Consider the following 54,627-nt stretch of genomic DNA (forward strand, 5'->3'; position numbering starts at 1 on the left):
GTGGGATAAGTAATGAAAAGCTGTGCTGTGGAAAATTAGGGTGCGAATAATGGGGGATAAGTAATGAAAAGCTGTGCAGTGCCAAATTAGAGTTCGAATAAACTGGAATAAGTAATGAAAAGCCGAGCAGTGCCAAATTAAGGTGCGAATAAAGTGGGATAAGTAATGAAAAGCCGAGCAGTGCCAAATTAAGGTGCGAATAAACTGGAATAAGTAATGAAAAGCCGAGCAGTGCCAAATTAAGGTGCGAATAATGGGGAATAAGTAATGAAAAGCCGTGCTGTGAGAAATTAGAGTTCGAATAAACTGGAATAGGTAATGAAAAAGTGGCAGTGGGCAAATTAGAGTTCGAATAGTGTGGGATAAGTAATGAAAAGCTGAGCTGTGCCAAATTAGGGTGCGAATAAACCAAAATAGGTAATGAAAAGCCGAGCAGTGCCAAATTAGGGTGCGAATAAAGCGGGATAGGTAATGAAAAGCTGTGCTGTGTCAAATTAGAGTTCGAATAAACTGGAATAAGTAATGAAAAGCCGAGCAGTGCCAAATTAAGGTGCGAATAAACCAGAATAAGTAATGAAATCCAATACTGTCGCAAATTAAGGTGCGAATCATCGGTATGAAAGGAATGAATGGCCAGTACATTAAAAAAATGTCATTTGTTTTTCCTTGACGCTTATTCTTTGAAAGGGTAAAATGTTCAGTATACTTTATCTTGTTAGTATATTAGTGTACTAAAGTGTTTTGGTTTTATATAATAGATAAACAGAATGTTATTGAGGTGAGTAGAGTGACGAAGCCGTTCATGTTTGAGAAGCCATTAGGTATGCGAGATACACTGCCAAAATTATATGAGACGAAAAGGGATGTTAGGGATAAAGTTTCAGCGGAAATTAAGAGTTGGGGTTATCATTTTATTGAAACGCCGACTTTAGAATATTACGATACGGTTGGAGTTGCTTCGGCGATTTTGGATCAACAACTTTTTAAACTTTTAGACCAACAAGGACGTTCATTAGTTTTGCGTCCGGATATGACAGCTCCGATTGCGAGGCTTGTTGCTTCGAGCTTAAAGGATGCGGCCTATCCATTGCGTTTAAGCTATCAGTCAAATGTGTTTAGGGCCCAGCAGCATGAAGCCGGAAAGCCTGCTGAGTTTGAACAGATTGGAGTTGAGCTGATTGGTGATGGGACGATTAGTGCGGACGGTGAAGTGATTGCTTTAATGATATCTTCGTTAAAGCAGACGGGATTGAAACATTTCACTGTTGCCCTTGGTCATATTGGCTTTTTGCAGGCGTTATTGCTTGATATTGTCGGCAATGCTGAACGGGCGGATGCACTTATTCGTTTTTTATATGAAAAAAATTATGTAGGGTTTAAGGAACATGTTAAAAGTTTGTCGTTGTCTTCCATTGATAAATCACGTTTACTAAAGCTTTTGAAATTACGTGGCAGTCAAGAAGTTTTAGGTGAAGCTAGCGAGATTATTCAAACAGAAGCAGGGAAAGCGGCCATTCAGGAGTTACAGGAACTTTGGTCAGTCCTACAAGCGTATCAATTAACCGATTATGTGAAATTTGATTTAAATCTTGTTTTACATATGAGCTATTATACAGGGGTTGTTTTTGAAGGATACGGGGATAAGTTAGGGGTTCCTGTCTCGAGTGGTGGCCGTTATGACGAACTTTTAGAAAAATTTAAGCGACCGGCACAGGCGACCGGTTTTGGGATTCGACTTGATTTATTAGTGGAAGCATTAGCAGAAGTGACGGAATTATCAGAGCAAGTTTGTATTATTTTTAGTCGTGAGCGTCGGGTGGAAGCGATTGAAGTGGCGACAAAAAAACGCCAAGAAGGTTATGCGGTTGTGATGCAGGATTTAGCGGGAATAAAGGACCTCGATTTAATGACGGAACAATATGATGATGTGCTTTATTTCATTGGCAAACAGCCTAAAGCTAAAGGAGGCATCTTAACATGAGTGATTTATTAACAGTAGCGATGCCTAAAGGACGAATTTTTGAGGAGGCGGTTGAGCTTTTAAGGAAAGCTGGTTATGACCTTCCTGATGAATTTGAAAACTCGCGAAAGTTGATTATTGATGTACCAGAAGAGAAGATGAGGTTTATTTTAGCAAAACCGATGGATGTTCCCACTTATGTTGAGCATGGGGTGGCGGATATTGGAGTGGCGGGTAAGGATGTTATGATTGAAGAAGAGCGTGATGTTTACGAGGTGCTTGATTTGAAAATTAGTGCTTGTTATTTAGCGGTCGCCGGTTTACCTGGTTATGCTAAAAAAGACATTAATCCTAAAGTTGCCTCGAAGTATCCGAATTTAGCGACTCAATATTTTAAAGAACAGGGCGAACAAGTGGAAATTATTAAATTAAATGGTTCGATTGAACTGGCTCCATTAATTGGGCTAGCGGATCGAATTGTTGATATTGTTTCTACCGGGCAAACCTTAAAGGAAAATGGCTTAGTTGAATTGGAAACGATTGTGCCGATAACGTCACGAATTATTGTTAATCCAGTGAGTTATCGTTTAAAAGATGAACGAATTGAGGAAATGGTCGAGCGATTATCGGTCGTTGTCGAGGAGGAGTTACGGTGAAAATTGTTCAATATGATGCCGATATAAGCATTAAACGTGACCTGGACTCAGGAACAGAGGAACAAGGGAAAGTTGTTACTGAAATTATTGGAAAAGTTCGACAAGAAGGAGATGCAGCTTTAACTTATTTTACGGAAAAATTTGATCGAGCTGTATTAGAAGATTTAAAGGTACAAGAAGAGGAAGTCAAACAAGCTTATACTGAAATTGATGAAGAAACATTGGATGCTTTAAGAGCGGCGATTGAAAACATTCGCGACTTTCATCAAAGGCAAACCACTCAATCATGGTTTACAACGAAAGCAGATGGGACGATGTTAGGCCAGAAAATTACGCCACTCGATTCAGCAGGCCTTTATGTGCCGGGGGGAAAAGCAGCTTATCCGTCTTCGATAATGATGAATGTTATTCCGGCTCAAGTGGCAGGAGTGGAGCGGATTGTGATGGTTTCCCCACCTCAACCGAATGGACAGCTTGAGCCAGTTGTCCTAGTCACCGCGCATGAACTGGGGGTAGAGGAGATTTATAAAGTTGGTGGGGCTCAGGCGATTGCGGCTTTAGCCTATGGTACAGAAACGATCCCAAAAGTAGATAAAATTACGGGGCCAGGCAATATTTTTGTCGCTCTTGCTAAAAGAGAGGTTTTTGGTGAAGTAGATATAGATATGATTGCTGGACCGAGTGAAATTGTTGTTTTGGCGGATGAACAAGCGAATATTGCTTATATTGCTGCGGATTTATTGTCACAGGCTGAGCATGATGAGCTTGCTTCTTCCGTGCTTGTGACTGAATCCCAAGTGTTAGCCGAAGCAGTCGCAAAAGAAGTTCAAAAGCAACTTGAGACGTTGCCAAGAAAAGAAATCGCTCAAGCCTCCCTTGAGCAATATGGACAAATTATCGTAACGACTAATTTAGAAGAATCGATTAAGGTTGTGAATGAACTAGCACCAGAGCATTTAGAAATTTTGACAAAAGAGCCATTAAATATTGTCGGGAAAATTCGTCATGCCGGGGCGATTTTTCTTGGAGAGTATAGCTCTGAGCCAGTGGGTGATTATTTTGCTGGCACCAATCATATTTTACCAACGAATGGAACAGCTCGATTTTCGAGTCCATTAAGTGTGGATGATTTTACGAAAAAAACGAGCATTATCTCTTATAGTGAAAAAGCTCTTGTTGAAAATGGCTCAAAAATTGCCACGATTGCCCGCTTAGAAGGGTTAGAAGCACATGCCCGAGCGATTGAAATACGATTGGAGGAAAAATGATGGAATCAAGACGTGCATTTATTGAACGAAACACAGGGGAGACACAAATTAAATTAGATTTTTCCGTAGATGGAGAAGGGATTTCAGATTTAAAAACAGGCGTGCCCTTTATGAGCCATATGCTTGATTTATTTACAAAGCATGGCCACTTTAATTTAACGGTCGATGCCACTGGCGATATTGAGGTCGATGATCATCATACAACCGAGGATATTGGCATTTGCCTTGGATATGCTTTAAAAGAAGCGTTAGGCGATAAAAAAGGGATTAAGCGTTATGGAAGTGCGTTCGTTCCAATGGATGAGGCATTAGCACAAGTGGTCGTCGATTTAAGCAATCGTCCACACTTAGAGTTTCGAGCTGAACTACCGAGTCAAAAAGTCGGCACTTTTGATACGGAGCTTGTCCATGAATTTTTGTGGAAGCTCGCACTTGAAGCTCGAATGAATTTACATGTTATCGTCCATTATGGTCAAAATACACATCACATCATTGAAGCGATTTTTAAAGCATTAGCACGAGCACTTGATGAGGCAACGACAATCGATAGTCGTGTGAAGGGCATCCCCTCAACGAAAGGGATGTTATAAATGATTGGAATTGTCGATTACGGCATGGGCAATTTGCACAGTGTCAGCAAAGCATTAGAGCGTTTAGGATATAAGTATATTATTAGTGAAAAAATTGAAGAATTAGTCGAAATGGATGGACTGATTTTACCTGGTGTTGGGGCATTTCCTGATGCGATGGAAATTTTGCAAGAAACCGGTTTGGCCGCCTTTTTACAGGATTGGACGTATGCCAAAAAGCCGTTACTTGGTATTTGCCTCGGGATGCAGCTCTTATTTCAAGAAAGTACAGAACATGGACAGACAAAGGGCATTGGTTTATTGCCGGGTCGGGTTGAACGTTTTTCAGGCGTAACACCTGAAGGCAAAACTTATAAAGTGCCACATATGGGCTGGAATTTGCTTCATTTCACTGAGCGAGAGCACCCACTGCTTGAAAATGTCGAGGAGGGTCATGTTTATTTTGTTCACTCTTATGTCGTAAAAACCGAAGATCCATCTGTACTAGTAGCAACGGCTGAATATGATGGTCCTGTTCCAGCAGTAGTGGCCCGTGGTTCTGTGATGGCAACGCAATTTCACCCAGAAAAAAGCAGTGAGGTTGGGATGCAAATCTTAAAGAATTTCGGAAAAATCGTTGAGGAGGAAGCAGAGCGTGAGTGATTTTATCATATATCCAGCAATCGATATGCGTGATGGAAAATGTGTCCGCCTCGTACAAGGGGATTACAATCAAGAAACGATTTATGGAGATTCTCCTTTTGAAATGGCGAAATCATTTGCAGAAGCTGGAGCAAAATGGATACATATGGTCGATTTAGACGGTGCGAAGGCGAAAAAGCGAGTCAATCATGAATTTGTCATTCGTGTCGCCCAAGAGCTTGATGTTTCTGTCCAAATAGGTGGAGGAATCCGAACGGCTGAAGATGTTGCTTTTTATCTTGAGGCGGGAGTCGATCGAGTTATTCTAGGTAGTGTGGCTGTCCAAAACCCTGCGTTTACAAAAGAAATGTTGGCCAAGTATGGCGGCGATAAAATTGTGATCGGAATAGATGCCCGTGATGGTTATGTCGCGACAGAAGGCTGGCTTGAAACTTCAAGTGTGAAGGCGGAAGAACTCGGAAAAGAATTAGCCCGATTTGGAGCGGAAGTATTTATTTTTACGGATATTTCACGTGATGGGATGTTGAGCGGACCAAATACGGAAGCGATTGTCACTCTAGCCAAAGCGACCGGAAAAGAAGTCATTGCATCCGGTGGGGTAAGTAATTTAAAAGATTTACAGGAACTGCGAGCGAGTAGTGCTGATGGAGTCGCCGGAGCAATTGTCGGTAAAGCTTTATATACGAATCAATTTACTTTAGCCGAGGCTCTTACAGGGAAGGAGGAATAGGTGATGTTAACGAAAAGAATCATTCCTTGTTTAGATGTCAAAGAGGGGCGTGTTGTTAAAGGAGTACAATTTGTTGATCTTCGTGATGCTGGTGATCCGGTTGAGTTAGCCGCTTTTTATGATGAGCAGGGAGCCGATGAATTGGTGTTTCTCGATATTTCTGCTTCGCATGAAGGACGCGAAACAATGATTGATGTTGTTGAGGAAGTTGCTGCTAAATTAGCGATTCCCTTTACAGTTGGTGGCGGTATTAACACATTAGAGGATATGAAACGGGTTCTTCGTGCGGGGGCCGATAAAGTTTCTCTTAATACAGCCGCCGTGAAAAGGCCGGAATTAATCAAAGAAGGAGCCGACTTTTTCGGTTCTCAATGTATTGTCGTCGCGATTGATGCTAAATACGATGAGGCTCTCGGTTCTTGGAGAATTTATACCCATGGAGGCCGCCAAGCGACGGATTGGGAAGTCATCTCTTGGGCAAAAGAAGCCGTCCGTTTAGGTGCAGGGGAATTTTTATTAACAAGTATGGACCAAGATGGCGAGAAAAAAGGCTTTGATCTTGCGTTGACAAAAGCAGTAAGTGAGGCAGTTTCAGTGCCAGTTATCGCCTCCGGTGGAGCTGGAGCGGCGGCTGATTTTGATGAGGTGTTTGTGAAGGCAAATGCAGACGCGGCGTTGGCAGCTTCGATTTTTCATTATAAAGAAACATCTGTTGCCGAAGTAAAAGAGTATTTAAAAGAGAAAGGTGTGCCTGTTCGATGAATATAGAGAAAGTTCGTTTTGATGAAAAAGGTCTCGTATCTGCGATCGTCCAGGATGCTGTTTCCAAAGAAGTATTAACATTAGCTTATATGAATAAAGAATCACTTAAGAAATCATTGGAAACAAAAGAAACATGGTTTTACAGTCGTTCTCGCCAGGAGCTTTGGCATAAAGGTGGAACATCAGGTAATACACAATCTATTATTGATATCCGCTTTGATTGTGATGCAGACGCTCTACTTGTTTTAGTCGAACCAGCAGGGCCAGCTTGCCATACAGGTAGTTACACTTGTTTTACAAATTCATTAGTTGAAGAGCCGAGCCGTAATGATGAGCAGGAGTCGATTGAGCGACAAAAATTGATTAACGGACGTGCTGATCGATATGCAATTTTGAATGAACTAGAATCCGTTATCGCCACTCGGGAAGCGGAAATGCCTGAAGGAGCTTATACGACCTATCTTTTTGAAAAAGGTGTCGACAAAATTTTAAAAAAGGTCGGTGAAGAGGCAGGAGAAGTCATCATCGCCGCTAAAAACCGTGATCCAGAAGAATTAAAATGGGAAGTAGCAGACTTGTTATACCACTTGCTCGTCCTATTGCGCGAACAAAAGTTACCAATTGACGAAGTGCTGGCCGTATTAGAAGAACGACATAGCGGGAGTTAGCGTGCAGAGCAAGAGCGAAAAATCACTATTTAGGTAGTGATTTTTTTGTTTGGAGTTTTTGGCTGGCGATGATGTGTAAAAAAGGGAGGAGGAACGTTGCCACAAGTGTTTTGATCAGCGATGATGCATAAAAAAGAGGGGAAGTGCCGTCAAAAGTGCTTTAGCTGAGCAACGTCACCAACCATCACTTTTACCACCGAAATAGTCGCATTCTAATTGTATAAATATCCATTTTTATAATTCCTGAAAAAATGTGTCGAAAGCTCCGGTGATATAGTATAATTGGAGCAATGAATCAACACTGGAGGTCAAGCGCTTCATGGAATTAACTCCTCAGCATGAAGGAAGAAAGGTCATACCTTTTATACAAAATGGTGATTATTTCTTTCAAAGAGGCCTAATTGCCTATCGAAAAAAACATTTACAACGGGCTGTTAAACTTTTTCAGCGGGCAGTAAAGCTGACGAATCAGGAGCCTGTTTTTCACGTTCAGTTAGCAGCTGTCTTATCAGAAATGGGTCATTATGAAGAGTCGAATGAAATCTTGCGAAACGTTTTAGTGGAGCATGATGAAGGCGGACAAAGTGACTGTTATTTTTTTATGGCCAATAACTACGCTTATTTAGGTCTGTTTGATAAGGCACAAGGAGCGGCGGAACGATATATACAATTTAATCCTGATGGACAGTTCTTTCAGGATGCAAAAGATTTATTGGATTTATTAGAAGTCGAGTATGAGGATATTTCTTTATGGAATGAGAATGATATGGATTATGAGGCAAGTGATGACTTTCTTATCGAGCATGAAAAAGCTCGTAACTATTTAAAAAATGGTGATTTTCAGGCGGCTATTCCGATTTTAGAAGAAATTACAAAGAAACATCCATCGCATTGGGCGGCTTTTAATCATTTAGCAGAGGCATTTTTCCGAACAGGTGATGAAAGAGCCTTCCATATTTCTTCACATGTTTTAAAAGAGGATGAAAGCAATTTATTTGTGCGTGCGAATTTGGCTTTATTTTTTCTTCAAAAAGATGAAAAAGAGCAGGCGGAACCTTTTTTACAGCCGATCCGCATTGTGTATCCGATTGATTATGAAAATTATTTGTTTGTTGCGGAAGTGTTATGTGCAGCAGGTGAATATGAGAATGTGAAAGAAAGATTTGAGAGGATGGCGGATAGTTTTTATGAGGATAGTCCGCAATGGTTATTTTGTTATGCGGTCGCATTAGCCAACACAGATGAGCTCACAAAAGCGATTCGATATTTAAAGAAATCGGTTTCGTTAGGGCATGATAAAGCTACGATGATGTTAGCAAATTTAAAAAAAGACGAACTCTCAGCTGATGATTGGGTTTATCACCCTTGGGAATCCTATTAATGGTTCGGCAATGGTTAACATGAGCAGGATAATAGACTTTTGAAGGCCATTTCGATACGATGAATTTAGATATAAAGAGGTTAAGGAAATAGGGAGTGATCGAATGAGTGAAGAAAAAATTTATGATGTGATTATTGCTGGTGCTGGTCCAGCCGGAATGACGGCTGCTGTCTATACGTCGCGTGCTAACTTAAGTACCGTTATGATTGAACGTGGGGTTCCAGGCGGTCAAATGGCCAATACCGAAGAGGTTGAAAACTACCCTGGTTTTGACCATATTCTTGGACCGGAGCTTTCAACTAAAATGTTCGAGCATGCGAAAAAGTTCGGTGCGGAATATGCCTATGGAGATATTCAAGAGATCGTTGATGAAGGCGATGTTAAGTTAGTGAAAGCTGGAAGCAAAGAATATAGAGCTCGTGCTGTCATCGTGACGACTGGAGCAGAATATAAAAAATTAGGAATTCCAGGTGAAAAAGAGTATAGTGGTCGCGGTGTTTCTTACTGTGCTGTCTGTGATGGCGCCTTTTTTAAACAACGTGAATTAGTCGTTATTGGTGGTGGAGATTCAGCGGTAGAAGAAGCTGTTTACTTAACTAAGTTCGCTTCAAAAGTAACCATTATCCACCGTCGCGACCAATTGCGCGCTCAAAAGATTTTACAAGATCGTGCGTTTAACAATGAAAAAATTGAATTCATTTGGGACCATGTTGTGAATGAAGTGAACGGCGAAAATGGTAAAGTATCAAGTGTGACGATTGAAAATACAAAAACGGGTGAAGTAAAAGACTTCAAAACTGATGGCGTATTTGTTTATATCGGCATGTTACCTTTAAACCAAAGCGTGAAAAACCTTGGTGTGTTAAATGAAGAAGGTTATATTGTAACCAATGAAGATATGGAAACTGAGGTACCGGGGATTTTTGCTGCTGGTGATGTTCGTGAAAAAAGTCTTCGTCAAATTGTGACAGCAACTGGGGATGGAAGTATAGCTGCTCAACAAGTTCAGCATTATTTAGAAACATTAGAGGAGAAAGTGAAATAATATAATAAAATTCCAAGATGTTTTTATAAAAAAAGACCTAGAGAAAAAATAAAATCTTTTCAAACCGTAATTCGGTCTTAATGCTTCTGTAACAGTCATGAAATAATAAATGGTTAATATATAAATAAGTAATTGACCCCCTTTTTTATATAATTTTTTGCACGGGAAACGGTCCCGTGCCTTTTTTTGTTTGAAAAGACATATATAGCAATGAACAGGGGACTATGAAGCTGATTTGAAGTTTAAAATTTAAATACAAAAGGTGGATAAATAATCGTCTTTTACTCGTCAATCGACGGGTTTTTTGTCTTTGACACAAGTCAAAGGACGGTAATTTTATAAATAACTGCTTAATAAAAGTGGTTGCTCTTTTTTCATAACTAAATGTTTTCAACGTTTATACATTTTTTGGTGAATGAGAATCGGTCCCTAACAATTGTGACGAACTGAAAATGAATGTATAATAAAAGAGTATGGAAACGTGAGGTGAAGCAATTGCAAAGGGTGACGAATTGTGTCTTAGTCAAGGAAGAGGAAGTATTATTGCTACAAAAGCCTAGACGAGGTTGGTGGGTAGCTCCAGGGGGTAAGATGGAAGCTGGAGAAACGATCAAAGAGTCAGCTGTGCGTGAATATCGTGAAGAAACCGGCTTGCAAGTAGAAGCAGCGGAATTAAAGGCCGTTTGTTCTATGGTGATAGTTGAGAACGATCAAATCACTTCAGAATGGATGATGTTTACTTTCGTTGCGTCTAATTATCAAGGACAACAGTTAGAGCAATCTCCAGAAGGGAAATTGCAATGGACAGAGAAGAGTACTATTAAGGATTTACCGATGGCAGCAGGTGACCAATATGTGATTGATCACGCTTTAAACGGAGAAGGTGTGCTTTATGCAACCTTTCATTATACGCCTGATTTTAAATTGCTATCTTATCGACTTGATCCAAACAATGAATCAAAGTAAGTCGTTTAACCGCTTGTTTTTAGAATGTGGGCTCATCAAGTTTTCATAACGATTTTGTTAGACTGAGCCATTTTTATAGACTTTTATATAAAAAGAAGAATAGGTTAAAAAGAGGACAGCTTTGCCTATTTTCCGAAATTTTTAGAAAAAAAATCTAAGATAAAGAGAAGGTGGGCTAAAATGACGGTTGAAAAAAAAGATATCGAAATTGTCATTATCACAGGGATGTCAGGTGCGGGGAAAACTGTCGCTGTTCAAAGTTTTGAGGACTTAGGGTATTTCTGTGTCGATAATCTTCCACCTGCTTTGTTACCAAAGTTTGTTGATTTAATTGAAGGGGCAAACGGTAAGATGGAGAAAGTAGCTTTGGTGATCGATTTACGGAGCCAAGCTTTTTTTGAACAATTATTTGAAACAATTGATACGATTAGTCAATCAGCAAGTGTCAATTTACACGTGAAAACTCTCTTTTTAGATGCTAAGGATGCTAAGCTTGTCCAACGTTATAAGGAAACAAGACGTTCGCATCCACTTTCTAAGGGCGGACTACCACTTACTGGTATTACCGAGGAACGAGAGCTATTAGAGGAAATGAAAGGTCGAGCCCAGCAAATTATTGATACGACGGATTTAAAACCAGTTGAGCTTCGTGAAAAAATCATTGAAAGCTTTTCTTCCGAGCATTCTTCTTCATTTGTTGTAAATGTAGTATCATTTGGATTTAAGTATGGGATTCCGATCGACTCTGATTTAACATTCGATGTCAGGTTTTTACCAAATCCTCATTATATAGACCATATGAGGCCTAAAACCGGTTTAGAGGAAGAGGTTTCATCCTACGTATTGAAGTGGAGTGAAACCCAGCAATTAATTGAGAAATTAAAGGACTTGCTTGATTTTATGTTGCCTCAATATAAAAGAGAAGGCAAAAGTCAGGTCGTCATTGGAATTGGCTGTACAGGAGGAAAACACCGTTCGGTTACATTAGCCGAGTATTTTGGCAAACATTTTAGCAAGGAATATGACACAAGAATTAGCCATCGAGATATCGAGAAGGGGAAGGGACGTCTTAAGTGAATAAGAGAATAGTGGTCATTGGTGGTGGAACTGGTTTATCTGTTTTGCTTCGTGGTTTAAAGACCTTCCCAGTCGATATTACGGCAATCGTGACAGTTGCTGATGATGGTGGAAGTTCAGGTCGATTAAGGAAAGAGTTAGATGTCCCTCCTCCTGGTGATATTCGAAATGTTCTTGTTGCATTAGCAGAAGTAGAACCGCTTGTGGAGCAGCTATTTCAACATCGATTTGAAAATGGTAATGGACTTTCTGGTCATTCCTTGGGAAATCTGTTATTGGCGGGAATGACATCTATTACAGGTGATTTTGCTAATGGAATCTCAGAAATTAGCAAAGTACTAAATGTAAGAGGAAAAGTATTACCAGCTGCTAATCGCAGTGTTGTGCTCCATGCTGAAATGGTGGATGGTTCGATTGTAACTGGAGAATCAACCATTCCTAAGTCAGGAAAAAGAATTAAGCGAGTGTTTCTCACACCTGAAAAAATATATGCATTATCTGAGTGTTTACGAGAATTAAAACGTGCGGATTTAATTGTTTTAGGACCAGGTAGCCTTTATACGAGTGTTTTGCCTAATTTACTCGTACCAGGTATTGTTGAAACGATTGTGAAGTCGCGTGCCCCAAAAGTCTACATTTCAAATGTTATGACCCAAAAAGGGGAGACCGATCATTACACAGCGGCTGACCATCTTGAGGGGATTTTAAGCCATTGTGGTGAAAATGTTGTTGATCACATCCTTGTCCATGGTACGCCTGTTTCTGAAAGCGTTAAAAAGAAGTATGCTTTAGAAGACGCAGCACCTGTTGAAGTAGATGAGCATAAATTAAAACAAAGCGGTGTGAATGTGATTCGCGATCATTTTGTGATTGAGAATGAGGATGTGTTACGTCATGATGCTGTCAAAGTGTCAAAGGCGTTGCTAAATATAATGAGAGAAAATAACTAAATCCGTGTGGGGTGCTTCCATTTTATGTTGTAAGCAGAGCGTTGCTTGCAAGTTAAGGAATATTGATTGTCTACACGGCTGAAAGGAGTGATTATAATGTCCTTCGCAGCCACAACAAAAAAAGAATTAACTCAATTAGAAAGTGATGATTGCTGTGCACAAGCAGAACTTGCTGCCTTAATTCGTATGAATGGTACAATTTCCTTTGGTAGTCAGCAATTTAGTTTAGATATTACAACGGAAAATGCAGCAATTGCTAGAAGAATTTATACACTAATTAAAAGGCAAAACCCTGATATCTATTTAGAGCTACTCGTTCGAAAAAAAATGAGATTAAAGAAAAATAATGTTTATCTCGTTCGGATATCCAAACAGGCACGTGACTTATTAGAAGTACTTGATATTATTGGTGAGGGAATGACCTTTAATCGAGCGGTTTCTACAAAGCTTATGAAAAAAGAGTGTTGCAAAAGAGCGTATTTACGTGGAGCCTTTTTAGCGGGTGGTTCGATTAATCACCCAGAAACATCTTCTTACCATTTAGAAATCTTTTCGTTTCATCAAGAACATAATGATTCATTATGTGAATTAATGAACGAATATCATCTAAATGCCAAAACATTGGAACGCAAGAAGGGGTTCATTACGTATATGAAAGAAAGTGAAAAGATAACCGAGTTTCTGAATATAATTGGTGCCCATCAAGCACTGCTTTATTTTGAAGATGTCCGCATTATGAAGGATATGAGAAACTCAGTTAATCGTTTAGTTAACTGCGAAACCGCTAATCTGAATAAAACAGTAGGTGCAGCCCTTCGTCAAGTGGAAAATATTCGTTTAGTTGACCGAGAATATGGTTTAGAAAATTTGCCACCTAAATTAAGGGAAATGGCGGTCTTACGAATGAATCACCAAGATGTTACCTTGAAAGAACTAGGTGAAATGGTTGATGGCGGCACAGTTAGCAAGTCAGGAGTCAATCATCGATTAAGAAAAATTGACGATATTGCCGATAAGATTCGTAATGGGCATAAGATAGAATTTAAAAAAATATAAATTGTTTCTTGGAAGTTGTATAACTGGGCAGCGAGGAAAAAAAAGCTGCCCATTAACACTTAATTTTAGTTTAATAAAGGAGGAGATGTTGAATGGTACAAAAAGATGTAATCGTTCAATTAAAATCAGGATTACAAGCCCGTCCGGCGGCTCGCTTTGTACAGGAGGCCAACCGTTTTGCAGCCGATGTTTTTATCGAAAAAGAACATAAAAAGGTTAATGCTAAAAGTATTATGGGGTTGATGAGTTTAGCTCTTGGACACAAAGCAGAAATGACTTTAATTTGTGAAGGACATGACGAACAAGAAGCGTTAGAAGCTTTGGTCGATTTTGTTGAAAGCGAATAGCATTTCATACTATCATTATTATCATTTTTATTTTTTTAGAGATTTGGACAAGTTGTATGAACTTTATGTTTTAAAAAGCGCAGCTACTAATTTGATTTAGTAGACTGTGTTTTTTATTATGACTGTGGATAAGTATAAAGACGCACAGCCGTTTTTGAACAAAAACTGGGGGTAATGTGCATAAACATTTGGATAATTATAAGAATTATCAGAATATTATAGTGGTTGTGTATAAGTTTCAACCAAATAGGAGCAGAATTTTATAAAAAGGAGATTTTATTGTGGATGAAGGAGCGAATGTGGATAAGTTACGGATCTATGATGAAAGTCGTGGGTGAAGTGTATATTTGGAGAGTGGGAAGGAGGGCGAAGAAAGCGAATGAAGTCAAAAGCAGGTGAATAAGAGCATTTAAGGGAATCAAAGGGCTTCAATGAAGTCAAAAGCAGGTGAATCAGAGAGTCAAAGGGAATCAAAGCCGGCCAATGATACCAAAAGCAGCTGAATAAGAGCGACAAAGGGATGCTGTGTATGGAAGAAGTTGAATTGTGAATAAGGAGGAGGTAAGCTGTTCTTCCTTATTTGCCTATGCTTGCTAGCCTGATAGGTGTGGCAGATAAAGCCAATGTAAGCAAATGAGTTTTGGATAAAATGAAAAAACGATTACTCACTATTAAAGCGAGTAATCGTTTTATTAACTAGGACTTTATTTGGCGATTAGCTTGACTTAATGATATCATCGATGAGGCCGTATTCTTTTGCTTTTTCAGCTGTCATGAAGTTGTCACGATCTGTATCGCGTTCGATTACTTCAAGAGGTTGGCCAGTTCGTTCAGCTAGGATTTCGTTTAATGTTTGACGCATTTCTAAAATACGACGAGTATGAATTTCAATGTCTGTTGCTTGACCGCGTGTTCCACCTAATGGTTGGTGAATCATCACTTCACTGTTAGGAAGAGCATAACGTTTGCCTTTTTCGCCTGCTGAAAGAAGGAAAGCACCCATTGAGGCCGCCATACCAATACAAATCGTGGAAACTTTTGGTTTGATAAAATTCATTGTATCGTAAATGGCCATACCAGCTGTGATAGAACCACCAGGGCTATTAATATAAAGTGAGATATCCTTGTCTGGATCCTCAGCGTTTAAGAATAGCAACTGAGCTACGATGGAGTTTGCGACATTATCATCAATTGCTGAGCCTAACATAATAATACGATCTTTTAAAAGACGTGAATAAATGTCATAGGCACGTTCACCACGATTTGTTTGTTCGATAACTGTAGGAATTAAATTCATAAGAAAAGCCTCCTTTAAATTTGAATAACTGTTTCATTTGGTAGAGGTGATTTATGTACATCATACCTAATAGGTCAAAGAAGGTCAAATGTTTTACCTCTCCTTATCATAACTATTCATGATTACTCTTTCAAATCCCTTCTTACAGCATAGCCGAATTTAGAAAAAATGAAACCAAAAAGTGACTATAAATTCATTTTTGTTGGCAAGTGAGGTGAAATTTAAGGGAAACAGAGAATCCGAATGAGACCAAAAGCAATTGAATAAAAGCCGTAAAGGGAATCAAAGAGCCGCAATGATTCCAAAAGCAATCGAATAAAAGCCGCAAAGGGAATCAAAGAGCCGCAATGATTCCAAAAGCAATCGAATATGAACCACAAAGGGAATCATAGGGTGTCAATGAAGCCCGAAGCTATCAAATTAAGAGCAATCGCTCCTCCTCGCCCCTGACCTTTAGCTTCGTTTTTGATAATAGGTTTGGCGGTAATCACTTGGGGTGAGGCCGACGATACGTTTAAAAACTTTTGCGAAGTATTTATCATGCTGATAACCTACTGCTTCGGCAACTTCGTATACTTTAAGATTTGGATTGGCTAAAAGCTCCTTCGCTTTTTTAATACGAAAATTCATTAAATAGTCGGTAATGGTTTGGTTAAATTCTTGTTTGAACTTTCGTGAGATGTATTCTCTACTTAAGTAAAAATGCTCGGAGATTTCTTGTAAACTAATTTCATAATGGTAGTGACTTTCAATATAGGAAGCCACCTTGCTCATATTCGTTTGTTCTTGCTCACCAAGCGTTGCGACTAAATCAAATAGTTGAAAAAAATCTTCTCTTTTTTCTTGCTTAAAGTGGTGAAAGGAAAAACGTCCATCCTGGGTCCAATAAAGTTGACGTTGGCTGGGTAGTTCTTCTTTTTGAAGCCAATGCGAGCGTAAAATATCAAAATGATTTTCCCAGTTTTTTAGAAATCGAAAGGTAATAGTGTGATTTTTTTCAATCGATTCAAAAATGGAATGAAGCAAAAGATCGAGTTGTTGTTTATGCCCACATTCGATTGTCCATTTCAATTCATCTTTATAATCTAATAAAAGCCATTTCCTGTTATGATGGGCTGTTAGTGATTCCGTTTCTTGATTAATCAAATTGTATGAAGCTAATTTTGTTGATGCTTTAAGATAGCTTTCTTTTGGGTGAGCATGAGCTGGACCGATCACAAAATGTGGCTTTATTTGATAACGACTCCATAACGCTCTTTTCACTTGAGTCAGTGCGGACTCTAGCCGCCGAGAAGAATGACTAATAAAAACCAGTTCTTCATCATTTTCTAAGTGGGAAAAAACGAAGCCAGCTTGTTCTTGCTCCATAATCGGTTTTGCGATTGATAAAAGTTCAGTAACCGCAAGCTCTCCATTCCCTTCAAAAATAAAAGATTTTAACATTGTCATCGAAAAAATTGCGACTGTTAATGGCTGAGAGTCGAGGTGGAGCTGAAATTCTCGTTGAAAAAAATCGCGTTCACTTTGAGTCCAATCTGCTATCGTGACAAGCTTTGTTAACCACTTGTCACAGTAAATAGGATGGATCTCGCTAACAACTTTTTCTTTTTCTTGCTCTAATTCTTTTGCTTTTTTCTGCTGTAAAACTTCATCGACTGCTCGAGCCAAGACCTCGTTTAATTCACTCGGATCGATCGGTTTTAATAAATAGTCAAAGCTCCCAAATTTAATCGCATTTTTCATATATTCAAAGTCATCATAACCACTTATGACGATCGTTTTCGCATTTAAATGAGATTGATTAAGCCACTTGAGAAGTTCAACACCATTTGTTTTTGGCATTCTCATATCCGTAAAAATAATATCTGGCTTTTCCGCAGTAATGATTTGACGAGCTTCGTCTCCATTTTCCGCTTGTAAGATCGTATCAATCTTAAAGCGTGACCAATTGGCTAGGAGTAACAAACCTTCTCGAACATGTCTCTCATCGTCTACTATGATCGCCTTCAAGAACCTCACCCTCCATCTTGATTGGTAATATGATTCGAACTTTAAATCCGCCAGTTTGTATGTTTTCTAAAGACATCTCTGTATGCTCGCCATAATAGAGCTTTAAACGGCGATACACATTTTGTAAGCCAATGCCTGTTCCACTATTGCTAACCATATTTTGATTAGTGGCCAGCTGTGTGTTAATCATTTCTAATCTTTCTTCGGAAACTCCAAGACCATTATCTTGAATTTCTATCACGATTTTATCTTTGTGCTTATCACAAGTAACAGAAACGGTTCCAACAATCTCGTGGCTATCAAAGCCGTGGTTAAAGTAGTTTTCCACGAGTGGTTGTAAAATCATTTTCGGGACATATACCTCTTTGACGTCATTTTTAATCATAATCGAGTAGTCTAATTTATCTTCAAAGCGTTGTTTTTGTAAAAGAAGATAAGAAGAGAGATAATCGAGCTCTTGTGATAAGGTCACCATTGATTCAGATGTATTGATGCTATAGCGCATGATTTTCGATAAATCGGTAATGAGTGTATAAACTTTAGGGGCATCACTTTTTAACGCCAATGTCCCAATTGATTGTAGGGCATTATAAAGGAAGTGCGGATTAATTTGTGACTGTAAAACTTTCAATTGATTCGTTTTATTTTCGATTTCTAATTTATATTCGCGATTAATAAGCTGATCGATCTTTTTCACCATTGATTTAAAACTCTCCCCAAGTTCACCGATTTCATCATTGCCAAGTGAGTGGAATTGTACTTTCATATTGCCTTTTTTGACTTCATTTATATTTTTGACAAGGACGGTCAAGGGGTTCGTGATTTTAAAGGAAACAAATAAAGTAGCGACGATGACTAGAAATAGGCCTAACATTCCGAAAATGATATTAATAAAAGCCACATTATAAGCACTTTCGAATAAGGTGCTAGCAGGAATGATTTTTATAAGCTTCCAGCCACCACGAGATTCAGCGATTGTATCATAAATTAAAACAAACGGCTCATTCGATTCAGACCACTCTAAAACACCACTATTTTGTTCTTGCGCTAGCACTTGTGCAATCCACTCTTGTTCCTTTCTTTCGTTTAATACGGAGGAGGACTGATAAACAAACTCGCCCTCGGTTGTAACAATAAAAAGCTCCTCATTTCCTTTTATATATAGATGTTCACTTAATTCAACGAGCTTCCGTCCATTGATTTGTAAGGAAATATAAGCGAGAATGTCTTTAGCTGGAACGTTTTGTAAAGAGCGGTGTAAGCTAAAAGAATGATGGGGATTTTTCCCTTCATTCGGTTTGATATATAAATTAAAAGGGCTTTCACTTGCTTGCTCATAAAAGGAAAAATTCAAATCCTTTCGTTGTTCGGAATAAATGACCGAAGATTGTTTAGAAGTTGTAATAAATTGACTGTTCTTTTCAATAAATAAATCGACGGATTCGATGCTTTGATCCGCGTACAATATCGTTTGTAATAACTGATTTACGGAACGAACAGATATAGGTTGTTCTCTTAAGTTGGCTGATTTTAAATAGCTAATAAATTCAAGATTGTTATAAACAGATAAGGTTAGGTTATTAAGCTCCTTTACATAACTATCGATGTTGACTTTCCCTTGATAAAGGAGGTTTACATTTTCTTCAACTGCTTGGTCCTTTAATGATTCCTTTGTATATAAAAAAGTGACCACAATCGAGGCACCGAACGGAATAATCGTAAATAATAATAAAAGAGTAATTAATTTTTGGCGAATGCTAGATTTCAGTTTGAACACCTCTTCCAACATTTAAATCTATCTTTAAGTATAAAGTAGAAAGCATACCTAAGATAGATATGCTTTCTAAATATATTTTGTTAGAAGATATTTGAAGCTATTACTTTAAATTTTGCCAAGTGGAATCCATTCTTTCGAGTACCGTATCGTAGTCAATTTGACCGGCTACATATTCTTGGATAATGGCAGCGAAGTCTTGATTCGCACCGTCTGGCCATCTAAACCAGTTCCACGGTAATGTTTGATCGTCTGATGAATATTCTAAAATGACTTCACCTAATGCTCCGAGTCCGGTTGGTTCAATATGGTCAAAGGCTGGAATAAAAGCAAATTCTTCTGTCATATAACGTTGACCTGTTTCAGAAGATACCATCCAGTCTAATAGTAATTTGGCTTCTTCAATATGTGGAGAATTTTTATTAACCGCCCAGTTGTTTGGAACGCCAATTGGTAATCTTGCATCACCGTTATCATCTAATGAGATAGGGAGGATCCCCATGTTCATCTCTGGATTCAGTTCATAAATCATATTTTCAATCCAGTTTCCTTGTTGAATTATTGCCGTTTCACCTGTTGCAAAATAAGTTACTTGAGAATTATAATCGGTCGTTAAAGGATTTGAGTTTCCATATTCAATCTCTAAATCAACTAAACGTTGAAAATCAATAAACTTCTGGTTGTTTGCCATTGTTTCAGTGCCTTCTGATAATGCATCAATAAAAGCAGCTGGGTCGTCTTGTTCAGCAAATGGAATGTTTAATAAATGTTGGCCAATGACCCACCACTCCGCATATCCAGCAGAAAAAGCGGTAATGTCATTTTCCTCTAATTTTTGAACAGCAGCTAGTAATTCAGAATAAGTCGTTGGTTCTTCGGTAATACCTGCTTCTGCAAATAAATCTTTGTTGTAAATAAATCCATATCCTTCAAGGTTAACAGGCATTCCGTAAAGTTTACCGTCTGTATCAGTCATTGGTACTGCACCAATAGGAAGGAGGTGTTCAACCCAAGGTTCGTCTGATAAATCGGCTAAATGCTCTTTCCATAATCCAAGCTCTGTAAAGCCTCCGTTATTGAAAATATCTGGTTGTTCGCCTGAAGCAAATTTTGCTTTTAATGCAGCACTATAATCAGCACCACCACCAACTGTTTCTAATTGGACGCGAATGTTCGGATGTTCCTCATGAAATTCCTGTAGCATCTCAAGTAATTGGTCGGCAATTTCGACTTTAAATTGGAACATGTTTAAGGTTACAACCTCATCACTACTACCTGATCCACCTTGATCTCCATCTGTTGTAGAAGATCCATCTGTCTCATCTGAACCACAAGCACTTAATAATCCTAACGCTAAAATTGATGTAAAAAACCACTTTGTTAACTTCTTCATATTCAGTAACCTCCCCTTTAATTGTACTATTTAATTTGTAGTAAAAACTACAAAATGGATAACGTTATTTAATTGAACCAGCGGCAATTCCTTTAATAATATGCTTCTGCAAAAATAAGAAGAAAATAATAACAGGAGTAATCCCTAGAACTAATGCAGCTAATCCCATATCCCACTGTTTTGTATACTGAGCAAAGAATGAGCTCGTCGCGAGTGGAATCGTTCTTAAGTTTGGATCCTGTAAAACAAGAAGTGGTAATAAGTAATCATTCCAGATCCACAACGTATTTAAAATAACGACTGTAACCGTAATCGGTTTTAACAAAGGAAAGACAATATTCCAAAAAACCCGAAACTGTGAACAACCATCTATACGTGCTGATTCCTCAATTTCAATCGGTACAGTCTTAATAAAACCGTGGTAAAGAAATAAGGAAAGCGGGACACCAAAGCCGAAATACATAATGACAATGCCAGGAATGCTATTCATAATACCAATCATGCCACCCCATTTAACGAGTGGAATCATTACCGCTTGAAAGGGAATGACCATGGCCGAGACAAACATAATAAAAAGAATTTTGCTGAACTTCCCTGGAGTCCTAACCATTTTCCAAGCCGCCATTGAACTAATTACGACAAGACCAATATTACTTAAAACAGTGATAATAAAAGAGTTAAAGAAGGCCTTTGGGAAATTAATAATCTGCCAAACCTTTACATAGTTTGAAAACAAAACTTCTTTCGGTAAGGCCGCCGAATTAACTAATATTTCCGAGAAACTTTTTAAAGAATTGACAATAACAAAGTAAAAGGGAATGAGGAAAATAAGCGCGATAATGATTGCGATAACCTCTAGTAAAAACGTTCGCTTTGTATAGTGCATCAAGCTTCAACCTCCCTTTTCTTTGTAATCGATACTTGAATTGTTGTAAATATTGCGACAACTAGGAAGAAGAGAATCGATTTTGCCGAGCCAATTCCGTAGTTATTCATCGTAAATGCTTCATTATAAATGTTAATCGCAACCGATTCGGTCGAGTTAAATGGACCACCACCTGTTAAGGAAAGGTTTAAGTCAAATATTTTAAAGGCCATTGAAATCGTTAAAAACAAACAAATCGTAAAAGCCGGCAAGACAAGCGGAATGATGATTTTTCTAAGTAGTTGGAAGGCATTAGCCCCATCAATTTTTGCGGCTTCTATTAGAGAACGATCCAACCCTTGTAATGCGGCAACATAAATGACCATCATATAACCACTAATCTGCCAAGCGAAGACAATAACAATGCCCCAAAAAGCGGTGTTGGCATCTCCTAACCAAGGTTGCTGAAAGAAACCAATGTTGGTCATATCGCCAATCACGGCAAAACCACGAACAAAGATAAACTGCCAAATAAATCCGAGTAAAAGTCCACCAATGACATTCGGTAAAAAATAGACGGTTCTTAATAAATTTTTCGTTTTAAGTGCCGCATTTAAAATAAGTGCTAACGTAAAACCAATCGCATTACTAATTAAAACAGCGGCAATCATAAACTTGGTTGTAAAAAGAAAGGAGTTAAAGAAACGCGTATCATTTGTAAAAATCCTTATATAATTATCAAGTCCAACCCATTCAACTGTTGAACTAATGCCATTCCATGAAGTGAAGGAATAATAAACCCCCATCCCAAACGGAATCATCTGAATCATGATAAAAAATAATAACGCAGGACCAACAAATGCCAAATATCCAATCATCGAACGTGCTCGTCTTTTTTTTGCTGCTTTTGTTATTAATGAATCACTAAGTCGAGCATGTGATTCCTCTTGTTTTGTCACTAACGCCACACGCTAGCACCTCCTCTTTTAAGTGAAAAATTGAGTTAAATATGAGTAAAGTTAAGAATATAAAGTGTGAATGAATAAAATGTTAGCGGTTGCTTTTGATGAAACTGGTTTGCTTTGTAACCGCTTACAGTTATTAATTATAAGGACAAATGTCTAAAAAGAATATCCACTCAGTTGACTAAAGAGGTGCACTGTATTGACCTATGTTAGTTGCGATTGAATCAAAGGCTCCCAATGAAGCAAAATGACCATTAATAAAAGCAGCAAAAGAAATAGAAGAGCCCTTTCTCACCTCAACTCCTCCATATTTGCCCTTCATACATAAAAAAGAGTACAATTAAATCAATAGGAGTTGAGTTAATGATGGTGCAAGTAGAAGTAATGTCAAAAAATCAATGTCCACTATGCGTGGAAGCGATTGCTGAGTTAAGAAACCTTCAGAATGAGATTGAGTTTGAGATTAAAGTGACGGATATTTATCAGGATGATGCCCTTTTGGAAAAGTATCAACTTATGATTCCTGTTGTTTTAGTTGGAGGGAAAGAAGTTGGCTATGGTCATATTTCTGCATTAGATGTTCGGGAAGCGATAAAAAAGTTAAAATAATGAGGTTTTGTTTGTTCCATAATTGGTTATAGTAGAATAGTGATAAATGGAACAATAAAAATAATCGCTCATTTACTGAATATTTAGCTTGTATCTGGATGAGATTATTGATAAAATGATGTTGAAGACAGAGAGGTTATTTTTTATTCTTATCGGGACGTAAAATGTCATCGCGGGACGTATTCCGACCCTGATGCACTTGCCGACAAAATATATGCACTTGAATGTATTTAAGAGTAAAATTATATTTTTTTGTTTTCGTGGGACGTAAAATGTCATCGTGGGACTGTTTATGACCCGGAACGAAATTAACCTATTCAAAATCGCCATTAGGAAGTCAAAAGGAGCTTTGGATATGAGGTCTTTAATCACGTTACAAAAACAATTATTGCCTGATGTGCTTGATGTGATGGTGAAGCGCTATCGAATTTTACAAAACATTCGATTGATGCAACCGATCGGAAGGCGCAGTTTATCGGCCAATATTCAATTATCAGAACGTGTATTAAGAAGCGAAGTGACGTTTCTGAAGGATCAAAGGCTCGTTGATTTTACGACTGCTGGTATGAGCTTAACCGAACAAGGCGAAGGATTATTTCTTGAATTAGAAGAGATGATGAAAGAGCTACTTGGTTTAAGCAGTTTAGAGAAAGAACTTGAACAGCGACTTGGGGTACCTAAGGTGATTGTTGTATCGGGTGATAGTGATGAGAATGATTGGGTGAAGCATGAATTAGGTCAGGCAACATCACTTGAATTAAGTTCTCGTCTCAAACCAAAAGATGTTGTAGCTGTTATGGGTGGGACGACTTTAGCCGCTGTCGCACGTATGATGACAGCCGATGCTAAAAATCGAGAAGTTGTTTTTGTGCCAGCACGTGGTGGTCTCGGTGAAAAAGTGGAAAATCAGGCGAATACAATTAGTGCTGAGTTCGCTAGTCGAGCAGGTGCCCAGTATCGTTTGTTACATGTTCCTGATCAATTGAGTGAAGAAGCATATTCTTCCTTAATTTTAGAGCCATCTGTGCAAGAAATTTTAACGATTATCAAATCCGCTTCTGTTGTTATCCACGGAATTGGAGATGCGGAAACGATGGCCACACGAAGAAATTCGAAAGTGCCTTCCCTCCAAAAATTAATAGACAATCATGCAGTAGGTGAAGCTTTTGGTTATTATTTTGATGAAAATGGGAAGAGTATTTATAAGCAACGAACAATTGGTTTGCAGTTAGATGAACTGGACCAAGATAAGTATGTAATATCAGTCGCAGGTGGTCATTCAAAAGCCAAAGCGATTGCTGCATATGTGAAAAATCGCCCAAGTGATGTATTGGTAACAGACGAAGGGGCAGCGAGAAGTTTACTTGATTTATAAGATAGTTAGATAAGAGGGAATTTCCTTTAGGTTGATGTTTTATGCATCGATCGTGAATGAATACTCGAACATTCCCTTTTTGATATAAATTTTTTTAAAATAAAATTGGATGGAAATTATAGGAGGAGATTTATCATGGCAACAAAAATCGGTATTAATGGTTTTGGAAGAATTGGACGTAATGTATTCCGTGCAGCTTTAAACAACCCAAATGTAGAGGTAGTGGCAATCAACGACTTAACAGATGCCCAAATGCTTGCACACTTATTAAAATATGATACAGTTCACGGTAGATTAGACGCAGAAGTTGAAGTTAAAGAAGATAACTTAGTTGTAAATGGTCAAGTGATTAACGTTTCTGCTGAGCGTGACCCAGCAAAATTAGCATGGGCTGATCGTGGTGTTGAAGTTGTTATTGAATCAACTGGATTCTTCACAAAACGTGCGGATGCAGCGAAACATATCGAAGCAGGTGCTAAAAAAGTTATTATCTCAGCTCCAGCATCTGATGAAGATATTACGGTTGTTATGGGTGTTAACGAAGACAAGTATGACGCTGCTAACCACAACGTTATCTCAAATGCATCTTGTACAACAAACTGCTTAGCTCCATTTGCGAAAGTATTAAACGATAAGTTTGGTGTACGTCGTGGAATGATGACGACTGTTCACTCTTATACAAATGATCAACAAATCTTAGACTTACCACATAAAGATTACCGTCGTGCTCGTGCAGCTGCGGAGAATATTATTCCAACATCTACTGGTGCTGCAAAAGCGGTAGCGTTAGTTCTTCCTGAATTAAAAGGAAAATTAAATGGTGGAGCAATGCGTGTTCCAACACCTAACGTTTCATTAGTAGATTTAGTAGCTGAACTAGATAAAGAAGTAACTGCAGAAGAAATCAATGCAGCATTTAAAGAAGCAGCTGAAGGTCCATTAAAAGGAATCCTTGGTTACAGCGAAGATCCATTAGTTTCTGGTGACTACAATGGTGATGCTCATTCTTCTACTATCGATGCTCTTTCAACAATGGTTATGGAAGGAAACATGGTAAAAGTTATTTCTTGGTATGACAATGAATCTGGTTATTCACACCGTGTTGTTGACCTTGTTGATTATATTGCTAGTAAAGGCTTATAATCTAATTTGATAGTGAAAAATGGGGAGTAGAATTTTTCTAGCTCCCCTTTCCATTGATTAAGGATATCCGTCTAAAAAAATAGGTAGGCTAAAGGAGGTCATATGCTCATGAATAAACAATCGATTCGTGATCTTGACTTAAATGGTAAAAAGGTTTTTTGTCGTGTTGATTTTAATGTGCCAATGAAAGATGGTGTCATTACAGACGAAACTCGTATTCGTGCCGCGATTCCAACAATTGATCTATTAGTAGAAAAAGGGGCAAAGGTTATTTTAGCGAGTCACCTTGGTCGTCCAAAAGGTCAAGTTGTTGAGGAATTACGTTTAACTCCTGTGGCAACAAAACTAAGTGAGCTTCTTGGTAAGGATGTCAAAAAAGTGGATGTCGCTTATGGAACAGAGGCAACAGAAGCAGCAAATGGGCTAGATAATGGCGAGATTCTTTTATTAGAAAATGTTCGTTTTTACGTTGGGGAAGAGAAAAATGATCCTGAGTTAGCGAAAGAGTTTGCAAAATTAGCAGATGTGTATGTGAATGATGCCTTTGGTGCTGCTCACCGTGCTCATGCTTCGACTGAAGGAATTGCTCATCATTTACCAGCAGCAGCCGGTCTTTTGATGGAAAAAGAGCTTGACGTGTTAGGGAAAGCTCTATTAACTCCAGAACGACCTTTTACAGCGATTATCGGTGGAGCGAAGGTGAAAGATAAAATTGGGGTTATTGAGAACTTGTTAGAAAAAGTGGACAACCTTATTATCGGTGGTGGACTAGCTTATACATTTATTAAAGCATTAGGACATGACATCGGAAAATCTCTTTTAGAAGAGGATAAAATTGATTTAGCTAAATCCTTTATGGAAAAAGCAAAACAAAATGGTGTTCATCTTTACTTACCAACGGATGCCTTAGTTGCTGATGATTTTGCTGAAGATGCCAATACAAAGGTTGTACCAATTGATTCAATTCCATCAGATTGGGAGTCTTTAGATATTGGACCAGAAACCATTGCTACATATCAAAAAGTTGTAAGCGAATCTAAACTTGTCATTTGGAATGGACCGATGGGTGTATTTGAAATGAACACGTTCGCTAATGGAACAAAAGGTGTGGCGAATGCCTTAGCGGAAAGTGAAGCTTATTCTGTTGTTGGTGGTGGAGATTCAGCCGCAGCTGCAGAAAAGTTTGGTGTCGCTGATAAGATGAGTCATATCTCGACAGGTGGCGGTGCATCACTTGAATTTATGGAAGGAAAAGAACTTCCAGGAGTCGTCGCGTTAAACGACAAATAATGAAAGCTAGTAGTTAGAGTAATATAATTTTAAACGATTGGATGAGGTGAAATCATGCGTAAGCCAATTATTGCAGGAAACTGGAAAATGAATAAAACACTTGGAGAGGCTAAGTCGTTTGTTCAAGAAGTAAAGTCGAATATCCCGGCAAACAATGAAGTCGATGCTGTTATTTGTTCACCAGCGCTTTTCTTAGAAAGTTTAGTAAAAGAAGCTGAAGGAACAGAATTAAAAATTGGAGCTCAAAATGTTCATTTTGAAAACAGTGGAGCTTTCACGGGCGAAGTCAGTCCAGCTGCTTTAGCTGATATGAACGTTGATTATGTCATCATCGGACATTCAGAGCGTCGTGAAATGTTTGCTGAAACAGATGAAACAGTGAACAAAAAAGTACATGCGGCTTTTGCTCATAACTTAGTACCTATTATGTGTTGTGGGGAAACAGACGAAGAACGTGAAGCAGGAAAAACGAATGATATTGTCAAAACTCAAGTAGAAGCGGGCTTAGCTGGATTAACAGTTGAGCAAGTGAAAGAAACAGTTATCGCTTATGAACCAATTTGGGCAATTGGAACAGGAAAATCGTCATCAGCAACAGATGCTAATGAAGTCTGCTCATACATTCGTAAAGTCGTTGCATCAGCGTTTAATACAGAAGCAGCAGATGCGGTTCGTATTCAGTATGGTGGCAGTGTAAAACCAGCTAATATTGCCGAATACATGGCACAGTCTGATATTGATGGTGCTCTTGTCGGTGGTGCGAGCTTAGAAACGGATTCCTTCCTTGCACTTGTGGAGGCAGGAAAATGAGTAAAAAGCCAGTAGCCTTAATCATCCTTGATGGTTTCGCCTTAAGGGATGAAGTAAAAGGAAATGCCATTGCTCAAGCGAAGAAGCCAAATTTTGATCGCTACTGGAATCAGTTCCCACATGCAACATTAGAAGCACAAGGGGAAGCGGTTGGTCTACCAGAAGGACAAATGGGGAACTCTGAAGTAGGTCATCTTAATATTGGAGCCGGACGGATTGTTTACCAAAGTTTGACACGAGTCAATTTATCGATTCGTGAAGGCGAATTTTTTAGTAATGAAACGCTAAATAATGCCATGGCCCATGTGACAGAGAAAAATAGTGCCCTTCATTTATATGGCCTGTTATCTGATGGTGGAATTCATAGTCATATCGAACATTTATATGCGATTTTACAACTGGCTAAAACACGCAATGTCAAAAAAGTGTATATCCATGGATTTTTAGATGGACGAGATGTAGGTCCAACGACGTCTGAGATTTATATCAAACATTTAGAAGCAAAAATGGCGGAGCTTGGAGTCGGAGAAATCGCTACTTTACACGGCCGTTATTATGCAATGGATCGTGACAAGCGCTGGGACCGTGTTGAAAAATCATACCGAGCGATGGTCTATGGTGAAGGTCCAAGTTACCACTCACCAGCTGAGGCGATTCAAGATAGCTATGGGAATTCGGTTCATGATGAATTTCTAATTCCTTCTGTTATGACAAAAGAAGATGGCTCACCGGTAGCGAAAATTGAAAATGATGATGCGATTATTTTCTTTAATTTCCGCCCGGACCGTGCGATTCAAATGTCGCAAGTTTTTACAAATGAAGACTTCCGTGGTTTTGAACGTGGGGACAGTCACCCAACGAATATTCATTATGTATGTTTAACTCAATTTAGTGAAACAGTAAAAGGGTTTGTTGCTTTTAAACCGACTAACCTAGATAATACCTTAGGGGAAGTTCTATCACAGCAAAATTATAAGCAACTTCGAATTGCTGAAACAGAAAAATATCCACATGTTACGTTTTTCTTTAGTGGTGGACGTGAACAGCCATTTCCTGGTGAGGAGCGAATTTTAATTGATTCGCCTAAAGTGGCAACATATGACCTGAAGCCAGAAATGAGTGCTTATGAAGTCACGGATGCACTAGTCGCTGAAATTGAAGCGGACAAACAAGATGTGATTATTCTAAACTTTGCTAATCCAGATATGGTTGGACATTCGGGAATGCTTGAACCGACGATTAAAGCCGTTGAAGCCGTCGATGAATGTTTAGGTAAAGTCGTTGAAGCGATTTTAGCCAAAGGTGGAGCAGCTGTCATTACAGCCGATCACGGAAATGCGGATGAAGTAATTACGCTTGCCGACACACCAATGACAGCTCATACGACAAACCGTGTACCTGTTATTGTAACAAAGGAAAACATGAGTTTAAGAGAAGATGGCATTTTAGCAGACTTGGCACCAACCGTTTTATCTTTACTAGGAGCTAAGCAACCAGAAGAAATGACAGGAAAATCTTTAATTAAAAATAAAAAACAATTTTAAGGAGATGACGTTTGTTATGACAATGATTACAGATGTTTATGCACGCGAAGTATTAGATTCTCGTGGGAACCCAACAGTAGAAGTAGAAGTTTATCTAGAATCAGGAGCAATGGGCCGTGCGTTAGTACCAAGTGGTGCTTCAACAGGTGAGTACGAAGCGGTTGAATTACGCGATGGTGGCGAGCGCTTTTTAGGAAAAGGTGTTTTAAAAGCCGTTGAAAATGTGAATGAAATTATTGCTCCAGAAATTATCGGAGTGGACGCTTTAGACCAACTTGGAATCGATAAATTAATGATTGACCTTGATGGCACAGAAAACAAAAGCAAGCTAGGTGCAAACGCGATTCTTGGTGTTTCTATGGCTGTTGCCCATGCTGCTGCTAACGCATTAGGAATTCCTTTATACGTTTACCTTGGCGGGTTCAGCGCGAAGCAATTACCAGTACCAATGATGAACATCATCAACGGTGGAGAGCATGCTGATAACAACGTTGATATTCAAGAATTTATGGTTATGCCTGTAGGTGCTGAGAACTTTAAAGAAGCCGTCCGTATGGGAGCAGAAATTTTCCATAACTTAAAATCAGTTCTTAAATCTAAAGGTTACAACACAGCAGTAGGTGATGAAGGTGGATTTGCTCCAAACTTATCATCAAACGAAGAAGCGTTATCAACGATTATCGAAGCCATTGAAAAAGCTGGTTACAAGCCAGGTGAAGAAGTTCAATTAGCAATGGATGTTGCTTCTTCTGAGCTTTACAACAGAGAAGATGGCAAATACCACTTATCAGGTGAAGGCAAAGTGCTTACATCTGAACAAATGGTTGAGTTCTACGAAGATCTTGTTTCTAAATACCCAATCATCTCCATTGAAGATGGTTTAGACGAAAACGACTGGGATGGTCATAAGCTATTAACAGATCGTTTAGGTAAAAAAGTACAATTAGTTGGAGACGACTTATTTGTAACAAATACGAAAAAACTAGCTGAAGGTATCGAAAAAGGAATCGGAAACTCGATCCTAATCAAAGTGAACCAAATCGGTACATTAACAGAAACATTTGAAGCAATCGAAATGGCGAAGCGTGCAGGTTACACAGCGGTTATCTCTCACCGCTCTGGTGAAACAGAAGACGCAACAATCGCTGACATCGCGGTTGCCACAAATGCCGGCCAAATCAAAACAGGTGCTCCGTCTCGTACAGACCGCGTAGCGAAGTACAACCAACTTCTTCGCATCGAAGACGAATTAGCAGCTGTAGCCACTTACCAAGGGCTAAACTCTTTTTATAACTTGAAGAAGTAATCAATAAAGTTTAGAGCCACTTACACTCTTGGGGTAGGTGGTTTTTTACGTTTTTGAGAGGAAGGAAAGCGTTCAAAACGAAAGGATAGGAAATCACCTTTTAGTTATGATGATATTCCACCTAAAAATTATGATAGCGTATACAAAGGCGAGAATAAGTTCTTTTTTCGGTTTTAACTTTGTGATGTTATACCGCAATAGGTGGCTTGTTAGATAAAATAGCATGATCGATTCGGAATTTAAATAGATAAAATATATACATAATGAAAAAATAGTAATAAAAATAAGATCATTTAATCTATTATTAATCGCTAATTTAAAACAAAATAATATGTCAGAAAATTTAACTTATTAAAACAAAAAGAGAAGTAAATCAAGTAATGTAAGGATAATGAAGAACAAACGAAGGTAATGAAAAACGGATGTTGAGAAGTTTATAGCTTAATAAGCCATTGAAATTTTTGAAGGGGTGAGTAGCTTTGAATCAATCTGTGCTGGAGCAATTAGAAAGTGTGATCTTAAAGGGTGAAATTGTAACGGAGGAGCAAAAGGTTTTAAAGCTATCAAAAGATTATTATTGGTATTCACCCGTTTTAAAAGATGACCTGGAGGAGAAAAAGGCCGATTTTATTGTGATTCCTGATAATACAGCAGAGGTTTCTGAAATTTTACAGATAGCTAGAAATGAACAAATTCCTGTCACGATTCGTGGGGCTGGAACAGGTAATTATGGACAAGCGATTCCAATGACCGGAGGGGTTGTGGTTGATTTAAGTCGCTTAAATAAAGTAATTGATATGCAACTAGGTTATGTAAAGGTTGAAGCTGGTATGAGGTTAAGAGATCTAGAAAAACAGGCTAATGTACAGGAGCAGGAATTAACGATTTACCCGTCCACCTTTGCTAAGGCAACAGTTGGAGGGTTCGTTTCAGGAGGATCAGGAGGGGTTGGATCCGTTACTTGGGGGAATCTTTGGGATGGAAATGTGTTAGCAGCAACGGTCATGACGATGACGGATCCTATCGAGATTTTTACTGTACAAGGAAATGAGTTAAAGGATTACATTCACAGCTATGGGACGACTGGTGTTTTGGTCGATGTGACATTGCCGCTTAAGCCTAAACACAATTGGCGTCAGTTAGTTTTAAAATTTGACGGTTTATCAAATACATTAAAGTTTACAAGAGAAATCGCAGAGTCAAGCAATTGGAAAAAGAGATTAGTGACGGTTTTAGAAGCTCCTATCCCTTCGTTTTTTAAACCATTAAAAAAAGTCATTACGGAAGAAGGAGACTATGCTTTTTTAGAAGTAGCAGATGAGCAATACGAAGCTATTCTTTCATTAGCTAAACAATTTAAAGGAAAAGAAGTGTATACAGTCATTCCAGATAATTATCGGAAAGGAATAGGGATATCTGATTTTACTTGGAATCATACAACGTTATGGGCGTTAAAGGCAGATACGGATTGGACATACTTACAAAATTTCTTTGAATTGGAGCGTTTTGAAGAACAGATTGAATTAATTAAAGCCAAATTTGGTGATGAGGTGCTGATTCATATTGAATGGCTTCGAGACAGAGGGAGATTAATCCCAGCCGGTTTACCGCTTGTTAAATACTCAAGTAAAGAAAGATTATATGAGGTAATAGATTTCTTTAATCGCAATGGTGCTAGTGTGAATGATCCCCATACTTATTTACTGGGAGCAGGTGGCTGGAACCTGCAGCTGGAGTCGATTGCGAACAAGAAAAAAATAAATGATCCTTATGATTTACTGAACCAAGGGAAATTGCCGACTCCAGAACAAGTGTCGGCATCGTGATTTGATAATACGAAAGGAAAGCTGGTGATTTGGATGGCTAGAGGAATAATAGATACAGGACAGGTTGCCGTTACTGAAAAAAAGCGAGTTTCACTATCTGATAGTTGGAAGATAAAACAAAAAGAGGTCATTAAAAAAGTATTGCCCCCTGTTTTAGCATTGGGACTATTTATCGTTTTATGGGAAGTGAGTGTTCGAGTTCTTGGGATTGCCCATTATATTTTACCAAAACCAACCGATATTTATGTCGCTACAGTTGCCAATTGGGATAATTTAATACGAGCTTTACAGACGACCGTCATTGAATCCGTATTAGGGTTTATGTTTAGTGTCATTATCGGGATTGGAGTAGCTGTTTTAATGGCGAGCTCAAAGTGGATAGAAAGAAGCTTCTATCCTTATGCTATTATTTTACAAACGATTCCGGTTGTAGCGATCGCTCCTATCATTGTGATTTGGTTTGGTTCTGGAATGAATGCCATTATTATTATTGCCTTTACCATTGGCTTTTTCCCGATGTTATCAAACACATTAATTGGTTTAAATGCAACGGATCATAAACTAAAAGATTTATTTCAACTATACAATGCTTCAAAATGGCAAATTATGTGGAAGTTACGATTTCCTGCTGCCTTACCCTTTATTATCGCGGGGATGAAGATTTCCTGTACATTAGCGGTAGTAGGAGCGATTGTTGGTGAGTATATTGCCGGTGTTGGTGGAGGTGCAGGTGGGATCGGATATGCCATTACTGTTGCAGCATCAAGACTACAAACCCCTTATTTATTCGCCTTAGGGCTTTCAGCAGCGGTTCTTGGGATTGTCTTTTTCTTACTTGTGAGCTTTTTCTCAAGAAAATTACTTAGCTCATGGCATGAATCAGAATTGGAAAAAGAATAAACACGATTATATACAAAACGAGGGGGCCTTTTGAATGAAACAGGGGTTGTGGAAATCATTTATAGGTGCAAATGTCGCAATTGTAACTGGATTACTTTTAACAGCATGTGGCTCAGATAATGCTAGTTCAGGTGAAGACGGTGAGGAGTTAATCGAAATTACTCAAGTAACAAGTTGGTTTCCTCAAGTGGAAAATGCAGGACAATACTATGCAGCATTAGAGGGGTTTTATGAAGAAGAAGGTTTATCTGTGACGACAGAGCCAGGTGGTCCAACCGTTTCTTCAACGCAAATTGTCGCTTCAGGAAACGCTGAAATTGGAATGGCCCAAGCGGATCAAGTATTAAACGCGATTAACGAAGGGATTCCATTAGTCGCCTTTTTTACTAACTTCCAAAAGACGCCACAAGGCATTATGTTTCATGCCGATCAACCGGTTGAGACTTTTGACGATTTAGCTGATGGATATGAAGTCTATACAGCTGCTGGAGCTGGTTATTGGGAATATTTAGTTCATTCTACGTCCATTACGGATGAGCAAAATCGAGTGTATAGCGGTGATAATACAACCTTTGCTACTAATAAAAAGGCGGCTTCCCAAATGTATGTGACTTCAGAACCTTTTTATTTAGCACAGGAAGGAATAGAAACCAACCATTTATTAATTGCGGATTCAGGCTATTCTCCGTATGGCGATGTTCTGTTTACGACTAAAGAATATTTGGAGGAAAATCCTGAAGTCATTCAAGCGTATGTCAATGCCATTACAAAAGGGTGGAACGCTTTTAAAGAGAATCCAGAGCCACTTTATCCTTATATCATTGAATTAGAGCCAGAAAAAACAGTGGAGCAAATGGAATATGCAACAGAACAAATGCAAGATTTAGTCTTCGGTGGGGATGCGGCAGAGCACGGAGTAGGGACGATGACAGAAGAACGATGGCAGACGTTAATCGATCAATTGGTTGAATTAGAAATTATTGATGAAGGTTTAACAGTGGAGGAAGTCTACACCAATCAGTTTTTAAATTAGGTAGTGGTCATGACGAGGAGGGTGATATTTTGAAAGCAGAAAAGCACGGAAAGGCGTGGCAAGATTTTTTCTTACCACGCCTTTCTACTAATGAAGTAGCTGCATTAGAGAAAGAGAAGGGGGCTGTTGTTTTACCGATTGCGGCGATTGAGCAGCATGGACCACACCTCCCTACTTATACAGATACGCTTATTGCAGAAGGATTATTAGAAGCCACCTTTGAGCTTTTAAACAGAGAAGACAATATTTGGCTGTTACCGCCACTTCCGTATGGAAAAAGCACCGAGCATTTTGGTCATCCTGGAACTTTTACTTTGTCCGAGACAACATTACAGCATGTGATTTTAGATTTAGCTGAAAGTGTAAAGGCAAGTGGATTTACCCGTTTCGTCCTGTTTAATACGCATGGGGGCAACTTAGATTTAATTAACATGATCGCAAGGGAAGTAAGAATTCAAACAGGGTTAATGGTTTTTAAAATGTCAGGAATGGATTATAAAGGTGTTTTAAACGGGTTATACACAGACAAAGAATTAACCTATGGCATTCATGGTGGTGATGTTGAGACATCGATTATATTAGCTTTGCAGGAAGGGTGGGTTCATATGGATGTAGCTCAAAGCCAAATGTATCAGCCTTATCAAGACGGTGAGATTGTGATTGATATTAAAGGTAGCCCTTCAGTTGCTTGGATAGCTGATGATGTCTCAGATTGTGGAACCTCAGGAGATGCGACTTTGGCAACACGAGATAAAGGAATCGAAACGATTGCACGTCTTAGTGAACCATTAGCCAAAACATTACAAAAGATCAGTACTTTTGAAATGGATGTGCTAAAGAATAGTTCAATTGTTTCAGAAGTGAAATGAATGGTAAGGAGTGGTGGTCATGAAAACAGCAGAAGTGATCCGACCAGAAACAGTTAATGAAAGAAAAACGCTTTTAAAGATTTCCAATGTTAGCAAAGTTTATAATGGAGAAATTGTCGCTTTGACCGATATGAATTTAGATGTAAAAGAAGGGGAATTTATTTCCTTTGTTGGTCCATCTGGCTGTGGAAAATCAACTATTTTTAAAATAATTGCTGGTTTAAGTGAACCAACAACAGGAACCGTTGAGTTGACGACACAAACGTCTAAAAAAGAAAGTTTAGACAGAACGGAAATTGGTTTTGTTTTTCAGCATGCTACTCTATTACCTTGGAAATCTGTTTTAGATAATGTCACATTACCATTAGAGTTAAAAGGAGTCTCAAAAAAGGAAAGACAAAAGCAAGGTTTAGACGTCCTAGAATTGGTCGGTTTAAAGGGGTATGAAAAATCATTGCCACGTCAATTGTCTGGTGGGATGCAAATGCGGGTCTCGATTGCGAGAGCGTTAGTGGCAAAACCAAAGCTTTTATTAATGGATGAGCCGTTTGGAGCACTTGATGAAATCACGAGGCAAAACTTGCATTATGAATTATTAAAGATTTGGAAAAAGACCAATATGACGGTGTTATTTATTACGCACAATGTATTTGAATCTGTGTTTCTTTCGACTAAAATTGCGGTTATGTCTGCACGACCTGGAAGAATTAGTCATGAGTTTGAGGTGCCTGAATATGAACGAAATGAGGATTTCCGTAGTACGGCAGAATTTAGTCAGTTAGTGGGCCAAGTCTCAAAGAACTTAGGACATTAACCGAGACGAAAGGGGATGGGGAATATGGAGCAGGTTTCAAAAGCTTGGATAAAAGCACTTGAAGAATGTGTTGGTTATGAACGGGTCAAAACGAATCCTAAATTTGTGGAGAGAATGTCTCAAGATTTTTACCGTTTTCCGACAGAAGACTCCTTCCTCCATCTTGAGAAGGGCAAAGCCCAATGATAGGTGGGAGATGAATGGCGGTTGGTGGTAGCCAAAACGCTCTTTTTCACGATTTAATAAGAACAAATGTTCGTTTCGTGAAGGAGGGAGAGCCGTGCTTGTCAAGAAGCCTATAAGTTCCGTATCTATCCAAGCAAAGAACAAGAAACCCTGATTGCCAAAACCATTGGCTGTTCTCGTTTTGTATTCAATCATTTTCTAGTAGAGTGGAACCATACGTACAAAGAAACTTGGAAAGGGTTAACCTATCAGGCCTGTTCTTCTCAATTACCACAGCTAAAGATAAAGTGGACGTGGTTAAAAGAAGTGGATAGCACAGCGATTCAGTCCTCCCTTAAGAACCTTGCGGATGCCTACTCTCGATTTTTCCAAAAGCAAAATTAAGCGCCACGTTTTAAATCAAAGGAGAATCCCGTGCAGTCTTATACCACGAAACACACGAATGGGAATATAGCTATCGTTGATCGCAAAGTGAAGTTGCCTAAACTTGGACTAGTGAAGTTGGCTAAAAGTCGTGAGGTAGAAGGTCGTATTCTGAACGCGACCATTAGACGAAATCCTAGTGGGAAATACTTTGTATCCATTCTTGCCGAAACAGACGTTCAACCATTGAAGAAAGCTGAATCATCTATCGGTATAGATTTAGGCATCACGGACTTTGCGGTTCTTTCTGATGGTCGTAAGATGGATAATCATACATTCACAGACAAAATGGAAAAGAGATTAAAACGGGAACAGCGAAAACTTTCAAGACGTGCCTTACAGGCTAAAAACAAGGGGATGAATCTTCTTGATGCCAAAAACTATCAAAAACAAAAGCGTAAAGTGGCTCAATTGCACGAAAGAGTTAGGAACCAACGAGACGATTTCCTTCACAAGTTGATTACAGACATCATCAAAAACCACGATCTGATCTGTATAGAGGACTTGAACACCAAAGGAATGTTACGCAATCATAAGTTAGCAAAATCCATCTCGGATGTATCCTAGTCTGCCTTTGTATCGAAATTAGAATACAAAGCGAAATGGTACGGGAAAACCAACGTGAAAATAAGCAGGTGGTTTCCATCTAGTCAAATATGTTCCGATTGTGGACATCAAGATGGCAAAAAATCTCTTGAAATAAGGGATTGGACTTGTCCTGTTTGCCATAAACATCACGATCGAGATATAAATGCCAGCAAAAACATTCTAGCCGAAGGGGTAAGAACCTTCAACTTGGCTTAAACAAAATACAGAACCGTAGGAATCGACGGGGATAGCTTGGTCCATAAGAGAAACCTCTGTTGGCAAAGAAAACCGCTGGCAAGTACGCTCTGTTCCCAAGAATCTCCCACTTCAATCAGACCGTAAGGTCGATAAGTGGGAGTAGTTCAATGGTATTCGCCTGTATTAAAAAGGAAATTAGCTGGTCATGTCGCCGATTGTGTCGTTACACCGAAAACAGAAGAGGAATTAGCAAAAGTCTTATCATTTGCCGCAATAAATAAAATTGCGGTTATTCCTAGTGGCGGAGGGACAGGGAATTATGGGCAAATTATTCCTTTAGAAAAAGGGATTTTAATCGATACAAGTGAATTAAATGAAAGGAAATCAACAATGGAATCGGACGTTTCGGGGTGGGAATTAAATTAGGGAATTTAGAAAACGAACTTGCTTCTTATGGTTATTCCTTACGCTTTTTTCCGAGTACGTATATAAAGTCTACTCGCGGTGGTTTTATTGCGGGAGGGACGGGAGGCATTGGGTCAATCGAATATGGAACACTGTGGGATGAGGGCAATGTCATTGAGTTATCAATATTAACGATGGAAGAAAAGCCGCACCGATTAACAGTTAAAGGAGAAGAACTAAAAAAATATATTCATAACTATGGGGTATCTGGCATCATTGTAGAAGCCGTAATAGCCTTAGCCCCACTCAGAAAATGGTCCAATCAACTGATTTGTTTTGAAAAATTAGAGGACGCTTTAACGTTTTCAGAAGAGATTGCGACTAATGCAGCTCTTACTAAAAGACTTGTCTCGGTTTCCGAGGCACCATTAGCTACTTCGTTTAAAGCATTTTCTTCATATATATCAGAATCAACGACAACTGTTCTTCTCTTAATTCAAGAAGGAAATGAAGCCGAAATTGCCGATATCGCTCACGGTTATAATGGAACTTATATAAAGAAATTCGATGCCGAGATGCTGGAAAAAAAGGCGAGAATTACTGATTTTAGCTGGAATCATGTGACCTTATGGTGGATGAAAAAAGATCCGTCCGCTACCTATTTACAGGGAAGATTTAACCGAGAAAGCTATTTGGAACAGGTAAAAGTTTTAAAAGAAAAATACCCTTCTGAGATATGGATTCATTTTGAGTGGATAAAGGTCCAAGGTCAAGTGGTTCCAAGCTCTCAACCTATCATACAATTCAGATCAGAAGATAGATTAAATGAAATCATCACAGAATTCCGTGAAGTCGGTATTAAGGTTAGCAATCCTCATACCTATTTATTGGAAGAAGGAGGGAAAGATGATTGGATTCAGGACATTTGTTTAGCCAAAAAAGAAAATGATCCGTATCATCTATTAAATCCAGGGAAACTAAAGGCTGGTCTAAAACAAGAGGTGTAGAGATATGTATGATTTAATCGTAAAAAATGCATGCACGTTGCAAGGTGATAAAGGAATCAATCTATTTGTGCAAAATGGGAAAATCGAACAGATGGATTCAAAAAAATCGGTCGAAGAAGAATCTAAGAGAGTCATTGATGCAAAAGGAAGGCTTGTTTTGCCACCCTTTATTGAATCTCATATTCATTTGGATACAGCTTTAACTTATGGCAAGCCAGCTGTAAATCCAACTGGTGAATTAATCGATGGCATCAAACTATGGGGACAGTATCAGGAACAGTATTTAACAACAAATGACGTCTATGAACGAGCGAAACAGGTGATTAACCTCATGATTAGTCATGGGGTTTTATATATGAGAAGTATGGTCGATGTGACAGCTAAAAGTTTAACAGCTTTAGAGACTCTTAAACAACTACAAGAAGAAGTGGCTCCTTATTTTCATTTACAAATAATCGCTTTTCCGCAATTGGGTTTAACATCAGGTTCGTTAGGATATAAGCGTATGAAGGAAGCAATGCTATTAGGAGTAGATGGGGTAAGTGCTGTACCACATTTGGAAGCGACACGAGAAAAAGGAATAGAATCTTTACACCATTGTTTTCAAATGGCTAAAGAAATAGATGGATTTGTACACATCTTCTGCGATGAAACCGATGATTCTGAATCCCGTTATTTGGAAGTAGTAGCGGATTTGGCGATCGAATATGAATGGTATGAGAAGGTCACAGTTAGTCATATTAATGCAATGGCTTATTATAATGAACCATATGTGCAAAAATTGTTAAATCTTATTGCTCAATCAAAGATAAACGTGGTTACTTGTCCACTCATAAACAGTGTGATGATGGCGAGAAATACTGGCTGGCCAAAGGGGAGGGGCATCACAAGAGTAAAAGATTTACTTGGAGCTAGTGTGAATGTAGCCGTAGCTCACGATGATTTAATGAGTCCCTTTTACCCGTTAGGTACTGGTTCGCCGTTACTGGCAGGACATATGCTCTTACATTTAGCTCAAATGACTGGGAGTGATGATTTTAATCAGGTCATTGACATGATGACAATGAATGCTGCTCATGTATTAGGTTTGAATAATTACGGATTAAAAATAGGGGATGAGGCAAGCTTTTTAATTTGTCCAGCAGAAAGTGCTCATGAATTACTAAGAAACCATCCTAAACCGAGTTATGTGATACTAAAAGGTCAGGTCATAGCACAAACAGAACCAGAACAGACGACGTGGTTTTTATAAGATGATTCAATCATGAGTAAAGAAAGGAAGGTGTATCTCCATGAATGTCCATTTAAAAAATGCTTTGATTCCTATCCTTAATCCAAATGCTTTTTATGAGCTCTTCGTGGAAAACGGTCGTATTAAGCAACTTGTACAATATGAGGACAAAATAGAAGGAGGCAAGCAGTTCGATTTCAAAGGTTTAATGCAAGCTGAGCAAACAAATGCTAGTTACGATCTGAATGGAAGAGTCGTCTTGCCAACATTTGCTGATATTCATATGCACTTAGATAAATCCCATTCACTTCCTTATGTCGGAAATCAAAGTGGTACATTGCTTGAAGCCGTGCAAAATTATAAGCAGGCCGCTCCAACATTTAGTGATGCACAAATAAAGGCACGTATTCGAAAGACGGCTTTATCAGCCTTAAAATATGGAACGACAACGATTCGCACACATATTGATTTTCATACAAGGAGTGATCAAGCAACGACTTTTCGTGGGGTAAAGATGGCACTAGAGGTTAAGGAAGAATTAAAAGATTGGATTCATATTCAAGTTTTTCCGATGCTCCCTTATCATCCTTATAATGATCGTGATCGTCAGTGTATTAAAAAAGTGTTGACGATGGGTATTGATGGCATTGGTGGGGCGCCGCATCTTAGTGAAAAACCGCTTGAATGCGTGGAAGAGCTATTTCAGTTTGCGTTAGAAAGTGACCTGCCACTTGATTTGCATACGGATGAGAGCGACTCTCCAGATGTGGATACGATTTTAAAAATCGCTGAATTGACAATCAAACATCAGTTACAAGGAAAAGTAGTGGTTGATCATTTATGCTCTTTAGCCGCTATGGACGAAGAAAAAGCGAACCATGTGTTGGAACGAATGAAAGCCGCTCGTTTAATGGCTGTCACGTTACCGGCCGCTAATATGTACTTACAAGGGCGAGAGGATCAGGGTCTTATTAGACGGGGAATCACAAGAATCAATGAAATAAGAGCAGCCGGTATTCCATTGGCAACCGCTTCGGATAATGTATGTGATCCTTTTCATCCTTTTGGAAGGGCCGACTTGCTACAGATTGCTCAGTTAACCGGATATGCGGCTCATATGGGAGGAAGAAGTGATTTAATTGAACTATTAAAAATGGTCACACTCACTCCTAAAAAGATAATCGGTGAAAAAGAGAGCGGCATTAATAGCGGGGATAGGGCAAGTTTTGTTCTTTTTGATAGTTTCTCTGTGGAACAGCTCTTTGCTGAATTAACCGAAACAAGAGCGGTTTATCATAATGGAAGATGGGTCTCCGTTCAATATAGTCAATTAGAACAGATGCTAATGGCTAAAAATTATCAATCTAGCTGATGTTGGAAGTATAACAAGACGAGGTTGGAGAAAAAATGAGAAAAGAGAGGGTTATATGGCTGAAATTGTGGTTGTTTATTATAGTGCTTTTGGACATATTGCCAAAATGAGCGAAGCGGTAGTGATAGGGGCGAATCGTATACCAGGGGTGCAAGCTCGAGCATTACGTATTCCTGATTTTGATGATGAATCGCTTCGACCTGTTAAGAAAGAAAATCAAATCATTGATGAAAAGGTCTCCCATTTTAAATTAGGTAAACGCATCGAGGACTATAAAGAAAATGAACAACAGCAAAGTCATATCCCACTTGTGACAATGGAAGACCTAAAAAATGCGGATGGAATCATCTGGGGATTTCCTACATATTTAGGCTCGATGCCTGGCCGAGTCAAAACCTTTTTTGATGAAGCAGGGCAATTTTGTACAACAGGTGAGTTAGAAGGGAAACCGACGGCTTTATTTACAAGTGCAGGTTCCATTCATGGTGGCCATGAAGCGACATTATTAAGCTCTATTGTCCCACTATTGCATCTGGGAATGATTTTTATGGGTTTACCTTATACGGAAAATCCAGAGTATTTAACAGATGAGCCGATCGGTGGTTCTTCCTATGGGGCTTCGACATTGGCAGGTCCTGATGGAGAAAGAGAGCCAGTACAAAAGGAATTAACGATGGCGGCACGTTTAGGAGAGCGAGTAGCAAGAGTGGCAAAGGCGTTTGAAGACTCGAAACCATTTGAGTGAAATATCAAATGATGATGGAAGTATTCTTGAATAGTAAGTTATTTTGTTAAGAACTCGTTGCTTATCGTGTTCGCCTATGGTACATTAAAAGCAGTGTATACAGTGCTGGAGGTGTAGAAATGGAATCAATCGCATTTGTTTTATTAATTATTGTTTCAATCGCTTTAATTGCTGTTGTCTTATTACAATCAGGTCGTAGTGCAGGATTGTCAGGTTCGATTTCTGGTGGGGCCGAGCAACTATTAGGTAAACAAAAAGCACGTGGAATTGACGCAGTGCTAATGAAAGCCACAATAGTACTTGCCGTTCTATTTTTCGCCCTAACAATTACCGTTGCATATTTCTTATAAAATGGACGTATGAAAACAGTAGGTATACACCTGCTGTTTTTTTCTTTTGATTTGCAAGACGTTGAGGGACGGGAGTGGGAAGTGCGGATCATAGGTAATGAAAAGCCGAGCTGGTTCGAATTAAGGTGCGAATAGTGCGGGATAAGTAATGAAAAGCCGAGCTGTGGTAAATTAGGGTGAGAAAAACCCAGGATAAGTAATGAAAATCCTTACTACGGCAAATTAGGGTGCGAATAAAAATGACTAGGTTATAAAAGTTTTCCCTTAGTTGATTTTAATCGCCTAAATAAGGGTATAAGCAAATAAAGAGTGAAACGATGATTTTTAAAGTAAAATAACTCCATAAGGTATGCAAATGAGGTGAGCATATGATTGGGTGTCTATGTTTACATGGTTTTACGGGAGAGCCGTGGGAGGTTGAGCCGGTAGCGAAATATCTTTTTGAAAAGAAAAGGTGGCTTGTGTATACTCCAACCTTACCTGGGCACGGACCAAATGGACGGTTAGGGGATGTGACGTATACTCATTGGATTTTAGCAGCTGAAATTGCGGTTAAGGAGCTCCTCGACCGTTGTGAAAAGGTATATATGATTGGTTTTTCAATGGGGGGAATGCTTGCTTGTCATATTGCAGCCAAGTATCCTATAGAAAAAATTGTGTTGTTAAGTGCGGCCGCTTATTATTGGAATCCGAGTCAATTATTACTTGAATTAAAGGATGTCATTCGACTGCAATTACGCGGGGAGTTGCAAAAGGATGAGCATTATCAACTGTATCGAGCCAAGATTGTCGAAACTCCAATGGCCGCGGTGATGCAATTTATGAATGCAGTCAAGGCGATCAAACCTCAATTAAAAAAAGTGAAAGTGCCAACCTTAATTGTTCAAGGTGAAATAGATGGAATCGTTCCAAAGAAAAGTGCTGCTTATTTGTTTGAAACTATAGCTTCAGAAAATAAATCGCTTGTATTTTTAAAGCATTCGAAGCATATGATTTGCCATGATTTTGATCAAGTTGAGTTGATTCAAACGGTTGAGCATTTTTTAGACAAGGAATTTCCAGACCGACCAAAGTCACCTTTTCCGAAGTGAGCATACCCTAACTAATCAAGTCAATGATAAGATAGAAACAGAAAATAGACTAGAAATGAAAGGAAGATTGAGAATGAGATTAGTGAAACCGAAGCCGTTTACATTTGAAGCAGGTGATAGAGCTGTTTTATTATTACATGGTTTCACCGGAACAACGGCTGATGTCCGGATGCTCGGACGTTATTTACATAGTCAAGGCTACACATGTCATGCTCCACTTTATGAAGGACATGGAGTACCACCTGAAGAGTTAATGAAATCAGGACCTGAGGATTGGTGGAAATCGGTAAAAGAAGGTTATGATTTTCTGAAAAATGAAGGCTATGAAGAAATTGCGGTTTGTGGCTTGTCATTAGGAGGGGTATTCTCTTTAAAAATAGGTTACACTTTACCTGTAAAGGGAATAATTCCAATGTGTGCACCCGTCAAACCGAGAACAGAGGAATCTATTTATAAAGGACTTCTTTCTTACGCTACAGAATATAAGAAGCGAGAAAAGAAGACGAATGAAGAAATTGAAGAGGAAATGACTCAATTCAAAAAACTTCCAACTGATACACTAAAGGAATTAAGAAAGTTAATGACGGATGTATCGGAGCATCTTGATCATATTTATACACCAACATTTGTTGTGCAAGCACGAAAAGATGACATGATTGATCCAAAGAGTGCGGATGTTATTCATGATCAAATTGAGTCAGATGAAAAAAAATTAAAATGGTATGAGAAATCTGGACACTCGATTACAATTGGTCCAGAAAAAGAGCAGCTTCATGAGGATGTTTTTCAATTTTTAGAACAACTAGATTGGACGGTTTAATCGATTCCGAGAACTGAATGAGACTTAGAAGCTGCATGATACGAAAGGAGAAGATTAATAATGAATGAAGAAAAGATACAGCAACTTTTACGCTACTTTCGTGAAGACGCGGACAAGCCTCTTTCCGTGACGGAGCTTGAAGAAGAGTTTCAAATTGAAGGTAGTGAAGAGTTTAAAGAATTTGTTAAAGGATTAAACGAATTAGAAGCAAAGGGGCATATTGTTCGGACTAGAAGTGACCGATATGGTGTCCCTGAAAAAATGAACCTTGTTAGAGGTAGAGTTCAAGGTCATGCAAAAGGTTTTGCCTTCATTATCCCAGAGGTTGAGGGTGAAAAGGATGTCTATGTATCCCAGTCTGATCTTAAAAGTGCGATGAATGGTGATACCGTTCTTGTCCGGTTACATCAGGAGTCATCTGGAGCGAGACCAGAAGGAAAAGTGATTCGGATTTTGGAGCGTGGGGTTCAAGAGGTCGTTGGTACTTATTCTGATCAGAAAGCCTATGGTTTTGTTGTGGCCGATGATAAACGGATTGCTAATGATATTTTTATCCCTAAAAATGCAATAAACGGGGCTGTTGATGGCCATAAAGTTATTGTAAAAATCGTGAAATATCCTGAAGGAAGAATGAGTGCTGAGGGTGAAGTTGTCCGCATTTTAGGACATAAAAACGACCCTGGGATGGACATTCTTTCTATCATCTATAAACATGGCATTCCTCTTGAATTTTCTGATGATGTCATGGAACAGGCCAACAATGTGTCAGAACAAATTGATGAACAGGATTTAGAAGGTCGCCGTGATTTACGCGATGAAGTGATTGTGACGATTGATGGTGCGGACGCGAAAGATTTAGATGATGCGGTTCATGTGAAAAAGCTTGAGAATGGCAACTATTTATTAGGAGTTCATATCGCTGATGTTTCCCATTATGTCACGGAAGGTTCACCAATTGATAAAGAAGCGGCTGATCGAGCAACAAGTGTTTATTTAGTAGATCGAGTCATTCCGATGATTCCACACCGACTTTCTAACGGAATTTGTAGTTTGAACCCGAAAGTTGATCGTTTAACGCTTTCGTGTGAAATGGAGATTAATTCAGCTGGTGAAGTTGTTAAGCATGAAATTTTCCAAAGTGTTATTAAAACAACAGAAAGAATGACGTATTCCGATGTTAATAAAATTTTAGTCGATGGTGATACAGAGGTAAAAGAAAAATATGAACAGTTAGTTCCACTATTTCAAGAGATGGAAAAGCTCGCACAAACGTTGCGGACGAAACGTTTTGACCGTGGTGCTATTGATTTTGATTTTAAAGAAGCCAAAGTTCTTGTAGATGAAGAAGGAAAAGCGCAAGAGGTTGTGTTACGTGAACGTTCTGTAGCTGAAAAGTTAATTGAGGAGTTTATGTTAGCTGCGAATGAAACGGTCGCGGAGCATTTTCACTGGTTGAAGCTACCATTTGTATACCGGATTCATGAAGACCCAGATGCAGAAAAATTAAATAAATTCTTAGAGTTTATTACGAACTTTGGCTACGTAGTTCGTGGAAATGCCAATACGGTCCATCCTAGAGCTTTGCAAAAATTATTAGATGAAGTTCGCGGAGAACCTGAAGAAACGGTCATTAGCACTGTGATGCTACGCTCGATGCAGCAAGCAAAGTACGATACGAACAGCTTAGGCCACTTCGGTTTGTCAACGGATTTCTATACGCATTTTACATCCCCAATCCGTCGTTATCCTGATTTACTCGTGCATCGTTTAATTCGAACCTATTTAATTCGAGGAAACGTCGATCAAGAAACGCAAAGTCATTGGGCTGAAAAATTGCCTGAATTAACACGTCATTCTTCTGAAATGGAAAGAAGAGCAGTTGATGCAGAACGGGATACGGACAGTGTGAAAAAGGCTCAATTTATGGAAGATAAAATTGGTGAAGTTTTTACAGGCATGATTTCAGGTGTGACTAATTTCGGATTGTTCGTCGAGCTTGAGAACACGATTGAAGGATTAGTTCATGTTAGTTATTTAACCGATGACTATTATCACTATGATGAAAAGCAATACGCGATGATTGGTGAGCGGAGTGGACAAGTTTTCCGAATCGGCGATGAAATCGAAGTTCGTGTTGTGAACGTCAATGTAGAAGAAGCCTCGATTGACTTTGAAGTCGTCGGAATGAAGCCGAGAAAACGACGGGAGCGTCCAAGTCGTCCAACCGTTATTGAAGGTGGAAAAAGGAAAAAACGCCAAGGTGGTCGTGGTGGACAAGGTGATTCAAATGGCGGTCGTGGTCAAACTGGGAACAAGAAACAAGGCCTTTCATTAGGAGATAAACCAAATGGAAGTGGCAGTGGACGTAAGAAGAAAAAGAAAAAAGGCTTTTATGAAAATGCCCCAGCCGTTAAACGTAAAAAAGGACGTAAAAAGAAGAAGTAAAATTGCTCGCCTCGCTGCGTGAAAACAGCGAGGCCGAATTGGTTTTAAAAAAGAAGTTTCAGGTAATCCAAAGAGGTCAATGATTGCTTTAGCGGCGAAAAAAGGGGAGCTTCCGGCATCAAAAGGGTTCAATGATTGCTTTAGCAGTGAAAAATGGAGTGCTTCGGTAATCAAAGGAGAGCAATGAATGCCTTAGCGGTGAAAAAAGAATGGCATCTGGTATCAAAAGAGTCGAATGATTCCCTTTGCACTTGAAAATAGCTGGTTTCAGACTTATGAAGGGACACCTTCCACAAAATTTGGTCAGGGTTAATGTAAAAAGCCAACTCACTCCGTCAACCTGAGCGAATTAGGCTATTATTTGACATTTATAATGGAGATAAATTGACGGTTTTGCACTTGATTGCTATGATAAGAGGACGAATGAAAACACGAGGTGTCGTGAAATGGCAAAACATGAAAGCAAAATAATTGCACAAAATAAAAAAGCAAATCATGATTATTTTATTGAAGAAACATTTGAAGCAGGGATGGTTTTACAAGGCACTGAAATTAAATCGATTCGTGCTGGCCGTATGAATTTAAAGGATTCGTTTGCTCGAGTTTCTAATGGAGAAGTCTATTTGCATAATGCCCATATTTCCGAGTATGAACAAGGGAATCGTTACAACCATGACCCAGTTCGTGCCCGAAAATTATTGCTTAAGAAAAAACAAATTGATATGCTGATCGGTTCAACAAAGCAGCAAGGATATTCGATTGTTCCGCTCAAGGTTTACATTAAAAATGGTTATGCAAAAGTTTTAATCGGTTTAGCAAAGGGTAAAAAGAATTTTGATAAGCGTGAGACGTTAAAACGCAAAGATGCTAAACGAGAAGTGGAGCGTGCTTTAAGGGAACGTCAAAAAGGATAATTTTTTCCATTTGCATTCTCTTGCAGCCATGCTATAATATTAATTCCAGAGCACATTACTCTGGATTTCCTTTTATAACGAGGGGACGTTACGGATTCGACAGGCATAGGTCGTGCTTACGTGGCGAGTCGAGGGGGTCGGCCTCGTTAAAACGCCAAAGCCAATAACTGGCAAAACAAACAATAACTTCGCTGTAGCTGCCTAATAGCACTACGCGGTCTCACCCTCCATCGCCCATGTGGTAGGGAGCGAGACTCACTTTAGTGGGATACGCCGGCTGCCCGCCGTTTGAGGGCGAAGGAAGAGAATAATCAAACTAGCCATACGAAAGCCTGTTGTTGGGCCGCCGTACTGGCGAATCGCTAATACAGCAACTACACTCGTAGAAGCGTAAGTGTCGTTATGTTTGGACGTGGGTTCGACTCCCACCGTCTCCATTCCAAAATATAATAAAGCATAAATTTTCCTTTTTGGAAGATTTATGCTTTATTTTTTTGTGAAGAAGTTAATAAAAACTCGAAACTTTATTTTTGATTCGATACGAATTAAGGTAAATTGAAAAAGTAAATACTAATTATAAATGTGACTAGTGAGAGGAATAAGAAAAAGCAGCACCACTAAAGAGAGACAATTTAGTTAATAAAGTGGTTGTTGGTTATGACAAGGTGGGAATCCGTTAATATCTTGTATCGCGAAAGCATCATATTGTTTTAAGGCAAATTGGGCTTGGTATAAGTATTCCATAACGAGAACTTTGTTATCAGATATACCGCACAAAACACCTGTAGTACCTTGCCCATTCATGAATGAAATTCCTACCGGTTGACCTAGTAAGTAGCTAATTTTTTGTTGCCAAGGCATCGCCATCACTCCCTCTATATAATCTTATTGGATTGGTAAAGATGGGTGCTTTTTAGTTTCTTAAATGAGACTTTATCTACAAATGAATCAATTTGATATCATCCTTTACTACGCATTCCTCATTCTTGTTTTCAAAAAAATCACAACAGCTAGTATCAAAGGAACTATAAATTGAAGCGGAATATGAAGATAATAAGGGACAAGCTTCAACCCTACATATAAGTGCTCAGCAACATTTTCGCTTCTATAGAGGGAAAGGAGGTAAACGACAACCATTAATATAAGGACGTGCCAACTCTTTTGCTTCACCTTAAATAACTGGGTCAGGACGACCTGTGCAGCATATAGGAAAACCGTTATTTTTATGAGTCCTCCTCCTATTAACAGCAGGTAGGTGAAGATCTCTAAATGTTCAACGATGCCTAAATATGTAACCAGTTCCAACGCTTTGACAAAAGGAAAATAGAATGTATTAGCAAACGGGGCATGAAGAAGACCGATGATAAGCTCCATCGTAATCATCACAATCAGGCCGGCGATGACAATGGGAATCCATACGACTTTAACAAGCTTTTCTTTTTCTGCGATAATAGGAAGTAAGACAAGAAAGACGACCAACTCGCCATAAGGAAAAGATATCCCAGTGGGGAAAATGATGTCTTTAAGTGGCTCCCAACCTTGTGAGAAAACAGGCAGGAGATATTTGGCTTCGAATTCAACTGACAGGAAGTAGATTAATGCGAGCACATAGATGGATGTCCCTACAATTTTTTGGGTTTTTCTTAACTTTCGGAGTATTTGTGCCATATTGGTCAGCTTGGTTAGTTTCAGATAAAGCATTGAATGCTGAGCAAGCTTTGAAAATCTGACATTTAAATTAAGTTTAAAAGATAATTAGTTTGATGATGTTCAAGCTAAATCATCCGTTCCAAGTAATTTTAAAAAACTGAGAGCTATTTGGACTATCTATAATCATTCAAGGACTGTATATTTTGGTTACAACATCCCTTTTTAGAAGATGTCCATCTTTTAAGTCTTTTTAGTGGGGAGATTATATCTCCTGTTGTCCTAGTTTATGCATCCTTCAATTGGAGGAATATTTAATGAATCAATTAAAAGGAAAAATTGCTATCGTTACGGGTGTAAGCCGGTTAAAAGGAATTGGAGCTGCAATTTGTAAAGAGTTGGCTGATGCGGGTTATCATATCTTTTTTACTTATTGGACGGAATATGATAAAGAAATGCCTTGGAGCATTAAATTAGATGAACCATTGGAACTAAAAGAAGAATTAATAAAAAAGGGGTAAAGGTATCATGTATGGAGTTGGATTTAACTCAATATGATGCTCCTGAAAAACTTCTAAATACAGTATGCGAACAACTTGGTTCTCCTGATTTCTTAATTAATAACGCAGCATACTCAACTAATAACGATTTCTCTAATTTGACTGCAGAATTATTAGATAAACATTACAAGGTAAATGTGCGTGCTACAACACTGTTAAGTAGTAAATTTGCTCAGAGGTTTGATAAGAAATCTGGTGGTAGAATAGTCAATATTACATCAGGTCAGTTCCAAGGACCGATGCCTGGTGAGTTGGCATATGCAACAACAAAAGGAGCTGTTGATGCACTAACGATTACATTGTCAGCTGAACTAGCCCCGTTGGGTATAACAGTCAATGCTATAAATCCAGGTCCAACTGATACTGGATGGATGTCAGAGGAAATAAAAGCTCAATTAAAACCAATGTTTCCTTTTGGTAGAATAGGTGAACCAAAAGATGTTGCCAAATCTATTAAATTTCTAGTGAGTGATGAAGCAGATTGGATTACAGGTCAGATAATTCATTCTGAAGGTGGATTTAGAAGGTAAACTATACAAAAAGGCGGTTCATCACCAAAAGTTGAGATGAACCATATATAGAAAGTATACCTTTAATTGGAAACTAGTTACTAACAATAAGTGGGATGATGTTGCAAAAGTCATGCCACATGGTAAGAAGTCTGCATATAAAAGAAATGATCGTCAAAAAACAATTATAATAAATGGTAGGGGTGTTGTAGTAACATTTGTTAGAGACAAAGATGTAGTTAAAATATCAAATGGATGGGTGAAGTAAATATGTATAAGAGGTTTGAAGAGTTTGTTTTGAAAGGGGATTTTTATGAAGGTGAGAAGTTATTTTTTCAATTTCAAATTGCTGATATATCTGAAAAGATAGTTTCACAAGCTTTTGAAGTATGTAATAAAATATTAAAACTAGAACCGGAGAATGAAGTTGTAAAAGAATTTCTGAAAAATAAATAAAAAACCCCCTAAAAGAAGGAGTACCACTGAAAAAGGCCACTTTTTTTTAATAAAAAAATAATGTTCAAAAAAGGAGCTCGAGAATCGCTTATAAGCAACGTTTGGATGATAGAGAGACATATTCGATCCAAAAAAACATCATTTTTTTCTAAAACGACTACTTTTTAAGTGGTCTTAAATGAAGAGGCTTTCTTTATTATTAGCTTAAATTAACAAATTAGAGAATGAATTAAAATTTCCCTATCATGTAAGGACACAGAAGGTTTAATTTCAATTGGAACGATCAGTTTAATCAAGGTAATCGAAAGCTTTTTAGAAAGAAATGGAACAAAACTGGCGACTTATACGGCACGTTGTATCGAGAATAAGATTTTGATGCATTTACGAGCATTAAAGAAAGTGAAAAAGATGTTTCCTTATATGAGCCAATTGGGACGGATAAAGAAGGTAATGAAATCACCTTAATCGATGTCCTACAAGAGGATGCCAATGATATCGTCGATGTGATTCAAACAAAGATAGAGAAAAAACAAATTTATGGGTATATGTATGTACTCGATGCATAAGTGAGAGAACTAATCGTTGGACTCTTCTGGTTAGACTTAGAAGAGGAACGGAGGCAACCAGAAATCGCGAAAGGCTTAGATATCTCAAGAAGCTATGTCTTGATAATCGAAAAGCGAGCCTTAATGAAGCTATTTCATGAATTTTATAAGCAAAGCCAAGGGAAGGGGGAGCTGGATAGAAAACCAGCCGCAGAGGAGCGCTTGCTTTCTATTTATTATGAAATACTAGAGAAGTTATATAAATCGCTATTTCCATAAACTTTGTTTCTATACAGTGGAATTTTACAGTATTATGGTATTATTTTGTAGAAATTACTAATTCAATTACCAAAATAAAACTCTCTTTGGTAGGTGATAAAATGAAATATTTTTATTATTTATTGTTATGGATTTTATTTATAGGTGCTGCTTTGTTTCTATTAGAACTTTCTGTAATCTGGCGTTACTCTCCGTTCTTTTCAGCGAGACCGCTTACTAATTTTGTTTCATTTTTAACTCCTTTCATTATCTATTGGAGTTTTGGTGCTATATTAGGTGGTACACGGATCGCAAGCTTTGTTAAGAACTATAGCAAATACAAAATAAATTATATTAAACTATGTACATTAGGAATCTTACCTTTAATCGGAACTTTAGCAATTGATCTTACGAGTAATTATAGTGTTAATACGTTCATTCTTACTCCATTTGAGCTGCAACAAATAAAAGTCCTTTTATTAATTTTAAGCGGATTTTATACGGTTACAAGCATAGAGAGTGTTAAAGAATGAGAGTTTTAATTGAGCTAATAAAATCATAACATGTTTAGGCATGATGATTTTTCGTCAAACAAAACCAGGATGAACAGGAAGATGAGTTTCTAAACTGGTGAGAGGGAATTCTTACTTTTATTTGTACCAAATGCAAGAAGGAAGTTGAAGTTCCTGACTTTGTAGCAGATGAATTTTATTATGATTTTAGAAGAAGGAGAGAAAGTGTAGCATTTTGTGGTAGCTCTATACATCAAGCGAGAAAAGACCCAAGTGAATAATTTTACACTTGGGTCTTGATTGGTCGTGTTAGCGATTTTGTTCTGTTTGATCTCTTCTACGCAATCTAAAAAGGTTTGAGCATAATATTAAAATAGCTCCTCCCACAATGAAAGGCCTCGTTAAACTAGTCTGTATATTTTCTATATTAAAAAATACCCCTGCCATTATCAACAAAAAGCCAGTAATTAATAGAATTTTCCCCAATGTGGTTAATCTCTTAAGCATTTAACTCCTCCTAAATTAAATTCTTCATACCACCAATCATACTTTATTATCCATTACCTTTTAAATAATCTTTCTTGAATACTTTAAAAATCTACCCTGTAAGCTGTGTTGTCAACACGATAACATTTTCCTTTTAGGAGCTGACTAGTTCATAAAAAGAAGAATTGTACTTTCAGGAAACAAGGTAGCCATAAAATGAAATATAATTGCTTATTATATTATTGTTTACTTATATAAGTGGATGCTAATATAATAAAACATGAAAGGGGGAGTGTATGTATGAGCGAAAAAGAGATACATTCTATTGATGCTGTGACAAATTGTTTAAAGTTAATGAGTGATCCAACCCGATTATTAATCGTTAAACTTGTGGAGAGTCGTACTTATTGTGTTTGTCAATTGGTTGATATGCTTGAAATGAGTCAACCGGCAATCAGCCAACATTTACGAAAGCTTAAACAAGCGGGACTCATAAATGAAGAACGTAGAGGGCAATGGCGTTTCTATTCTTTAAATGAATCATCCTCACATTTTCCTCTTATTAAAGATGTTATTGGTCGTATTCGTTCAGATAATGAGGAGCTAAGGCGAGCACTTTCGAAAGAACGACCTGTAGAATGTTAAGGGAGGAATAAAGTTTGACTTCTGTTTTATTAGCGTCGGCTATTTTTATTGTGACGCTTATCTTAGTAATCTGGCAACCGAAGAATTTAAATATTGGTTGGTCGGCTTGTGGAGGGGCGATTGTTGCTCTTTTACTTGGAGTTGTTAGTTTTTCAGATGTAATGGATGTTACGGGCATTGTTTGGAATGCGACGTTAACCTTTATTGCGGTCATTATCATTTCCTTGATTTTAGATGAGATTGGTTTTTTTGAATGGTCTGCCTTACATATGGCAAGGGTAGCAAAAGGGAACGCTATTCTGATGTTTATTTATGTGTGTATGTTAGGTTCCATTGTGGCTGCTTTTTTTGCTAATGATGGTGCAGCGTTAATTTTAACACCGATCGTGTTGGCGATGGTTCGTTCTTTGAATTTTAATGAAAAAATGGTTTTCCCCTTTATTATTGCGAGTGGGTTTATTGCGGATACGACTTCACTCCCGCTTGTTGTAAGTAATTTAGTAAATATCGTTTCGGCAGACTATTTTGGGATAGGTTTTGTCGAATATGCGACTCGAATGATTGTCCCTAATTTCTTTGCCCTTGTTTCAAGTATACTTGTTCTTTTTCTTTATTTTAGAAAGAGCATTCCGAAACGATATGATTATTCGCAATTAAAAGAGCCTGTTTATGCGATTAAAGATAAAAAAATGTTTCGACTTTCATGGTTCGTTTTAGGAGTTCTTCTCGTTGGATATTTAGTGAGTGAATTTGTTCGAATTCCTGTCTCAATCGTTGCGGGAATCATTGCTTTTGTCTTTTTAATGATTGCAAGAAAAAGTCCAGCGGTCAAAACACGGACGGTTTTAAAAGGAGCCCCATGGAACATCGTCTTTTTCTCGATTGGGATGTATGTTGTGGTCTATGGCTTACGAAATGTTGGTTTAACCGATCTGTTATCAGATGTGATTCAAATGGCAGCTGATCAAGGGTTGTTTGTGGCAACGATGGGGATGGGCTTTATTGCGGCAATTCTTTCATCCGTGATGAATAATATGCCTACTGTGTTAATTGATGCGATTGCGATTGCGGGAACCGATACAACGGGGCTAACGAGAGAAGCGTTGATTTATGCCAATATCATTGGAGCAGATTTAGGACCGAAGATTACACCAATCGGCTCGTTAGCTACATTATTATGGCTGCATGTTTTATCGCAAAAAGGAGTGAAAATATCGTGGGGAACATACTTTAAAACGGGAATTGTGATTACACTACCCGTCTTGTTTATGACTCTTCTCGGTTTATATATTTGGTTATTAGTGATTTATTAG

General features: G+C 38.4%; 53 protein-coding genes, 1 other RNA gene and 3 pseudogenes. 47 read left to right on the forward strand and 10 right to left on the reverse strand.

Features of this window, described 5'->3' with window-relative positions; all coding sequences use genetic code 11:
• A partial coding sequence (locus BALCAV_RS22045) for a hypothetical protein (RefSeq protein WP_152563041.1) occupies positions 1 to 595 on the reverse strand: 595 nt, incomplete at its 3' end.
• Between the two features lie 192 nt (positions 596 to 787).
• Here BALCAV_RS22045 and BALCAV_RS08745 point away from each other — a divergent pair.
• From BALCAV_RS08745 to BALCAV_RS08815, 15 genes are all read left to right on the forward strand, one after another.
• Positions 788 to 1,981, forward strand: a complete 1,194-nt coding sequence (locus tag BALCAV_RS08745; protein WP_003321861.1) for an ATP phosphoribosyltransferase regulatory subunit — start codon at positions 788 to 790, stop codon at positions 1,979 to 1,981.
• A complete protein-coding gene (hisG, locus tag BALCAV_RS08750) occupies positions 1,978 to 2,616 on the forward strand; it encodes an ATP phosphoribosyltransferase (protein ID WP_003321862.1) in 639 nt (212 codons plus the stop codon). Before BALCAV_RS08745 ends, hisG begins: the two co-directional genes overlap by 4 nt.
• Positions 2,613 to 3,884 carry a histidinol dehydrogenase gene (gene hisD, locus BALCAV_RS08755; protein ID WP_003321863.1) on the forward strand — a complete coding sequence of 424 codons (1,272 nt, stop codon included), beginning with the start codon at positions 2,613 to 2,615 and terminating at the stop codon, positions 3,882 to 3,884. Before hisG ends, hisD begins: the two co-directional genes overlap by 4 nt.
• Positions 3,884 to 4,474 (forward strand): imidazoleglycerol-phosphate dehydratase HisB, encoded by a 591-nt coding sequence (hisB, locus tag BALCAV_RS08760; RefSeq protein ID WP_003321865.1) that lies wholly within the window; start codon positions 3,884 to 3,886, stop codon positions 4,472 to 4,474. The genes hisD and hisB overlap by 1 nt, the downstream gene beginning before the upstream one ends.
• Positions 4,475 to 5,116, forward strand: a complete 642-nt coding sequence (gene hisH / locus BALCAV_RS08765; protein ID WP_003321867.1) for an imidazole glycerol phosphate synthase subunit HisH — start codon at positions 4,475 to 4,477, stop codon at positions 5,114 to 5,116. It begins immediately after the preceding gene.
• Positions 5,109 to 5,846 (forward strand): 1-(5-phosphoribosyl)-5-[(5-phosphoribosylamino)methylideneamino]imidazole-4-carboxamide isomerase, encoded by a 738-nt coding sequence (gene hisA, locus BALCAV_RS08770; protein WP_003321868.1) that lies wholly within the window; start codon positions 5,109 to 5,111, stop codon positions 5,844 to 5,846. The genes hisH and hisA overlap by 8 nt, the downstream gene beginning before the upstream one ends.
• A gap of 3 nt (positions 5,847 to 5,849) precedes the next feature.
• Positions 5,850 to 6,608, forward strand: coding sequence for an imidazole glycerol phosphate synthase subunit HisF (gene hisF / locus BALCAV_RS08775; protein WP_003321869.1), 759 nt, complete (start codon positions 5,850 to 5,852; stop codon positions 6,606 to 6,608).
• Positions 6,605 to 7,276, forward strand: coding sequence for a bifunctional phosphoribosyl-AMP cyclohydrolase/phosphoribosyl-ATP diphosphatase HisIE (gene hisIE / locus BALCAV_RS08780; protein WP_003321870.1), 672 nt, complete (start codon positions 6,605 to 6,607; stop codon positions 7,274 to 7,276). The genes hisF and hisIE overlap by 4 nt, the downstream gene beginning before the upstream one ends.
• 319 nt (positions 7,277 to 7,595) lie before the next feature.
• Positions 7,596 to 8,657, forward strand: coding sequence for a tetratricopeptide repeat protein (locus BALCAV_RS08785; RefSeq protein ID WP_003321871.1), 1,062 nt, complete (start codon positions 7,596 to 7,598; stop codon positions 8,655 to 8,657).
• 103 nt (positions 8,658 to 8,760) lie between these two features.
• Positions 8,761 to 9,702, forward strand: a complete 942-nt coding sequence (trxB, locus tag BALCAV_RS08790) for a thioredoxin-disulfide reductase (RefSeq protein ID WP_003321872.1) — start codon at positions 8,761 to 8,763, stop codon at positions 9,700 to 9,702.
• Positions 9,703 to 10,197: 495 nt separating this feature from the next.
• Positions 10,198 to 10,668 carry an 8-oxo-dGTP diphosphatase gene (locus BALCAV_RS08795; protein WP_003321873.1) on the forward strand — a complete coding sequence of 157 codons (471 nt, stop codon included), beginning with the start codon at positions 10,198 to 10,200 and terminating at the stop codon, positions 10,666 to 10,668.
• 180 nt (positions 10,669 to 10,848) lie between these two features.
• Positions 10,849 to 11,745, forward strand: coding sequence for an RNase adapter RapZ (gene rapZ, locus BALCAV_RS08800; RefSeq protein ID WP_003321875.1), 897 nt, complete (start codon positions 10,849 to 10,851; stop codon positions 11,743 to 11,745).
• On the forward strand, positions 11,742 to 12,695 hold the full coding sequence (locus BALCAV_RS08805) for a gluconeogenesis factor YvcK family protein (protein ID WP_003321876.1): 954 nt from the start codon (positions 11,742 to 11,744) through the stop codon (positions 12,693 to 12,695). The genes rapZ and BALCAV_RS08805 overlap by 4 nt, the downstream gene beginning before the upstream one ends.
• A gap of 96 nt (positions 12,696 to 12,791) precedes the next feature.
• Positions 12,792 to 13,751, forward strand: coding sequence for a DNA-binding protein WhiA (gene whiA / locus BALCAV_RS08810; RefSeq protein ID WP_003321877.1), 960 nt, complete (start codon positions 12,792 to 12,794; stop codon positions 13,749 to 13,751).
• Positions 13,752 to 13,843: 92 nt separating this feature from the next.
• Positions 13,844 to 14,098: an HPr family phosphocarrier protein gene (locus tag BALCAV_RS08815; protein ID WP_003321878.1), complete on the forward strand. Its 255-nt coding sequence runs from the start codon at positions 13,844 to 13,846 to the stop codon at positions 14,096 to 14,098.
• 715 nt (positions 14,099 to 14,813) lie between these two features.
• Here the strand turns inward: BALCAV_RS08815 and clpP are convergent.
• The 6 genes from clpP to BALCAV_RS08845 all read right to left on the reverse strand — a co-directional run bounded on the left by clpP (position 14,814) and on the right by BALCAV_RS08845 (position 22,315).
• The gene (gene clpP, locus BALCAV_RS08820) at positions 14,814 to 15,395 is read right to left on the reverse strand and encodes an ATP-dependent Clp endopeptidase proteolytic subunit ClpP (RefSeq protein WP_003321879.1); all 582 of its coding nucleotides are present in this window, start codon (positions 15,393 to 15,395) and stop codon (positions 14,814 to 14,816) included.
• 453 nt (positions 15,396 to 15,848) lie between these two features.
• Entirely contained in the window at positions 15,849 to 17,405 is a 1,557-nt protein-coding gene (locus tag BALCAV_RS08825; protein ID WP_004427364.1) for a response regulator, read from the reverse strand.
• Complete coding sequence (locus tag BALCAV_RS08830; protein ID WP_004427366.1) at positions 17,380 to 19,194, reverse strand: cache domain-containing sensor histidine kinase; 1,815 nt, start codon at positions 19,192 to 19,194, stop codon at positions 17,380 to 17,382. Before BALCAV_RS08830 ends, BALCAV_RS08825 begins: the two co-directional genes overlap by 26 nt.
• Positions 19,195 to 19,282: 88 nt before the next feature.
• Complete coding sequence (locus BALCAV_RS08835) at positions 19,283 to 20,572, reverse strand: ABC transporter substrate-binding protein (protein ID WP_004427368.1); 1,290 nt, start codon at positions 20,570 to 20,572, stop codon at positions 19,283 to 19,285.
• A gap of 64 nt (positions 20,573 to 20,636) precedes the next feature.
• On the reverse strand, positions 20,637 to 21,458 hold the full coding sequence (locus tag BALCAV_RS08840) for a carbohydrate ABC transporter permease (RefSeq protein WP_004427370.1): 822 nt from the start codon (positions 21,456 to 21,458) through the stop codon (positions 20,637 to 20,639).
• Positions 21,458 to 22,315 carry a carbohydrate ABC transporter permease gene (locus tag BALCAV_RS08845; protein WP_081939237.1) on the reverse strand — a complete coding sequence of 286 codons (858 nt, stop codon included), beginning with the start codon at positions 22,313 to 22,315 and terminating at the stop codon, positions 21,458 to 21,460. The genes BALCAV_RS08840 and BALCAV_RS08845 overlap by 1 nt, the downstream gene beginning before the upstream one ends.
• 450 nt (positions 22,316 to 22,765) lie before the next feature.
• Between BALCAV_RS08845 and BALCAV_RS08850 the strand changes: the two genes are divergently transcribed.
• The 25 genes and pseudogenes from BALCAV_RS08850 (at position 22,766) to ssrA (ending at position 48,136) form a co-directional block, all read left to right on the forward strand.
• Positions 22,766 to 23,011, forward strand: coding sequence for a glutaredoxin family protein (locus BALCAV_RS08850; RefSeq protein ID WP_004427375.1), 246 nt, complete (start codon positions 22,766 to 22,768; stop codon positions 23,009 to 23,011).
• A gap of 355 nt (positions 23,012 to 23,366) precedes the next feature.
• Positions 23,367 to 24,386, forward strand: coding sequence for a sugar-binding transcriptional regulator (locus tag BALCAV_RS08855; RefSeq protein WP_004427377.1), 1,020 nt, complete (start codon positions 23,367 to 23,369; stop codon positions 24,384 to 24,386).
• 135 nt (positions 24,387 to 24,521) lie between these two features.
• Positions 24,522 to 25,529 (forward strand): type I glyceraldehyde-3-phosphate dehydrogenase, encoded by a 1,008-nt coding sequence (gap, locus tag BALCAV_RS08860; protein ID WP_004427379.1) that lies wholly within the window; start codon positions 24,522 to 24,524, stop codon positions 25,527 to 25,529.
• Between the two features lie 108 nt (positions 25,530 to 25,637).
• Positions 25,638 to 26,819: a phosphoglycerate kinase gene (locus BALCAV_RS08865; RefSeq protein ID WP_004427381.1), complete on the forward strand. Its 1,182-nt coding sequence runs from the start codon at positions 25,638 to 25,640 to the stop codon at positions 26,817 to 26,819.
• Between the two features lie 54 nt (positions 26,820 to 26,873).
• Positions 26,874 to 27,629 carry a triose-phosphate isomerase gene (gene tpiA / locus BALCAV_RS08870; RefSeq protein ID WP_004427383.1) on the forward strand — a complete coding sequence of 252 codons (756 nt, stop codon included), beginning with the start codon at positions 26,874 to 26,876 and terminating at the stop codon, positions 27,627 to 27,629.
• Entirely contained in the window at positions 27,626 to 29,173 is a 1,548-nt protein-coding gene (gene gpmI / locus BALCAV_RS08875; RefSeq protein ID WP_040323816.1) for a 2,3-bisphosphoglycerate-independent phosphoglycerate mutase, read from the forward strand. Before tpiA ends, gpmI begins: the two co-directional genes overlap by 4 nt.
• A 16-nt stretch (positions 29,174 to 29,189) precedes the next feature.
• The gene (eno, locus tag BALCAV_RS08880) at positions 29,190 to 30,479 is read left to right on the forward strand and encodes a phosphopyruvate hydratase (RefSeq protein ID WP_004427387.1); all 1,290 of its coding nucleotides are present in this window, start codon (positions 29,190 to 29,192) and stop codon (positions 30,477 to 30,479) included.
• Between the two features lie 479 nt (positions 30,480 to 30,958).
• Complete coding sequence (locus BALCAV_RS08885; RefSeq protein ID WP_004427389.1) at positions 30,959 to 32,305, forward strand: FAD-binding oxidoreductase; 1,347 nt, start codon at positions 30,959 to 30,961, stop codon at positions 32,303 to 32,305.
• 33 nt (positions 32,306 to 32,338) lie between these two features.
• Positions 32,339 to 33,205 carry an ABC transporter permease gene (locus BALCAV_RS08890; RefSeq protein ID WP_004427391.1) on the forward strand — a complete coding sequence of 289 codons (867 nt, stop codon included), beginning with the start codon at positions 32,339 to 32,341 and terminating at the stop codon, positions 33,203 to 33,205.
• 34 nt (positions 33,206 to 33,239) lie between these two features.
• Positions 33,240 to 34,238: an ABC transporter substrate-binding protein gene (locus BALCAV_RS08895; RefSeq protein ID WP_004427392.1), complete on the forward strand. Its 999-nt coding sequence runs from the start codon at positions 33,240 to 33,242 to the stop codon at positions 34,236 to 34,238.
• 29 nt (positions 34,239 to 34,267) lie between these two features.
• Positions 34,268 to 35,107 (forward strand): creatininase family protein, encoded by an 840-nt coding sequence (locus BALCAV_RS08900; protein WP_004427396.1) that lies wholly within the window; start codon positions 34,268 to 34,270, stop codon positions 35,105 to 35,107.
• 19 nt (positions 35,108 to 35,126) lie between these two features.
• A complete protein-coding gene (locus BALCAV_RS08905; protein WP_004427401.1) occupies positions 35,127 to 35,921 on the forward strand; it encodes an ABC transporter ATP-binding protein in 795 nt (264 codons plus the stop codon).
• 24 nt (positions 35,922 to 35,945) lie between these two features.
• Positions 35,946 to 36,107, forward strand: coding sequence for a hypothetical protein (locus BALCAV_RS22255; RefSeq protein WP_160173395.1), 162 nt, complete (start codon positions 35,946 to 35,948; stop codon positions 36,105 to 36,107).
• Positions 36,108 to 36,212: 105 nt separating this feature from the next.
• Positions 36,213 to 37,334, forward strand: a pseudogene (gene tnpB / locus BALCAV_RS08910) (IS200/IS605 family element RNA-guided endonuclease TnpB); the annotation flags it as partial.
• A gap of 135 nt (positions 37,335 to 37,469) precedes the next feature.
• Positions 37,470 to 37,742: an FAD-binding oxidoreductase gene (locus tag BALCAV_RS23075; protein ID WP_003321182.1), complete on the forward strand. Its 273-nt coding sequence runs from the start codon at positions 37,470 to 37,472 to the stop codon at positions 37,740 to 37,742.
• The gene (locus BALCAV_RS08915; protein WP_003321181.1) at positions 37,727 to 38,728 is read left to right on the forward strand and encodes an FAD-binding protein; all 1,002 of its coding nucleotides are present in this window, start codon (positions 37,727 to 37,729) and stop codon (positions 38,726 to 38,728) included. Before BALCAV_RS23075 ends, BALCAV_RS08915 begins: the two co-directional genes overlap by 16 nt.
• 4 nt (positions 38,729 to 38,732) lie before the next feature.
• A complete protein-coding gene (locus BALCAV_RS08920) occupies positions 38,733 to 39,980 on the forward strand; it encodes an amidohydrolase family protein (RefSeq protein WP_003321179.1) in 1,248 nt (415 codons plus the stop codon).
• A gap of 40 nt (positions 39,981 to 40,020) precedes the next feature.
• Positions 40,021 to 41,331 (forward strand): amidohydrolase family protein, encoded by a 1,311-nt coding sequence (locus tag BALCAV_RS08925; RefSeq protein WP_003321178.1) that lies wholly within the window; start codon positions 40,021 to 40,023, stop codon positions 41,329 to 41,331.
• Positions 41,332 to 41,386: 55 nt separating this feature from the next.
• A complete protein-coding gene (gene wrbA, locus BALCAV_RS08930) occupies positions 41,387 to 42,076 on the forward strand; it encodes an NAD(P)H:quinone oxidoreductase (RefSeq protein WP_003321177.1) in 690 nt (229 codons plus the stop codon).
• A gap of 119 nt (positions 42,077 to 42,195) precedes the next feature.
• Complete coding sequence (gene secG, locus BALCAV_RS08935) at positions 42,196 to 42,426, forward strand: preprotein translocase subunit SecG (RefSeq protein WP_003321176.1); 231 nt, start codon at positions 42,196 to 42,198, stop codon at positions 42,424 to 42,426.
• A 368-nt stretch (positions 42,427 to 42,794) separates the two neighbouring features.
• A complete protein-coding gene (locus BALCAV_RS08940) occupies positions 42,795 to 43,517 on the forward strand; it encodes an alpha/beta hydrolase (protein ID WP_003323135.1) in 723 nt (240 codons plus the stop codon).
• Positions 43,518 to 43,590: 73 nt separating this feature from the next.
• Positions 43,591 to 44,337, forward strand: coding sequence for an alpha/beta hydrolase (locus BALCAV_RS08945; RefSeq protein WP_003323134.1), 747 nt, complete (start codon positions 43,591 to 43,593; stop codon positions 44,335 to 44,337).
• Between the two features lie 60 nt (positions 44,338 to 44,397).
• The gene (rnr, locus tag BALCAV_RS08950) at positions 44,398 to 46,782 is read left to right on the forward strand and encodes a ribonuclease R (protein WP_003323133.1); all 2,385 of its coding nucleotides are present in this window, start codon (positions 44,398 to 44,400) and stop codon (positions 46,780 to 46,782) included.
• A 446-nt stretch (positions 46,783 to 47,228) separates the two neighbouring features.
• Complete coding sequence (gene smpB, locus BALCAV_RS08955) at positions 47,229 to 47,696, forward strand: SsrA-binding protein SmpB (RefSeq protein WP_003323132.1); 468 nt, start codon at positions 47,229 to 47,231, stop codon at positions 47,694 to 47,696.
• 81 nt (positions 47,697 to 47,777) lie between these two features.
• Positions 47,778 to 48,136, forward strand: a transfer-messenger RNA (tmRNA) gene (ssrA, locus tag BALCAV_RS21595).
• Positions 48,137 to 48,332: 196 nt separating this feature from the next.
• On the opposite strand, the gene BALCAV_RS08960 is transcribed toward ssrA, so the two are convergent.
• A complete protein-coding gene (locus BALCAV_RS08960) occupies positions 48,333 to 48,557 on the reverse strand; it encodes a hypothetical protein (RefSeq protein WP_003323130.1) in 225 nt (74 codons plus the stop codon).
• 108 nt (positions 48,558 to 48,665) lie between these two features.
• Positions 48,666 to 49,304 carry a GerAB/ArcD/ProY family transporter gene (locus BALCAV_RS08965; RefSeq protein ID WP_003323128.1) on the reverse strand — a complete coding sequence of 213 codons (639 nt, stop codon included), beginning with the start codon at positions 49,302 to 49,304 and terminating at the stop codon, positions 48,666 to 48,668.
• 356 nt (positions 49,305 to 49,660) lie between these two features.
• On the opposite strand from BALCAV_RS08965, the pseudogene BALCAV_RS08970 reads away from it, so the two are divergent.
• The 5 genes and pseudogenes from BALCAV_RS08970 (at position 49,661) to BALCAV_RS08985 (ending at position 52,204) form a co-directional block, all read left to right on the forward strand.
• Positions 49,661 to 50,433 (forward strand): annotated as a pseudogene (locus BALCAV_RS08970) (SDR family oxidoreductase).
• 43 nt (positions 50,434 to 50,476) lie between these two features.
• Positions 50,477 to 50,680 (forward strand): polymorphic toxin type 35 domain-containing protein, encoded by a 204-nt coding sequence (locus BALCAV_RS23415; RefSeq protein WP_407920844.1) that lies wholly within the window; start codon positions 50,477 to 50,479, stop codon positions 50,678 to 50,680.
• A gap of 2 nt (positions 50,681 to 50,682) precedes the next feature.
• A complete protein-coding gene (locus BALCAV_RS08975; RefSeq protein WP_003323125.1) occupies positions 50,683 to 50,868 on the forward strand; it encodes a hypothetical protein in 186 nt (61 codons plus the stop codon).
• 249 nt (positions 50,869 to 51,117) lie between these two features.
• Positions 51,118 to 51,599: pseudogene (locus tag BALCAV_RS08980) on the forward strand (sigma factor-like helix-turn-helix DNA-binding protein); the annotation flags it as partial.
• A 194-nt stretch (positions 51,600 to 51,793) separates the two neighbouring features.
• A complete protein-coding gene (locus tag BALCAV_RS08985) occupies positions 51,794 to 52,204 on the forward strand; it encodes a hypothetical protein (protein ID WP_003323123.1) in 411 nt (136 codons plus the stop codon).
• Positions 52,205 to 52,492: 288 nt separating this feature from the next.
• Here the strand turns inward: BALCAV_RS08985 and BALCAV_RS08990 are convergent, their stop codons facing one another.
• Positions 52,493 to 52,690: a hypothetical protein gene (locus tag BALCAV_RS08990; RefSeq protein WP_003323122.1), complete on the reverse strand. Its 198-nt coding sequence runs from the start codon at positions 52,688 to 52,690 to the stop codon at positions 52,493 to 52,495.
• Between the two features lie 279 nt (positions 52,691 to 52,969).
• Here BALCAV_RS08990 and BALCAV_RS08995 point away from each other — a divergent pair, with 279 nt between their 5' ends.
• The gene (locus BALCAV_RS08995; protein ID WP_003323121.1) at positions 52,970 to 53,314 is read left to right on the forward strand and encodes an ArsR/SmtB family transcription factor; all 345 of its coding nucleotides are present in this window, start codon (positions 52,970 to 52,972) and stop codon (positions 53,312 to 53,314) included.
• Positions 53,315 to 53,328: 14 nt separating this feature from the next.
• The gene (locus BALCAV_RS09000) at positions 53,329 to 54,627 is read left to right on the forward strand and encodes an arsenic transporter (RefSeq protein ID WP_003323120.1); all 1,299 of its coding nucleotides are present in this window, start codon (positions 53,329 to 53,331) and stop codon (positions 54,625 to 54,627) included.

Source organism: Alkalihalobacillus alcalophilus ATCC 27647 = CGMCC 1.3604 (genome assembly GCF_000292245.2).
In the GTDB taxonomy this organism is placed as follows: domain Bacteria; phylum Bacillota; class Bacilli; order Bacillales; family Bacillaceae_D; genus Alkalihalobacillus; species Alkalihalobacillus alcalophilus.

Excerpts from the sequence above, each read along its gene's own strand:
- hisG (WP_003321862.1), top strand. The coding sequence starts at position 1,978 with ATGAGTGATTTATTAACAGTAGCGATGCCTAAAGGACGAATTTTTGAG.
- hisB (WP_003321865.1), top strand. The coding sequence starts at position 3,884 with ATGGAATCAAGACGTGCATTTATTGAACGAAACACAGGGGAGACACAA.
- hisH (WP_003321867.1), top strand. The coding sequence starts at position 4,475 with ATGATTGGAATTGTCGATTACGGCATGGGCAATTTGCACAGTGTCAGC.
- hisF (WP_003321869.1), top strand. The coding sequence starts at position 5,850 with ATGTTAACGAAAAGAATCATTCCTTGTTTAGATGTCAAAGAGGGGCGT.
- hisIE (WP_003321870.1), top strand. The coding sequence starts at position 6,605 with ATGAATATAGAGAAAGTTCGTTTTGATGAAAAAGGTCTCGTATCTGCG.
- BALCAV_RS08785 (WP_003321871.1), top strand. The coding sequence starts at position 7,596 with ATGGAATTAACTCCTCAGCATGAAGGAAGAAAGGTCATACCTTTTATA.
- trxB (WP_003321872.1), top strand. The coding sequence starts at position 8,761 with ATGAGTGAAGAAAAAATTTATGATGTGATTATTGCTGGTGCTGGTCCA.
- rapZ (WP_003321875.1), top strand. The coding sequence starts at position 10,849 with ATGACGGTTGAAAAAAAAGATATCGAAATTGTCATTATCACAGGGATG.
- whiA (WP_003321877.1), top strand. The coding sequence starts at position 12,792 with ATGTCCTTCGCAGCCACAACAAAAAAAGAATTAACTCAATTAGAAAGT.
- BALCAV_RS08815 (WP_003321878.1), top strand. The coding sequence starts at position 13,844 with ATGGTACAAAAAGATGTAATCGTTCAATTAAAATCAGGATTACAAGCC.
- clpP (WP_003321879.1), bottom strand. The coding sequence starts at position 15,395 with ATGAATTTAATTCCTACAGTTATCGAACAAACAAATCGTGGTGAACGT.
- BALCAV_RS08830 (WP_004427366.1), bottom strand. The coding sequence starts at position 19,194 with ATGTTGGAAGAGGTGTTCAAACTGAAATCTAGCATTCGCCAAAAATTA.
- BALCAV_RS08835 (WP_004427368.1), bottom strand. The coding sequence starts at position 20,572 with ATGAAGAAGTTAACAAAGTGGTTTTTTACATCAATTTTAGCGTTAGGA.
- BALCAV_RS08840 (WP_004427370.1), bottom strand. The coding sequence starts at position 21,458 with ATGCACTATACAAAGCGAACGTTTTTACTAGAGGTTATCGCAATCATT.
- BALCAV_RS08845 (WP_081939237.1), bottom strand. The coding sequence starts at position 22,315 with ATGATTGGATATTTGGCATTTGTTGGTCCTGCGTTATTATTTTTTATC.
- BALCAV_RS08850 (WP_004427375.1), top strand. The coding sequence starts at position 22,766 with ATGATGGTGCAAGTAGAAGTAATGTCAAAAAATCAATGTCCACTATGC.
- BALCAV_RS08855 (WP_004427377.1), top strand. The coding sequence starts at position 23,367 with ATGAGGTCTTTAATCACGTTACAAAAACAATTATTGCCTGATGTGCTT.
- gap (WP_004427379.1), top strand. The coding sequence starts at position 24,522 with ATGGCAACAAAAATCGGTATTAATGGTTTTGGAAGAATTGGACGTAAT.
- BALCAV_RS08865 (WP_004427381.1), top strand. The coding sequence starts at position 25,638 with ATGAATAAACAATCGATTCGTGATCTTGACTTAAATGGTAAAAAGGTT.
- tpiA (WP_004427383.1), top strand. The coding sequence starts at position 26,874 with ATGCGTAAGCCAATTATTGCAGGAAACTGGAAAATGAATAAAACACTT.
- gpmI (WP_040323816.1), top strand. The coding sequence starts at position 27,626 with ATGAGTAAAAAGCCAGTAGCCTTAATCATCCTTGATGGTTTCGCCTTA.
- eno (WP_004427387.1), top strand. The coding sequence starts at position 29,190 with ATGACAATGATTACAGATGTTTATGCACGCGAAGTATTAGATTCTCGT.
- BALCAV_RS08890 (WP_004427391.1), top strand. The coding sequence starts at position 32,339 with ATGGCTAGAGGAATAATAGATACAGGACAGGTTGCCGTTACTGAAAAA.
- BALCAV_RS08895 (WP_004427392.1), top strand. The coding sequence starts at position 33,240 with ATGAAACAGGGGTTGTGGAAATCATTTATAGGTGCAAATGTCGCAATT.
- BALCAV_RS08905 (WP_004427401.1), top strand. The coding sequence starts at position 35,127 with ATGAAAACAGCAGAAGTGATCCGACCAGAAACAGTTAATGAAAGAAAA.
- BALCAV_RS22255 (WP_160173395.1), top strand. The coding sequence starts at position 35,946 with ATGGAGCAGGTTTCAAAAGCTTGGATAAAAGCACTTGAAGAATGTGTT.
- BALCAV_RS08920 (WP_003321179.1), top strand. The coding sequence starts at position 38,733 with ATGTATGATTTAATCGTAAAAAATGCATGCACGTTGCAAGGTGATAAA.
- BALCAV_RS08925 (WP_003321178.1), top strand. The coding sequence starts at position 40,021 with ATGAATGTCCATTTAAAAAATGCTTTGATTCCTATCCTTAATCCAAAT.
- wrbA (WP_003321177.1), top strand. The coding sequence starts at position 41,387 with ATGGCTGAAATTGTGGTTGTTTATTATAGTGCTTTTGGACATATTGCC.
- secG (WP_003321176.1), top strand. The coding sequence starts at position 42,196 with ATGGAATCAATCGCATTTGTTTTATTAATTATTGTTTCAATCGCTTTA.
- BALCAV_RS08940 (WP_003323135.1), top strand. The coding sequence starts at position 42,795 with ATGATTGGGTGTCTATGTTTACATGGTTTTACGGGAGAGCCGTGGGAG.
- BALCAV_RS08945 (WP_003323134.1), top strand. The coding sequence starts at position 43,591 with ATGAGATTAGTGAAACCGAAGCCGTTTACATTTGAAGCAGGTGATAGA.
- rnr (WP_003323133.1), top strand. The coding sequence starts at position 44,398 with ATGAATGAAGAAAAGATACAGCAACTTTTACGCTACTTTCGTGAAGAC.
- smpB (WP_003323132.1), top strand. The coding sequence starts at position 47,229 with ATGGCAAAACATGAAAGCAAAATAATTGCACAAAATAAAAAAGCAAAT.
- BALCAV_RS08960 (WP_003323130.1), bottom strand. The coding sequence starts at position 48,557 with ATGCCTTGGCAACAAAAAATTAGCTACTTACTAGGTCAACCGGTAGGA.
- BALCAV_RS08975 (WP_003323125.1), top strand. The coding sequence starts at position 50,683 with ATGTATAAGAGGTTTGAAGAGTTTGTTTTGAAAGGGGATTTTTATGAA.
- BALCAV_RS08985 (WP_003323123.1), top strand. The coding sequence starts at position 51,794 with ATGAAATATTTTTATTATTTATTGTTATGGATTTTATTTATAGGTGCT.
- BALCAV_RS08990 (WP_003323122.1), bottom strand. The coding sequence starts at position 52,690 with ATGCTTAAGAGATTAACCACATTGGGGAAAATTCTATTAATTACTGGC.
- BALCAV_RS08995 (WP_003323121.1), top strand. The coding sequence starts at position 52,970 with ATGAGCGAAAAAGAGATACATTCTATTGATGCTGTGACAAATTGTTTA.